At 62.7% G+C, this 57,671-nt stretch carries 45 protein-coding genes and 2 pseudogenes (1 of these 47 running past the window's edge); 28 read left to right on the plus strand and 19 right to left on the minus strand.

Annotation, left to right across the window (positions count from 1 at the left end):
* Window positions 1-454, plus strand: a pseudogene (locus HX803_RS32625) (1-aminocyclopropane-1-carboxylate deaminase); the annotation flags it as partial.
* Window positions 455-505: 51 nt separating this feature from the next.
* Here HX803_RS32625 and HX803_RS02820 read toward each other — a convergent pair.
* The 3 genes and pseudogenes from HX803_RS02820 to HX803_RS02830 form a co-directional block, all read right to left on the minus strand.
* A pseudogene (locus HX803_RS02820) lies at window positions 506-1,045 on the minus strand (cytochrome b); the annotation flags it as partial.
* A gap of 232 nt (window positions 1,046-1,277) precedes the next feature.
* On the minus strand, window positions 1,278-2,105 hold the full coding sequence (gene phnX / locus HX803_RS02825; protein WP_178918836.1) for a phosphonoacetaldehyde hydrolase: 828 nt from the start codon (window positions 2,103-2,105) through the stop codon (window positions 1,278-1,280).
* 50 nt (window positions 2,106-2,155) lie between these two features.
* Window positions 2,156-3,310: a 2-aminoethylphosphonate--pyruvate transaminase gene (locus HX803_RS02830; protein WP_178918837.1), complete on the minus strand. Its 1,155-nt coding sequence runs from the start codon at window positions 3,308-3,310 to the stop codon at window positions 2,156-2,158.
* 112 nt (window positions 3,311-3,422) lie between these two features.
* On the opposite strand from HX803_RS02830, the gene HX803_RS02835 reads away from it, so the two are divergent.
* Both HX803_RS02835 and HX803_RS02840 read left to right on the plus strand, forming a co-directional pair.
* Window positions 3,423-4,280, plus strand: a complete 858-nt coding sequence (locus HX803_RS02835; protein WP_178918838.1) for a LysR substrate-binding domain-containing protein — start codon at window positions 3,423-3,425, stop codon at window positions 4,278-4,280.
* Window positions 4,281-4,378: 98 nt separating this feature from the next.
* On the plus strand, window positions 4,379-5,086 hold the full coding sequence (locus HX803_RS02840; protein ID WP_016974084.1) for a YebC/PmpR family DNA-binding transcriptional regulator: 708 nt from the start codon (window positions 4,379-4,381) through the stop codon (window positions 5,084-5,086).
* A 120-nt stretch (window positions 5,087-5,206) separates the two neighbouring features.
* On the opposite strand, the gene HX803_RS02845 is transcribed toward HX803_RS02840, so the two are convergent.
* Together HX803_RS02845 and zapE are read right to left on the minus strand one after the other, a co-directional pair.
* Window positions 5,207-6,511, minus strand: coding sequence for a protein kinase (locus tag HX803_RS02845; protein WP_178918839.1), 1,305 nt, complete (start codon window positions 6,509-6,511; stop codon window positions 5,207-5,209).
* A gap of 39 nt (window positions 6,512-6,550) precedes the next feature.
* Complete coding sequence (gene zapE / locus HX803_RS02850; protein WP_178918840.1) at window positions 6,551-7,645, minus strand: cell division protein ZapE; 1,095 nt, start codon at window positions 7,643-7,645, stop codon at window positions 6,551-6,553.
* A 224-nt stretch (window positions 7,646-7,869) separates the two neighbouring features.
* Here zapE and HX803_RS02855 point away from each other — a divergent pair, with 224 nt between their 5' ends.
* The 7 genes from HX803_RS02855 to HX803_RS02885 all read left to right on the plus strand — a co-directional run bounded on the left by HX803_RS02855 (window position 7,870) and on the right by HX803_RS02885 (window position 14,232).
* Complete coding sequence (locus tag HX803_RS02855; protein WP_178918905.1) at window positions 7,870-8,364, plus strand: spore coat U domain-containing protein; 495 nt, start codon at window positions 7,870-7,872, stop codon at window positions 8,362-8,364.
* The gene (locus HX803_RS02860; RefSeq protein ID WP_178918841.1) at window positions 8,358-8,900 is read left to right on the plus strand and encodes a spore coat protein U domain-containing protein; all 543 of its coding nucleotides are present in this window, start codon (window positions 8,358-8,360) and stop codon (window positions 8,898-8,900) included. The genes HX803_RS02855 and HX803_RS02860 overlap by 7 nt, the downstream gene beginning before the upstream one ends.
* An 18-nt stretch (window positions 8,901-8,918) precedes the next feature.
* The gene (locus HX803_RS02865; protein WP_178918842.1) at window positions 8,919-9,461 is read left to right on the plus strand and encodes a spore coat U domain-containing protein; all 543 of its coding nucleotides are present in this window, start codon (window positions 8,919-8,921) and stop codon (window positions 9,459-9,461) included.
* A 4-nt stretch (window positions 9,462-9,465) separates the two neighbouring features.
* Complete coding sequence (locus HX803_RS02870; protein WP_178918843.1) at window positions 9,466-9,966, plus strand: spore coat U domain-containing protein; 501 nt, start codon at window positions 9,466-9,468, stop codon at window positions 9,964-9,966.
* Between the two features lie 25 nt (window positions 9,967-9,991).
* Window positions 9,992-10,786, plus strand: a complete 795-nt coding sequence (locus tag HX803_RS02875) for a molecular chaperone (RefSeq protein ID WP_178918844.1) — start codon at window positions 9,992-9,994, stop codon at window positions 10,784-10,786.
* A 99-nt stretch (window positions 10,787-10,885) separates the two neighbouring features.
* Window positions 10,886-13,222, plus strand: coding sequence for a fimbria/pilus outer membrane usher protein (locus HX803_RS02880; protein WP_178918845.1), 2,337 nt, complete (start codon window positions 10,886-10,888; stop codon window positions 13,220-13,222).
* A gap of 23 nt (window positions 13,223-13,245) precedes the next feature.
* Window positions 13,246-14,232, plus strand: coding sequence for a spore coat U domain-containing protein (locus HX803_RS02885; protein WP_178918846.1), 987 nt, complete (start codon window positions 13,246-13,248; stop codon window positions 14,230-14,232).
* Here the strand turns inward: HX803_RS02885 and HX803_RS02890 are convergent.
* Together HX803_RS02890 and HX803_RS02895 are read right to left on the minus strand one after the other, a co-directional pair.
* On the minus strand, window positions 14,229-14,978 hold the full coding sequence (locus tag HX803_RS02890; RefSeq protein ID WP_178918847.1) for an anti-sigma factor: 750 nt from the start codon (window positions 14,976-14,978) through the stop codon (window positions 14,229-14,231). The two genes, HX803_RS02885 and HX803_RS02890, sit on opposite strands and share 4 nt — an antisense overlap.
* Complete coding sequence (locus tag HX803_RS02895; protein WP_178918848.1) at window positions 14,975-15,481, minus strand: sigma-70 family RNA polymerase sigma factor; 507 nt, start codon at window positions 15,479-15,481, stop codon at window positions 14,975-14,977. Before HX803_RS02895 ends, HX803_RS02890 begins: the two co-directional genes overlap by 4 nt.
* Window positions 15,482-15,649: 168 nt before the next feature.
* Here HX803_RS02895 and HX803_RS02900 point away from each other — a divergent pair, with 168 nt between their 5' ends.
* Together HX803_RS02900 and HX803_RS02905 are read left to right on the plus strand one after the other, a co-directional pair.
* Window positions 15,650-16,732 (plus strand): catalase family peroxidase, encoded by a 1,083-nt coding sequence (locus tag HX803_RS02900; RefSeq protein ID WP_178918849.1) that lies wholly within the window; start codon window positions 15,650-15,652, stop codon window positions 16,730-16,732.
* Window positions 16,729-17,268, plus strand: a complete 540-nt coding sequence (locus HX803_RS02905) for a cytochrome b (RefSeq protein ID WP_178918850.1) — start codon at window positions 16,729-16,731, stop codon at window positions 17,266-17,268. The genes HX803_RS02900 and HX803_RS02905 overlap by 4 nt, the downstream gene beginning before the upstream one ends.
* A 92-nt stretch (window positions 17,269-17,360) precedes the next feature.
* Here HX803_RS02905 and HX803_RS02910 read toward each other — a convergent pair whose 3' ends face one another.
* Both HX803_RS02910 and HX803_RS02915 read right to left on the minus strand, forming a co-directional pair.
* Window positions 17,361-18,512, minus strand: coding sequence for a carboxypeptidase family protein (locus HX803_RS02910; RefSeq protein ID WP_178918851.1), 1,152 nt, complete (start codon window positions 18,510-18,512; stop codon window positions 17,361-17,363).
* Between the two features lie 466 nt (window positions 18,513-18,978).
* Window positions 18,979-19,329, minus strand: a complete 351-nt coding sequence (locus HX803_RS02915; protein WP_178918852.1) for a DUF6124 family protein — start codon at window positions 19,327-19,329, stop codon at window positions 18,979-18,981.
* Window positions 19,330-19,460: 131 nt separating this feature from the next.
* Between HX803_RS02915 and HX803_RS02920 the strand changes: the two genes are divergently transcribed.
* Complete coding sequence (locus HX803_RS02920) at window positions 19,461-20,099, plus strand: LexA family transcriptional regulator (RefSeq protein ID WP_178918853.1); 639 nt, start codon at window positions 19,461-19,463, stop codon at window positions 20,097-20,099.
* Here HX803_RS02920 and HX803_RS02925 read toward each other — a convergent pair.
* From HX803_RS02925 to HX803_RS02940, 4 genes are read right to left on the minus strand one after another with little or no spacing between them, the layout of a single operon-like run.
* Window positions 20,096-22,030 carry an acetyl/propionyl/methylcrotonyl-CoA carboxylase subunit alpha gene (locus HX803_RS02925; protein ID WP_178918854.1) on the minus strand — a complete coding sequence of 645 codons (1,935 nt, stop codon included), beginning with the start codon at window positions 22,028-22,030 and terminating at the stop codon, window positions 20,096-20,098. The genes HX803_RS02920 and HX803_RS02925 overlap by 4 nt on opposite strands.
* Complete coding sequence (locus HX803_RS02930; protein WP_178918855.1) at window positions 22,027-22,833, minus strand: gamma-carboxygeranoyl-CoA hydratase; 807 nt, start codon at window positions 22,831-22,833, stop codon at window positions 22,027-22,029. The genes HX803_RS02925 and HX803_RS02930 overlap by 4 nt, the downstream gene beginning before the upstream one ends.
* 15 nt (window positions 22,834-22,848) lie before the next feature.
* Window positions 22,849-24,456, minus strand: coding sequence for a carboxyl transferase domain-containing protein (locus HX803_RS02935; protein ID WP_178918857.1), 1,608 nt, complete (start codon window positions 24,454-24,456; stop codon window positions 22,849-22,851).
* An 11-nt stretch (window positions 24,457-24,467) separates the two neighbouring features.
* A complete protein-coding gene (locus HX803_RS02940; RefSeq protein WP_178918859.1) occupies window positions 24,468-25,631 on the minus strand; it encodes an isovaleryl-CoA dehydrogenase in 1,164 nt (387 codons plus the stop codon).
* Window positions 25,632-25,781: 150 nt separating this feature from the next.
* Between HX803_RS02940 and HX803_RS02945 the strand changes: the two genes are divergently transcribed.
* Window positions 25,782-27,416: an AMP-binding protein gene (locus tag HX803_RS02945; RefSeq protein ID WP_178918860.1), complete on the plus strand. Its 1,635-nt coding sequence runs from the start codon at window positions 25,782-25,784 to the stop codon at window positions 27,414-27,416.
* Between the two features lie 81 nt (window positions 27,417-27,497).
* Window positions 27,498-32,660, plus strand: a complete 5,163-nt coding sequence (locus HX803_RS02950) for an NEL-type E3 ubiquitin ligase domain-containing protein (protein WP_178918862.1) — start codon at window positions 27,498-27,500, stop codon at window positions 32,658-32,660.
* 549 nt (window positions 32,661-33,209) lie between these two features.
* Here the strand turns inward: HX803_RS02950 and HX803_RS02955 are convergent.
* The 3 genes from HX803_RS02955 to HX803_RS02965 form a co-directional block, all read right to left on the minus strand.
* The gene (locus tag HX803_RS02955) at window positions 33,210-34,109 is read right to left on the minus strand and encodes a hydroxymethylglutaryl-CoA lyase (protein ID WP_178918864.1); all 900 of its coding nucleotides are present in this window, start codon (window positions 34,107-34,109) and stop codon (window positions 33,210-33,212) included.
* Between the two features lie 16 nt (window positions 34,110-34,125).
* Window positions 34,126-34,518, minus strand: a complete 393-nt coding sequence (locus HX803_RS02960) for a MerR family DNA-binding transcriptional regulator (protein ID WP_178918866.1) — start codon at window positions 34,516-34,518, stop codon at window positions 34,126-34,128.
* Between the two features lie 184 nt (window positions 34,519-34,702).
* Window positions 34,703-35,638 carry a LysR family transcriptional regulator gene (locus tag HX803_RS02965; RefSeq protein WP_178918868.1) on the minus strand — a complete coding sequence of 312 codons (936 nt, stop codon included), beginning with the start codon at window positions 35,636-35,638 and terminating at the stop codon, window positions 34,703-34,705.
* Between the two features lie 151 nt (window positions 35,639-35,789).
* On the opposite strand from HX803_RS02965, the gene HX803_RS02970 reads away from it, so the two are divergent.
* Window positions 35,790-37,019 (plus strand): acyl-CoA dehydrogenase, encoded by a 1,230-nt coding sequence (locus HX803_RS02970; RefSeq protein WP_028616890.1) that lies wholly within the window; start codon window positions 35,790-35,792, stop codon window positions 37,017-37,019.
* Between the two features lie 136 nt (window positions 37,020-37,155).
* On the opposite strand, the gene HX803_RS02975 is transcribed toward HX803_RS02970, so the two are convergent.
* Together HX803_RS02975 and xthA are read right to left on the minus strand one after the other, a co-directional pair.
* A complete protein-coding gene (locus HX803_RS02975) occupies window positions 37,156-38,487 on the minus strand; it encodes a substrate-binding domain-containing protein (protein ID WP_178918870.1) in 1,332 nt (443 codons plus the stop codon).
* Between the two features lie 198 nt (window positions 38,488-38,685).
* Complete coding sequence (gene xthA / locus HX803_RS02980; protein ID WP_178918872.1) at window positions 38,686-39,498, minus strand: exodeoxyribonuclease III; 813 nt, start codon at window positions 39,496-39,498, stop codon at window positions 38,686-38,688.
* Window positions 39,499-39,667: 169 nt separating this feature from the next.
* Between xthA and HX803_RS02985 the strand changes: the two genes are divergently transcribed.
* The 3 genes from HX803_RS02985 (at window position 39,668) to HX803_RS02995 (ending at window position 45,781) form a co-directional block, all read left to right on the plus strand.
* Complete coding sequence (locus HX803_RS02985; RefSeq protein WP_178918875.1) at window positions 39,668-40,318, plus strand: N-acetyltransferase; 651 nt, start codon at window positions 39,668-39,670, stop codon at window positions 40,316-40,318.
* A 64-nt stretch (window positions 40,319-40,382) separates the two neighbouring features.
* The gene (locus HX803_RS02990; protein ID WP_178918877.1) at window positions 40,383-42,110 is read left to right on the plus strand and encodes an autotransporter assembly complex family protein; all 1,728 of its coding nucleotides are present in this window, start codon (window positions 40,383-40,385) and stop codon (window positions 42,108-42,110) included.
* Window positions 42,110-45,781, plus strand: coding sequence for a translocation/assembly module TamB domain-containing protein (locus HX803_RS02995; RefSeq protein ID WP_178918879.1), 3,672 nt, complete (start codon window positions 42,110-42,112; stop codon window positions 45,779-45,781). Before HX803_RS02990 ends, HX803_RS02995 begins: the two co-directional genes overlap by 1 nt.
* Here the strand turns inward: HX803_RS02995 and HX803_RS03000 are convergent.
* Window positions 45,749-46,615 carry a helix-turn-helix domain-containing protein gene (locus tag HX803_RS03000; protein ID WP_178918881.1) on the minus strand — a complete coding sequence of 289 codons (867 nt, stop codon included), beginning with the start codon at window positions 46,613-46,615 and terminating at the stop codon, window positions 45,749-45,751. The genes HX803_RS02995 and HX803_RS03000 overlap by 33 nt on opposite strands.
* 90 nt (window positions 46,616-46,705) lie before the next feature.
* Here HX803_RS03000 and HX803_RS03005 point away from each other — a divergent pair, with 90 nt between their 5' ends.
* The 9 genes from HX803_RS03005 to HX803_RS03045 form a co-directional block, all read left to right on the plus strand.
* Window positions 46,706-48,862 (plus strand): TonB-dependent siderophore receptor, encoded by a 2,157-nt coding sequence (locus HX803_RS03005; RefSeq protein ID WP_178918883.1) that lies wholly within the window; start codon window positions 46,706-46,708, stop codon window positions 48,860-48,862.
* A 6-nt stretch (window positions 48,863-48,868) separates the two neighbouring features.
* The gene (locus tag HX803_RS03010) at window positions 48,869-50,545 is read left to right on the plus strand and encodes a cyclic peptide export ABC transporter (protein WP_178918885.1); all 1,677 of its coding nucleotides are present in this window, start codon (window positions 48,869-48,871) and stop codon (window positions 50,543-50,545) included.
* Window positions 50,546-50,570: 25 nt separating this feature from the next.
* On the plus strand, window positions 50,571-51,338 hold the full coding sequence (locus HX803_RS03015; protein ID WP_256732801.1) for an ATP-binding cassette domain-containing protein: 768 nt from the start codon (window positions 50,571-50,573) through the stop codon (window positions 51,336-51,338).
* On the plus strand, window positions 51,335-52,231 hold the full coding sequence (locus HX803_RS03020; protein ID WP_178918889.1) for an ABC transporter substrate-binding protein: 897 nt from the start codon (window positions 51,335-51,337) through the stop codon (window positions 52,229-52,231). The genes HX803_RS03015 and HX803_RS03020 overlap by 4 nt, the downstream gene beginning before the upstream one ends.
* Window positions 52,224-54,218, plus strand: a complete 1,995-nt coding sequence (gene fhuB, locus HX803_RS03025) for a Fe(3+)-hydroxamate ABC transporter permease FhuB (protein ID WP_178918890.1) — start codon at window positions 52,224-52,226, stop codon at window positions 54,216-54,218. The genes HX803_RS03020 and fhuB overlap by 8 nt, the downstream gene beginning before the upstream one ends.
* Before the next feature lie 127 nt (window positions 54,219-54,345).
* Complete coding sequence (locus tag HX803_RS03030) at window positions 54,346-54,819, plus strand: MarR family winged helix-turn-helix transcriptional regulator (RefSeq protein ID WP_178918892.1); 474 nt, start codon at window positions 54,346-54,348, stop codon at window positions 54,817-54,819.
* Window positions 54,816-56,267 (plus strand): efflux transporter outer membrane subunit, encoded by a 1,452-nt coding sequence (locus HX803_RS03035; RefSeq protein WP_178918893.1) that lies wholly within the window; start codon window positions 54,816-54,818, stop codon window positions 56,265-56,267. The genes HX803_RS03030 and HX803_RS03035 overlap by 4 nt, the downstream gene beginning before the upstream one ends.
* A 15-nt stretch (window positions 56,268-56,282) precedes the next feature.
* Complete coding sequence (locus HX803_RS03040; RefSeq protein ID WP_178918894.1) at window positions 56,283-57,476, plus strand: efflux RND transporter periplasmic adaptor subunit; 1,194 nt, start codon at window positions 56,283-56,285, stop codon at window positions 57,474-57,476.
* Window positions 57,476-57,671, plus strand: the 5' portion of a protein-coding gene (locus HX803_RS03045; RefSeq protein ID WP_178918895.1) for a DHA2 family efflux MFS transporter permease subunit. Its footprint extends 1,334 nt past the window's final position; 196 of the gene's 1,530 nt are visible here — the first part of the coding sequence; its start codon is at window positions 57,476-57,478; the stop codon falls past the right edge of the window. Before HX803_RS03040 ends, HX803_RS03045 begins: the two co-directional genes overlap by 1 nt.

Here is a 57,671-nt window from a genome sequence, read left to right on the forward strand (position 1 = left end):
GGCGGGAGCAATGGGGTGTGCGGAGCTGGTTGAGCAGGTGCGCGGGCAACTGGCGGCGCTCGGCTGGGACGATTACGACGCCTGGTGGCTGGCAGCGGGCACCGGCACCACCTTGGCGGGCTTGGCACTGGCGGAGGTCGGCGCGCACCCGGTGTACGGCGCCATGGCCGTGCCCGATGATCACGGTGTCGCCCAGAATGTCGACGCCATCGTGCGGGGGGGTTATGAGCTGTTGGACGCCAGCCGAGGGGGCTTTGCCAAGGTCGACCCGCTGCTGCTCGACTTCATCGACACCACCGAACGCGCCTGCGGCCTGCCGCTGGAGCCGCTCTACACCGGCAAGGCATTGTTGGCGTTGAAACAACAGATCGAAGCAGGACGCTTCAGCCCCGGCACCCGCCTGATTTTCGTCCACACCGGAGGCCTGCAAGGCCGCCGCGGCTTTGCAGCCTAGCGCAGATCCCCTGTGGGAGCGGGNNCTGCCTTCGCGAGCAAGCCCGCTCCCACCTGGCATCATTCTCAAGGCAGTGTTATCGCGCAGCACATAATGATGAAAGATACCCGCCAGAGCATGCAGGCCAATCAGCCAGTAGCCGATCTTGCCGAACAGCACATGCCAGCCTTCGATCTGCTTGGCCAGGGCTTTGTTCTCGGCGATGAGCGGCGGCAACTCCATGCCGTAGAACATCACCGAATGCCCTTCGGCGCTGACGATCAGCCAGCCGGCAATCGGCATGCCGATCATCAAGGCATACAGCGCGAAGTGCATCAGGGTGGCCAGCAGGCTCTGCCATGCCGGCGGTGCTGGTACGATCTTCGGCGCCACTCCCAGGCTGCGGGCGAACAGGCGCAGCCACACCAGCACAAACACGGTGAGGCCGAACATGAAGTGCATTTCAACGATCAACGTTCGCCCGCCACTGCCTTTGGGGAATTGGCCGCGTAACTCAATGCAGGCGTAGACCACCGCCAGCAGCACCACCATCAACCAGTGCAACGCGATCGACATGGTGCTGTAGCGTGTATCGGAGTTTTTCCACGGCATCGTTGGGTTCCTCACTCATCAGGGCAAACCTGTGGCGAGGGAGCTTGCTCCCGTCGGGCTGCGTAGCAGCCCCCTGTTCAGGGTCGCTTCGCGCCCCAGCGGGAGCAAGCTCCCTCGCCACAGGTACAGTTTCATCACAGGACAACATTGCGTTCTTGGATGACGCAGTGGTTTAACTGTATGCCGGTTTTGAGTGGTTTGCCTGGCGTGAATGCCGTTGTGTTGACCTCTATCAGTGGCTTTGCGGCATTTCACCGCGGGCCAGGCGCTTGTTGATATCGGTGATGACCGCCGGCAGGTCGTTGAGGGTGTCGATCAGGTAGTGCGGGCGCGAGCCCTCGAAGATCGCCTCGATGCGCTTGCGCTCGCGGGTCAGGGTGGCGGCATCCAGCGCGCGGAACTGCTCGTAGGTCAGGCCCAGGGCATTGCCGGAGCAGGTCAGGGCCACGGTCCACATGCCGGCGCGGCGGCCTTCGAGTATGCCTGGCACGGTATCGTCAACCTTGACGCACGCCGCCACATCGTCAATGCCCAGGGCAATCACGTTGGCCAGTGCCTGGGCCGGCCACGGGCGGCCGTTGGGTACTTCGTCGGTAGCCACCACATGGTCGGCGATGTAGCCGTTGGTGGCGGCCAGGGCGACGACTTTATCCATGACTTGCTTGGGGTAGCCGGAGCAGCTACCCACCTTGATGCCTTGCACGCGCAGGCGCGCAATGGTGTCCAGGGCGCCGGGGATCAGCGCCGAGTGCTCGGCAATTTTCTCGATCTGCAGCGGCATGAAGCGCTGGTAGATGGCGGTCACATCATCGTCGGTCGGCGTGCGGCCAAACGCCTTGCGATAGCGCTCGGCAACCTGGGGTTGGTCGCAGAGGGTGCGGATGTGGTCCCACTTGCCCATGCCCATCGGGCCACGGGCTTCTTCGATGGAGACCTGCACGTCGAACTCGGCAAACGCCTCGACAAAGATCTGGGTGGGCGCGAACGAGCCGAAGTCGACCACGGTGCCGGCCCAGTCAAGAATGACGGCCTGGAGGGTGTTGGGGTTCTGATAGTTCATACACAAATCCTGTGGGAGCTGGCTTGCCAGCGATGAACGAAAATGAGGTTTTACAGAGGGACCGCGTCGCCTGTGATCGCCGGCAAGCCGGCTCCTAAAGGTTCGAGCACATTCATGTCTTGCAGAGCCTGCGCTATCGCCGTCACGGCAGCCCGCATCCCGGCTGCATCCACATGCCCGATGCAGCCCACGCGGAAAGTTTCCACCTGGGTCAACTTGCCCGGGTAAAGGATGAAACCCTTGGCCTTGACCCGTTCGTAGAAGTCCTTGAACTGATAACGCGGGTCTTTGGGGGCGTGGAAGGTGACGATGATCGGCGCCTGGATCGCGCCCGGCAGGAAGCTGCGCAAACCCAGTGCGGTCATGCCGTCCAGCAATGCCTGGCAGTTGCCCGCGTAACGTTGGTGCCGCGCGGGCAGGCCGCCTTCTTCGTGGTATTGCAACAACGCTTCGTGCAGCGCCGCCACCACATGGGTCGGCGGGGTGAATCGCCATTGGCCGGTCTTGGCCATGTACGCGTGCTGGTCGAACAGGTCCATCGCCAGGGAGTGGCAATTGCCTTCGGCGGCGGCCAGTGCCTGCTTGTCGGCGAAGACAAAACCCATGCCCGGCACACCTTCCAGGCACTTGCCCGAGGCGGCGATCAAGGCGTCGAACGGCACGTGGCGGGCGTCGATGGTGAGTGCGCCGAAGGAACTCATGGCGTCGATGATCAAGCGCTTGCCGTGCTGTTTCACGACCTGGGCGATGTCCGGCAGTGGGTTGAGGATACCCGTGCTGGTTTCGCAGTGGATCAACGCGACGTGGGTGATGCTGGGGTCGGCGAGCAACAGGCGCTCGACGTCGGCGGCGGAGGTGGGTTCGTCTTCGGCGGTTTCAAAGGTGCTGAAGTCGCGGCCTAACACTTCGCAGATCTTCGCCAGGCGCTTGCCGTACGCGCCATTGACCAGCACCAGCACTTTGCCATTGCGTGGTACGAGGGTGCCGATGGCGGCTTCGACGGCGAAGGTGCCGCTGCCTTGCAACGGCACGCAGTGGTGGCTGGTCGCACCGTCGATGATTGCCAGCAATTGCTCGCAGACGCTGGCGGTGAGCTGATTGAAGCGCTCATCCCACGAACCCCAATCCATCATCATCGCCTGACGGGTGCGGTGGGAGGTGGTCAGGGGGCCGGGAGTCAGCAGGATCGGCGCAGCAGTGGTCATCTCAAGTCCTCGCAAAGCATCGGGGTTGAATCTACGGCGCCTAAATTGCAGTTTGGCTTGTTATCAATCAAATTGTTTGTTGTTATGCGAGCTATCAGTGAGGCCGATAGCTATGAACCTGTTCCAATTGCGTGCATTCGATGCCGTGGCCCGCGAGGGCAGCTTTACCCGTGCGGCGGCGCGGCTGTTTATCAGCCAGCCGGCGGTGACCGGGCATATCAAGGCCCTGGAGGAGTACTACCAGATCCCGTTGTTGCGCCGTACTGCCCGTCGCGTGGAGTTGACCGAGGAGGGCACGCGCCTGGCGGCTATCACCCGGGCGATCTTTGGGTTGGTGGACGAAGCGCAGGCGCTGCTGGAGGCCAATCGACAACTGCTCACCGGACGCCTGGAAGTGGCAGCCGATGGTCCGCACCTGGTGATGCCGATGATCGCCAGCCTGCGTGCGCGCTACCCCGGCATCACCGTCAACCTGCGCCTGGGCAACGCCCAGGAAACCCTGGCGGCGCTGTTGTCCGAGCATGCCGATGTGGCCGTGCTCACCGAAGTGGAACCGCGCACTGGCTTGCACCTGCAGCCGTTGAGCGAGTCGCGGATTTGCGCCCTGGTGCCGGCCGGGCACCCGTGGACGGCCGAGAAGGCGGGCATTCGCCTGGAGCAACTGAACGAGGTGATCATGGTGCTGCGTGAGCCCAGTTCCATCACTCGGCGCACCTTCGACAACGCCTGCCTGGCAGCCGCGGTGCAGCCCAAGGTGCTGCTGGAGCTGGACAGCCGTGAAGCGGTGACCGAAGCCGTCGCCGCCGAGCTGGGGGTGGGGGTGGTGTCGTCGATGGAAGTCAGCCAGGACCCGAGGGTGCGTGCGGTTGCGCTGCAGGGCGAGGGGCTGGTGAACCGGCACATGCTTGGCTGCATGGAGCGGCGCCGATCGCTGCGATTGATCCAAGCCTTTTTCGAGCTGGCGCCCTGACGGTTTTTGGTGGAACGATGGGTTTTTGCGCTATAAACTCTGCCCCCAAAGCGCCGGCCAGTAGACGTTTGGGCGCGATGGATAGAAGAGAGTGAGTCATGGGCGCACAGTGGAAAGTCAAACATAAAGAAGCGGCAGCCAATGCCAAGGGCAAGATCTTCGGCAAGCTGGTGAAAGAAATCACCATCGCCGCCCGCAACGGCGCCGACACCGCCACCAACGCCCACCTGCGTCTGGTAGTGGAGCAGGCCAAAAAGGCTTCGATGCCCAAGGAAACCCTGGACCGCGCCATCAAGAAAGGCGCCGGCCTGCTGGGTGAAACCGTGCAGTACCACCGCGTGACCTACGAAGGGTTCGCGCCGCACCAGGTGCCGCTGATCGTTGAGTGCGTGACCGACAACATCAACCGCACCGTGGCGGAAATCCGCGTGGCCTTCCGCAAGGGCCAGCTCGGCGCTTCCGGCTCCGTGGCCTGGGACTTCAACCATGTCGGCCTGATCGAAGCCTCGCCGGACACCCCGGACGCCGACCCGGAAATGGCTGCCATTGAAGCCGGCGCCCAGGATTTCGAAGACGGCGAAGAAGAGGGTTCCACCCTGTTCATCACCGAGACCACCGACCTGGATGCCGTGCAAAAAGCACTGCCGGAACAGGGCTTCACCGTGCTGTCGGCCAAGCTGGGGTATATCTCGAAGAACCCGGTGAGCGGCCTGACCGACGAGCAGATGGCTGAAGTTGAAGCCTTCCTGGAAGGCCTGGACAACCATGACGACGTGCAGGACATGTTTGTCGGCCTGGCGGGCTGATCTGTAGCTATGAATGTGATCTAAATGTGGGAGCGGGCTTGCTCGCGAAGGCGGTGTATCAGTCAATCATTGGGGCGACTGACACTCCGCCTTCGCGAGCAAGCCCGCTCCCACATTGGTTTAGGGGTGTTGTATAGAGACAAGGGTGGTTTCGATTTCGCTGAAGGCTGGTCGTGCGAGCACATCCGGCTGGCAGCAACGTTCCTGCAACGTGATCAGCGCTTGATCGACCGACCCCGTCTCGACCCGCTCCAACAATTCCCCCAGCAACACCCCGAATGCCCTGACCTCGATCCGCTGCAATGCGCGGGTTTCCTCGGTATCCGCCGTGGCATGGAACGACGCCGCGCCAAAATCCCCCAGCAGGCAATCGCCGGCTTCATTCCACAGGATGTTGTGGCCGTAGAGATCGCCGTGGGTGATGCCATGCCGGTGCAAGTGGGCCGCCACCGAAGCAATCCCCCGCGCCATGCGCAGCGCTACTTCGAGACTAAAGCGAGTACCCGGCTCATAAATGTCGCGGGTGCACGACGCCAGGCTCGGCAGGGCCGCGAGGTTGCGGTAGCTTGGGTCGATCAGGTCCATGACCAGTGCAGCCTGGCCCTCCGGATGGCCGACCACGCGGCCTTCGACCTTGATCAGGTTCGGGTGCAGCCCGGCCGCGATGCAGGCCTGCATTTCGTGCAACGGCGAGCCATCGCTGGTGATCGTGCCTTTGTACAGCTTGACCGCGACCGGCTTGGCGGCAGGCTTCCATAGCGCCTTGCGGATAATGCCCGAAGCGCCTTCGCCCAGCACCTCGGCCAGTTCCAGGTCCGACCAGGCAATATCCGGCGTCGCGTCATCGGCCGACACGTCCACCGCCATTTCCACCGGGTTGCCCGCGTAGGCCAGCCAGGTCAGGCTTGGCAGCGTCAACAGCCACTGTGGCAACTGGGTAAAGCGATTGGAGGCGATGCGCAGCAGTTCCAGGTTCTTGCAGTTGACCAGGCTCCGGGGCAGCGCCGTGAGCCGGTTGCCGGCCAGCATCAGTTTTTGCAGCAAGGGTCGCTCGCCCAGTTCGTCCGGCAGTTCGCTGATGTGGTTATCGGTGAGGATCAGCCAGCGCAACAACGGCGGCAACGCAGCGGCGGGCACGAGGCTGATCTGGTTAGCCTTGAAGCCGATCATGCTCAAGTTGGCGCACTGGCCCAGGCATTCCGGCAGTTCGGTAAAGGCGTTCTCCGAGCAGAACAGCACGCGCAGGTGCGTGAGGCGGTGCAGGTCGTCGGGCAGGCGGCTCAGGGCGTTGCCCGTGAGGTTGAGAATTTCCAGCGAGTCGGCCAGTTCGAAGATTTCCGGCGGGAATTCAGTCAGTCCGCAGGACAGGTCCAGGCGTTTGATGCCGGCCAACTGGCCGGCCTTGAGTTGGGCGAGGGTATTCATGAACGGCGCGATCACTCGGCAAGGGTGCGTAAATGGCGCTCATGATACCGGGTCGGGCGAGTGTTGCGGGCTCACCGATTGCAATTGGCCCAGGCGGCTGGCGGTGCGGGCCAGGTCGATGGCCTGGCCCTCCAGCGACTCTGCCAAGGGCTGCCGACCGATCAGGGTGAGGCGCTTGTCCTGATCGTAGAGCACGTCCACCAGGTTGATGAAACGCTGCTGCACAGCAATCGGGCTGTCGGCCAGGTGCGGCAGCCCGTCGATGATCCAGTGGTCGAAGTCCTGGCACAGCAGCAGGTAATCCATCACGGCAGTGAGCTGCTCGCACAGATCATTGAAGGTAAAAGCGAGGGTGCGCCCCTGGCGACTGCGGCAGGTCAACTGGCGGGTGCCGACGGGCAACGGTTGCGGCGGGCAATCGGCGGCGGGCAAGCCAAGGGCTTCGCGCTGCGCCAGGCTGCCGGGCCACACGTACTGGCCGCCGGTGAAGCGCTGCTGCGCGTGGGCCTGGGGCAGGCTGCGAAAGTCTTGTGGCGAGCTGACCTCCAACACCTCCATGCGCGCGGCGATCAGGTCGATTACCGGCTTGAACCGCTGGTGATACAGCGGGTTGGGCAACAACCCTTCGGGCGCGTAGTTGGAGGTCACCAGCACCAGCACGCGGCGCTGGAACAGCGCCTTGAACAAGCGGCTGATGAGCATGGCGTCGCCGATGTCGTGGACATGAAACTCGTCAAAGCACAGTACGCGACAGCCCGCCAGTAGCTCATCCAGGGTGACACCCAGGGCATCGTCATCGGCCTGATGCTTGAACATGCCCCGGTGCAATTGGGCGAAGAACGCGTGGAAGTGTACGCGTTGTTTTTCGGCAATCGGCAGGGCCTGGAAAAAACCGTCCAGCAGCCAGCTTTTGCCACGCCCCACCGGGCCGTGCAGGTACAGGCTGCGGGTGGGCTGGCCCGCAAGCAGGTGCCCGGTTTCGCGGGCCAGGGCGGCAATCGCCTGGGTCTGGCCCGCGCTGAGGGTATAGCCCTGTTGTGCGGCCTTGGCCTGGAAAAACGCCGGGATCGGCGACGCAGCCAGGGCTTCGGCGGGTTTGCCGAGCAGGCGCCGGATAAGGGAAAGCACGGCCAATACACGTCACTCTGTCTTTCGATGGTCACCCACTTTAGGGCGCCCGTCACGATTTGACCAATAGAGAAGGGTGCCACCACCTATCTCGAAAAGGCATGGCGCAACGCTGAATCCGCCGAGACTGGCAGTTTCCCTCTGAATGGCTAACCTCATACACAGCAGTCACCCCTGTATAAGGAATTGGGGCAGTGAAGGGACGAGCGGTATTGGCAGTCATGGGCGCGATGCTCTGCAGCACGGCTTCAGGTGCGCAGCTCCAGGTGGAGGTGCGGATCGACGTGCAGCGGGGTTGCCAGTTGGTGGGCACCACCCGCAGCGCTGGCATCGAGCAACTTGGCGTACTGGATTTTGGCAGCGGCCCGCGTCTGGATGACCCGGCCGGCCCCCTGAGTGCGGCCCTGATCAGCCAGCGGCAACCGCGCCTGGAATGCAACCCCGATACCCCTTACCAAGTCCGCGTCGACGGCGGCCTGCATGGCGGCACGGGCGAAGTGCGCTACCTCGCCGCCGCTACGCCATCGTCCAGCAAACCCATTCCCTACCGTCTTTACGCTGACGCCGCGCGGCGCATTCCGCTGCCGGTGAATGAGCCGCTCAGCGGTCGTGTGCCAGATACCGGGAGCGTTGACCTGCCGCTGTACGGGCGCATCGAGCCGCTCAAGGAAATTCCCGCCGTTGGTCGCTACAGCGACCTGCTCAAGGTGACCGTCACATGGTGAGTCGCAGCCTGGCCCTGGCGGCGTTCGGCGGCTTATTGCTGCTCGCCGATGACGCCTGGGCGGTGGTCGCCAGCGGGCAGATTCATGCGCGCCTGGTGATCACCGCCAGTTGCCAGGTCAGCAGCGTTGAAAGTGCGCCGGTGAGTCCTACAGGTGGCACAGCGCTCCTGGACTTCGGCAGCCAGGGGCCGACCTGGAACAACACCTTGGCGGCGGGCGTCACCGACGGCGACAAGGCGCCGCTGTCAGTGTCATGCAACCCTTCGGTGGTCAGCAGCTTTACCGTGACCATCGACGGCGGCGCCCACGGTGACGGCACCACGCGGCGTCTGAGCAACGGCACCCAGACCATACCGTATCGACTTTCGGCCGATCCGTTGGGACACAGCACCTACAACATCGGCCAGCAGCGAAATTTCGTCGTGACCCGGGGCGCGCAGATACCCATTCCGGTATTCGGCTCGGTGGTGGCGAATACCAGGGCCTTACCGGCCGGCATCTACACAGACACCCTGACGGTGACTCTGGATTGGTAAACCATGAGGATGGATATCATGCATGTACTCGTATCGCGTTTAGGCGTTTGTGCGCTGGGCCTGGCAATGGCCTCCAGCCTCAATGCGGCCACCACCGTGACCGGCCAGATCACCTCCAGCCTGACGCTGATCGCCAGTTGCCAGGTCAACGGTTCTGGCGCGGCCAGCGGGTTGAACTTCGGTAGCCTCAACTTCGGTACTACCAACAGCCTGTTCACCAATGCCGACGCCCAGTTGCTGGGCGGTACCGGTACGGGCGGAGCGTTGTCGGTGCTGTGCTCGGCGGGGACTGCGCCGACCATCAAAGTGCGTGCGGGGGCCCATGACAATGCCTCCGCCGGCGGTACTCGGGCGCTGGCCGATGGTCTCGGCAACTTTGTGCCCTATGACTTCTACACCGACAGCGGGCATTCCTCGCTGCTGGCCATCGATGGCGTGATCGCCCTCGCCACCAGCACCGGCGTGGCGCAAACCGTGAATCTCTACGGTCGTGCGGTGGGCAAGGCGGGGCTGCCGGCGGGCACCTACACCGACACCGTGGCCGTGGAACTGACGTTCTAGCGTCATGACCCGGTCAGGGTGGGTGAGGGCGTTGCTGGTGTGCGGGCTGGTGGTGCCACTGCCGTTGTCGGCGGTGACCAGCCAGAGCTTCCAGGTGAGCGCCACTGTCACCCCCGGCTGCCTGGTGGTGGGGGGCGGCTCCAACTATGGGGCGCTGACCTATGGCAGTTATTCGGCGCTATCCACCAGTACGGTGAGCGCCGCCCTGATCGGTGGTGTGACCCTGCAATGCACGCCGGGGGTGACGCTGAGCATGAGCGTCAACGGCGGCCTGCACAGCAACACCGGGCGCAATTTGCAGCTCAATACCGGCACTGCACGGGTGGCGTATCAGTTGTTTCAGGATGCAGCGTTCAGTCAAAGCCTGGGGATCAGTCAGAGCGTCAACGTGACCTACAGCGATGCAAACAACATCAGCCTGCCGATCTACGGGCGGGTGCAGTTACCGGGCAACCAGCCTGGGGGGACGTACAGCGACACGTTGCAGGTGCAATTGTCGTGGTAGGGCTATGGGTATGAGGAGTGGTTTTATGTGTTCACCTTCCCGGCGGTTGTGGGCCGCGGGTTTTGCTGTGTTGGCGGGGGCATTGAGCAATGTGGTGGCGGTGCAGGCGGCCAGTTCGGTGCTGATCTGGCCGATCGACCCGGTGCTGGAGGCCGACCAGCAGGCCAGTGCGTTGTGGCTGGAAAACCGTGGCACCGAGACGGCCAACTTGCAGATTCGTGTATTCGCCTGGAGCCAGAACGGCTTCGACGAGCAATACCAGAACCAGCGCGACGTAATAGGCAGCCCGCCGGTGGCGAAGATCGAGCCGGGGCAGAAACAGCTGGTGCGCCTGACGCGCACCCGTGAAGTGCCACCCGGGCAAGAGCTGGCCTACCGCATCATCATCGATGAAATCCCTTCGCCCTTGCAGGTGCCGACCCCACCGGAAGGCAAGAACACGGCGGCGGCGATTCGCTTCCAGATGCGCTATTCGGTGCCGTTGTTTGCGTATGGCGCGGGTCTGTGGAGCAAGGAAGACGCCACGCGCCAGCGCGATCCCAAGGGCGCCGGCAAACCGGATCTGAGCTGGCGCAAGGTCTCGGTTGCCGGGCGCAGTTACATCGAAGTTCGCAACCAGGGCGCCGTGCATGCGCGACTCACCGACGCGTCGTTCAAACAAGGCGGTCAGACACGACCTGTGGCGGACGGCCTGCTGGGCTATGTGCTGCCGGGCGCGACGATGCGCTGGCCGGTGCCGGAGGCGGTGTCAGCCGACCAGCCGTTGCAGGTGCGGATCAATGGCGCGGCACAGGTGGAGGCCCTGGCGCCGGCGCGATAACGGAGTAGGCAGCGGGACGGGGTAAACCCGGGTTCAACAGGATGGAGATGTCCATTGAAGGACACAACGCCATGTGTGAGTCGTGGTCGGGCTCGTTGTATGTGGCCGTCGGTGGCAGTGGTGAGCGGGCTGTGGAGCGCGATGTTGGCGCTTCCGGGGGTGGCTGGAGACCTGCCGCCGCCCCCGAGCAGTATGGAGGCTGTCGCCGATGCACAGCTGTTTCTGGAACTGGTGGTCAACCAGATGGACACCGGCCGCGTCATCGCGGTCGATCAACGGGCGGGCGAGCTGTATGTGCCCGTCAGCGCGCTGCAGGACGTCGGCATGAAACTGCCCGGTGATCCCACCGGCAGCATCGCTCTGGACAAGCTGCCCGGCCTGCACAGTGACTACGACAGCAACGGCCAACGCCTGTTGCTGGATGTGCCGCCGTCGTGGTTGCAGGAACAGTTCATCGGCAACCGCAACACCTACCCGCGCACTCAGGCCATGAGCAGCTTCGGTGCCTTGCTCAACTATGACCTGTACTTCAACGACACCGACGAAGGTGGCAGCTACCTGGCCGGCTGGAACGAAGTACGGCTGTTCGACACGTGGGGCACGTTGTCCAACACCGGGCAATACCGTCAGACCCTGTCGGGCAATGTGAGCAACAGCACCCTCGACAACGGCTATCGCCGTTATGACACGACGTGGCGTTTCTCCGATGACGAACGGATGCTCACTTACGAGGCTGGCGACGTGATCAGCGGGTCGCTGCCCTGGAGCAGTTCGGTACGTCTGGGTGGGGTGCAGTTCTCGCGGGATTTCGCGGTGCGACCGGACCTGGTGACGTATCCGTTGCCGCAGTTTGCCGGCGAGGCGGCGGTGCCCTCGTCGGTGGACCTGTTTATCAATGGCTACAAATCCGAGAGCGCCTTGTTGCAGCCGGGGCCGTACACCCTCACTAACGTGCCCTTTATCAACGGTGCCGGCGAGGCGGTGGTGGTCACTACGGACGCCTTGGGGCGCCAGGTGTCGACCACGGTGCCGTTCTATGTCACCAGCACTTTGCTGCAAAAGGGGCTGACGGATTTTTCTGTGGCGGCCGGGACCTTGCGCCGCGATTACACCGTACGGGATTTCGCCTATGGGCCGGGCGTGGCCAGTGGCACCTTTCGCTATGGCTACTCCGACAACCTGACCCTGGAAAGCCACGCCGAAGCGTCAAGTGACCTGACCCTCGGTGGCCTGGGCGGCAATCTGCGTCTGGGCAACTTCGGCATCCTCAATACAGCCCTCAGTCAAAGCCAGTTCGACGGTCGCAATGGCCAGCAACTGAGCCTGGGTTATCAGTACAACAGCACGCGCTACAGCCTGTCGTACCAGCGCGTGGAGCGGCACAACGAATACGCTGACCTGACCCTGGTGGACACCCCTTACGCGAGCCTCAGCAAGCGCAGCGAACAGGTTACGCTCAGCCTCAATCTGGAGCGTTTCGGCAGCCTGGGTGTGGGCTATTTCGACGTGCAGGCCGCGGACGATTCGCGCACGCGTCTGCTCAACTTGAGCTGGAGCAAGCCGCTGTGGCGCAATACCAGTTTTTACCTGTCGGCCAACCGTGAGGTCGGCGACAGCAACTGGGCCGTGCAGGCACAACTGGTGATCCCGTTCGACCTCAATGGCAGCCTGGCCCTGAGCAGCGAACGCAGCAAGGACGGTGCCAGTCGCCAGCGCATCAACTACAGCAGCTCGGTGCCCAGCGAAGGCGGGGTGGGTTACAACCTCGGCTACGCCCAGGGCGACGGGCCGACCTATCGCCAGGCCGACCTGACCTGGCGCTTGCAGTCGGTGCAGTTGCAGGCCGGTGTATACGGCAGCAGTGATGCCGAGACGCGCTGGGCGGATGCCAGCGGTTCGTTGGTGTGGATGGGCGGCGATACCTTCGCTGCCAACCGCATCAACGATGCCTTTGTGGTGGTGAGCACCCAGGGTTTCGCCGGGATTCCGGTGCGCTACGAGAATCAGTTGGTGGGCCAGACCGACCGTAACGGGCACCTGCTGGTGCCCTGGAGCAGCGCTTACTACCGTGCCAAATATGAGATTGACCCGCTCAACCTGCCACCGAATATCCAGAGCCCGAACGTGGAACAGCGGGTGTCGGTGCGCCGGGGCAGCGGTTACCTGCTGGAGTTTCCGCTGCGTCGGGTGATCGCCGCGAGCATCACCCTGGTGGACGGCCAGCACCAGGAATTGCCCTTGGGCAGCCTGGTGGTGCACGAGCAAAGCAACACCCAGGCGGTGGTGGGCTGGGAGGGTCTGGTCTACCTGGAAAACCTGGCGACCCACAACACGTTGCAGGTCACGATGGTGGGCGGGCGTACCTGCCAGGCGACCTTCGAGATGGACGTGCAACAACCGGACGTGCCCCTGATCGGGCCGTTGGTGTGCCAATGAGCGACTGAACAAGGAGCGGGCGAGTGAGGGGCAAGGGATGGCTTTACAGCGTGTTGGCGAGCGCCAGCCTTGGGGTGTCGGGGCAGGCGATGGCACTGTGTTCGGTGGTGGCGACGACACCGGCCAGCTTTGGCTCGGTCAGTTCGATCAACGTGCGCACGGCCTCGCAAGGCAGTTCGACCCAGAACGCCGGCTTGAGCTGCGGGGCGTCGCTGATCGCGTTGGGCACCAGCGATCACTTCTACCTGACCATCAGCTCGCTGACGGGTGGCCTGGTCGGCCCCACCGGTGATGTGATCGGCTATACGGTCTACGGCAACAACACCACCAACTTTCCGATCAATCGTAACAGCCAGTTCGACTTCGGCCCCAATGGCCTGGCTACCGCTGCCGGGCTGTTGAGCGGGCCGGGCAACAAGACCATGCCGCTGTACTTCGCCAGCATCACGGGCAGCAACGTGGCGGCGGGGGTCTACACCGAAGTGCTGAACCTGGCCTGGAGCTGGGATTACTGCATCGGCCTGGGGGTAGGGTCCTTGTGTGTGCTGCGTGACAGAAACCTTACGCCCCAGACCCGCACGCTGACGGTGAGCATGACCGTCACCAACGACTGCCAGATCACCGCGCCCAACATCAGCTTTGGCAGCGCACCGGTGATCAGCGCCTTTACCCCGGTCACTGGCCAGACCATCAGCATCTCCTGCACCAAGGGCAGTGCCTACAGTGTAGGTTTGAGCGATGGCCAGAACGCGGTCAGCGTGGGCGGGCGCCGGCGGATGATTTCGGGCAGCAACTACCTGGCTTACGACATCTTCAAGAGCGCCGGCACCACGCGCTGGGGCAGTGTCGGCGCTGCACGGCGAGACAGCTCCACCGCCGAGGTCAACCCGGGCAACGGCCTAGGCACCGGTAGCCAGGTGTTCAACTACAACGCCAAGATCTACACCGACCAGGCCACGCCGCCGGGCGGTACCTACCTCGACAACGTGGTGCTCGACGTGGGGTTCTAGAACTTGATCGTCTGCTTGATCAGCCGCGCGGTCGGCTCGTCATTGGGGCTGACCATCGCGTAGTTGTAGCCGGCGCCGGACCAGTATTCGGCCTGCAACCCGTCGGCGCTGCGGCTGCCCCGGGGCAGGAAGTTATTTTCCGGACCTGGTGGGCGGATGTAGAAACTGATCTTGTGGCCTTCACGGTTTTCATACATCACCATCGCCGCCGCCCCGGATTCGGTGGTCAGCAGGCGCCCGCTGACCGGCGTGAAACCGGAGGCGCTGAGGTCGGGAAGGCGGTGGGCCTGGTTGAAGTAACGGTCGAGCCAGGCCTGCATGTTGCAGCTGCCCTGGGTGTTGTAGTCGGCGGGCAGGATGCCGTCCTGAGCAAACAGGCGAAATGCCTGCATCGCATCGGCCATTGGCAGCATCGGCGGTTGAGTGACCTCGCGGGCATGCCAGCCGCCAATGCCGCCGAGGCTGACGGCGATCAGCAACACGGCGGCCGTTGCCAGGTGGCGGCGGGACTGGTGCCGGATACGCTGGCGAATCAGCGCAGGGTCCAGCTCAGGGTTGGCCGGTTGCTGCAAGGCACCGCTCAATGACGCGCGCAACAATTGCGCATCCTGTTGCCAGGCCTGGACCTGGGCGGCGACGTCGGGGTGGGCGGCCAGGTAGGTTTCGAGCACACGGCGATCACTCTCCAGCAGTTGGTGGTCGACGTAGGCATGCAAATCGCGTTCGCTGGGGGGCAGGCTGATCATTTGAGTATCCGCAGGGAAGGGCTGGCTATTTCGCCATCACTGAGTTGACGCAAGGCTTGGCGCGCCCGGGACAGGCGCGACATCACGGTGCCGATGGGCACGTCGAGGATCTCGGCCACCTCCTTGTAGCTCAAGCCTTCGACCGACACCCACAGCAGCAAGGCGCGCTGTTCGGTGTTGAGCTGGTCGAAGGCTTGCAGGGTCGATTGGGCCATCACCGTGCGTTCGACCGACGGTTGCGCGTCATCGCGGCCAGTGAAGAATTCGAGCATGCGCGCATAGCGCCGGCTGCGACGGTGCGCATCAAGGAACTGGCGGTAGAGAATCGAGAACAGCCAGGCGCGCAGGTCGCCTTCGAGGCGTTTGTCGGCCCAGCGGATGATCGCCCGTTCCAGGGTCGATTGCACCAGGTCGTCAGCGCTGCTGGTGTTACGGGTCAGGGACACGGCAAAACGCCGCAACCTGGGGATGAGTTCACGTAACTGTTCGTCGAGTTCATGCATGGTCGGCTGGCTGATCACTACGCTGGGACTGGAGAGACGTCCGGCGTTGAAGGTTATTCCCCGCTCCTAAAAATAAATCCGGGGCCAGGGAATAGAGCAGATCGGCGTTCGTCTTAATGCTCCGACCTTATGTTCCACCCCTAAGGCCTTTGGCCCTGGAGTTTCTTCATGGTAGATCACTCATCACCGCCTCGTCCTCCGTTGAGCACGGCGAGCCTGATCGCACGGCTCATCGGTATCGGCGCCGTGGTTGCGGTTGTTGCCGGGGCATTTGCCTACGTCAACGGCACACTTGACCCACAGCGCCTGCGGCCCAAGACCCTGGTCAATGCCCTGGAAACCAATAACGGTATCCACCCGGGCTTCCGGCGCAACCATGCCAAGGGTGTGTGTGTGGCAGGTTACTTCGAGAGCAGCCCAGAGGCGCGTGCGTACTCCAGCGCCCAGGTGTTCAGCGAGGCCAAGACCCCGGTGATCGGTCGGTTTGCCTTGCCCAGTGGTAACCCTTATGCACCGGACAGCAGCGTGCCGATCCGCAGCTTTGCGTTGCAATTCAGCCAGGCTAACGGCCAGCAGTGGCGGACCGGGATGAACAGCATGCCGGTGTTCCCGGTGGGCACGCCGCAGGCGTTCTACCAGATGCTGCAAGCGGGCGCGCCCGACCCGGCCACCGGCAAGCCGAACCCGGCGAACATGCCGGCGTTCTTTGCCGCGCACCCTGAGACCGCGCCGTTTTTGGCGTGGGTCAAGACGGCCAAGCCGTCCGCCAGCTATGCAACGGAAACCTATAACGGGATCAACGCGTTTTTCCTGGTGGGCGCCGATGGCAAGCGCCAGGCGGTACGTTGGGGCGTCGTGCCCCAGAGCCTGGACGCGCCGGGTGATGTAGCACCGGCGGGCAGCGACTTCCTGGAAAAAGACCTGGTGCAGCGCCTGGCCTCGGGGCCGTTGCGCTGGCAGTTGAACATGACGCTGGCCAACCCTGGCGACCCACTGGACGATGCCAGCAAAGCCTGGAGCGGCGAACACAAGGTGTTGAACGCCGGCACCCTGGTACTGCAGAGCAGCCAACCCCAAGCGGACGGCGATTGCCGTGATATCAACTTTGATCCACTGGTTTTGCCCAGTGGCATCGAAGCCTCCAACGACCCGCTGCTGGCCGCACGCTCGGCGGCGTATGCCAGCTCGTACGTGCGCCGCGCCGGTGAAGTCAGCCCCTTGCACAGTGCCCCTCAGGAGTCGAAACCATGAATGGTCAACCGCGGTTTTTCGCCCCTCTGGCGCGCCTGCTGCATTGGCTGATGGCGTTGATGATCATCGCGATGTTGTTTATCGGCGCGGGCATGGTGGCATCGGTGTCGGAGCGCCATGAGTGGCTGATCCACCTGCACAAACCGCTGGGGATCGCGATCCTGGCTCTGGTGATCGTGCGGTTGGTGGTGCGCTTTTCGACGCGTCAGCCGCCGTTGCCGACGGACTTGCCCCTGTGGCAAGTGCTGGCAGCCAAGGCGTCCCACTTAGTGCTGTATGCGTTGATGCTGGTGTTGCCGGTTCTGGGCTGGGCGATGATCTCGGCGGCGGGCGACCCAGTGATGCTCAGCAGTTCGGTGCAATTGCCTGCGTTGGTGGGGGCCAATGCGCCGTTGTTTGCGGTGTTGCGCAAGGCTCATGGCTTTCTCGCCTACCTGTTGTTCCTGACGGTGTTGTTGCACCTGGCGGCGGCGTTGTTCCACGGGCTGATTCGACGCGACGGTGTGTTGCAAAGCATGACCGGCAGCAAACGCTGACCGTGTAGGCGCCGGCTTGCCGGCGATGGCGTCCTTGAAATTTCTGCCGTTATCAAGGACCGCATCGCCGGCAAGCCGGCTCCTACAAGGGGTTAGCGCAGGGTGGTCACGATGTCGGCGACGGTGCTCAATACGTCCTTGCCCAACTGCTTGGATCGTTCACCGGACCAGCCGGTTTTCGGGTTGGGAGCGTCGTCGTTGTCCTTGAAGGGCATTTCCAGGGTCAGGGACAGGCAGTCGTACTTCTCGCCAACGGCGTTGCAGGCCAGGGTCATGTTGGCTTCACCCGGCAGGTCGCGGGTGTAGCCGTGGGTGGTCTGGAAGTCGCGGGTGAGGGCGCTCAAGTGGCTGCGAAAGTGTTTTTCCAGCGCCTCGATGCGCGGGGTGTAGCCGGGGTTGCCTTCGCAGCCTGCGGTGAAGACGTAGGGGATTTCTTCGTCACCGTGGATATCGAGGAAAAGGTCCACGCCGTACTTGTCCATTTGCTCCTGGGCGAACAGCACTTCCGGGCTGATTGCCTGGCTGGCGCTCTGCCAGGCGCGGTTGAGGTCCTGGCCCATGGCGTTGGTGCGCAAGTGGCCGTGGAAGGCGCCGTCCGGGTTCATGTTGGGAATCAGGTACAGGTCGGCCACGGACAGGAGTTTTTTCAGCTCGGCGTCACCGTCCTGTTGCAGGCGCTCGATGATGCCTTCCATGAACCACTCGGCCATGTGCTCGCCGGGGTGTTGCTGGGCGATGATCCACACGTTACGGCGGCCTTCGCCGCCTTTGCCTCGGCGCAGCAGTGGGATGTCACGGCCTTCGGCACTTTTGCCGGTGGCCAGCAACTGGGAGCCAGCACGGTTCAGGGCCTGCTCGATCAGCCAGTCATGACGCTCGCGGCTGTAGGGCTCGAAGTAGGCGAACCAGGCACGCTTTTCACGGGTTTCCAGGCTGATGTGCAGGGTCTCGCCATCAAAGCGCGTGGGCACACGGAACCAATTGATGTGGTCGTAGGACGCCACTGCGTTGTAGCCACTCCACGCGTGCTTATAGGAAGACTGGCCCGCATTGCTCAAGCGGAAGGTGTGGGTGTGGCCCACGTGCATGCCTTCTGCCTTGAAGTGGAACCATTGGAAATGCGGGCTGCGGGTGTCAGGTTTGATCGCCAGCAGCAATTGATAGGCGTCGCTGGCATCCAGGACCTGGATGTTGCCGCTGTCAAAGTCGGTGCTGATCTTGATGGAGGTCAAGGCCACGGTCATGGTCGGTTCGCCTGGGTAGCTGTGTTGTGGCAGATATCTTACACAGGAGTCAGGCGAAATCTTGATGCAAAATTGTTGCACGGGGGAGGGGGGCGTCGTCCTTGACGCGACAGCAGCTTAGAATCTATGAGATTGATTCTCAAGCGCTATTTCTTAAAGATCCGGGCTAGAGCGCTCGTTCGGCTTTCTTTTGGCGATGGTCTTTTGCTACCATGCGCGCCATCAAGCAACACACAGTCTTCATTAGCCTGAAGCCACGCCAGGGAAACTGGCAAAAAAAAGACCCGGCCAAAGAGCCGGGTCAAAAACCGTGATTAGCCTGATGAGGAGATATTCCAAGAGTCCGACCTAAGGTCCCTTGGTCTATCGACTGATCTCGCGATCAGCTGCGTCCAATAATAATCATTATCATTTGCAAGTCAAATGTTTTTATCCGTGGGATAGAAATATTTTTCTTTCGCGCCCGTTACACGTTTGCCGGTGCCTGCTGCGCCTGCAACGACCGCTCCACCATCGCCTTCGCCATATCGATCAAGTACACCACTGAAAATGCCAGGTCGCGTTGATTGCCGTGATGGTTGCTCGCGGACTCATAGGCCGTGGCCGCTGCACTGCGCAGCAGGTCGGAGGCATGCACCAAGGCTTCCTCCTGACTGATGCCGGGCTTGATGGCAAACAAGGTGTCGTCTGGTATGGGCGCCGACATGTCTTCTTTCAGGTAATAGTCCAGTGCGCGTTGGGCGGCACCGCTGTTGCGCATGTCGTGCAACTCATCGTTTCCAGCGGTTTCAGGCAATAGGTACGGGCTTGTCGTCATAAGGATCGGTACTCCGGTGGGGTGTCGAAAACCATATGACCGATGATAGTACGTATCGTATTTATGTCGTTTTATGGATTACTACAAACTGTTTATTGCCCTGAAAAATACGCGACGTATTGTCAGGCCCCATGGATAACTGGATAGCGTTGGTCAAGGCCAACATGAAAGACCGCAAGGTCACGCAGGATCAACTGGCTGAACGTCTGGGCATGTCCCAGGGCGGTGTCGGCCACTGGCTCAACAAGCGCCGCGTGCCGAGCCTGGAAGACATGAACCGGCTGTTGCAGGCCTTGGGGCTTGGTGACCTGGAAGTGGCGCTGGAGATCCGCGAACGAAGCGCCCCGCACGAGCCGTCACCGGCGAAACACTACAACCCGTATTTCCGTTACCCGGTCAGCGACTGGAAAAGCCTGTGCGAAACCCGTGAAGAGCGCGCCACCTATGACACCCGGCGCTTCGAACTGACGGATCAGCGCTGCGCCGGCGCGGCGTTCTGGCTGCCCGTCACCGGCGACGCCATGGCTGCCCCCAGCGGCTTGAGCATCGGCGCCGGCATGATGATCCTGGTGGACCCGGCCGTCGAAGCCGAGCCCGGTAAGCTGGTGGTTGCGCAATGGGCCAACAGCACCCGCGCTACTTTCCGCCAGTTGAGGGAAGAGAGCGGCCAGCTTTACCTGATGCCACTCAATCCAACGTATCCCAAGCAGCTGTTCACCGACGACTGCCGTATCCTCGGCGTCGTCGTGCAAGCCATGGCCAAGTTCTAGCCCGCCGTTTCCAGCTCCACCAGTGCGCTGCCTTCGGCGACCATTTCGCCTTCCTGGCAAAACAGTGCCTTGACCACCCCGGCCTCGGGCGCGCGAATGCTGTGCTCCATCTTCATCGCCTCCAGCACCACCAGTTGCATGCCGGCCTCAACGTTTTGTCCCACCTCCACCAACACGCGCACGATGCTGCCGTTCATGGGCGCTGTGAGGCCGCCCTGGTGAGACTGGTTGGCCTCGACCGCGGCAATCGGGTCGAACAGGCTGATGGCGTGCATCTCGCCGTCCCAGCGCAGGAACACGCTGCCCTCGCTGCCCTCGCTGCGCACGGCCAGAAGGTCGCGACGCACGCCTTGGCGCTCGAACGACAATTGCTCGCCGCGCAAGGCGAAGGCATCCCCCTGCAACGTCACCAACCGATCCTGCCCATTGCAGCTCAGGTGCAGGGAAACCTCCGCTGGCAGCCCTGCGCGAAAGCCACGGGTATCCGCCCAAGGCCCATCACCGGCCGGTAGGCTCTGCATAAACGCGGCGCCCGCCGCCTGCCAGAACTCATCGCTCAAGGCACCAACGGCCGGCAGCAATTGGTCCTGGTAACGCGGAATAAACCCGGTATCCAGCTCGGCGCTCGCAAAGGCCGGATGGCCGATGATCCGACGCAGAAAGCCCAGGTTGGTCTTGAGCCCGCCCACGGCAAATTCATCAAGCATGCTCAGTAACCGCAGGCGCGCCTGTTCACGGTCCTCGCCCCAGGCGATCAACTTGCCGAGCATTGGGTCGTAGAACGGCGACACGTCATCCCCCTGCGCCACACCGCTGTCCACACGCCGCCCGGGGCCTGGGGCAGATTCGCGGTACAGCGCCAGGTGGCCGGTGGCTGGCAGGAAATCATTCGTCGGGTCTTCAGCGTACAAGCGCACTTCAATCGCATGGCCGATCAGCGGCACCTGCTCCTGGGTGATCGGCAGCGCCTCGCCCTGTGCGACACGGATTTGCCAGGCCACCAGGTCCAACCCGGTAATCGCCTCGGTCACCGGGTGTTCCACTTGCAAGCGTGTATTCATCTCCATGAAGAAGAATTCGCCACGGGCATCCAGCAAGAACTCCACGGTGCCGGCGCCCACATAGCCGATGGCCTGGGCGGCGCGCACGGCGGCCTCACCCATGGCTTTGCGCTGTTCGACGCTCAGGCCCGGCGCCGGGGCTTCTTCCACCACTTTTTGGTGGCGACGCTGAATCGAACAGTCGCGCTCGTTGAGGTACAGGCAGTGTCCGTGCTGATCGGCAAACACCTGGATCTCCACGTGGCGCGGCTTGAGCAGGTATTTCTCCACCAGCATTTGCCCGTTGCCGAAGGACGACAGCGCCTCACGCTGGGCGGAGGCCAGGGCTTCGGCCAGTTGGCTGACCTCCTCGACCACCTTCATGCCCTTGCCGCCGCCACCGGCCGTGGCCTTGAGCAATACCGGGTAGCCAATGCGTTCGCAGGCGGCACGGAAGGTGTCCAGGTCCTGGGCTTGCCCGTGATAACCCGGCACCAGCGGCACACCCGCGGTTTCCATCAGCGCCTTGGCGGCCGATTTGCTGCCCATGGCATCGATGGCCGAGGCGGGCGGGCCGAGAAAGATCAGGCCCGCCGCTTCAATGGCGCGGGCGAAGCCGGCGTTTTCCGACAAGAAACCGTAGCCCGGGTGGATCGCCTGGGCGCCACTGGCGTGTGCGGCAGCGATCAGTTTGTCGATTTGCAGGTAGCTTTCAGTAGCTTTGCTGCCGCCCAGGTCCGCGCGAATATCCGCTTCGCGGCTATGGCGCGCGTCGCGGTCGATGGCGCTGTGCACGGCCACGGTGGTCAGGCCCATGGCTTTGGCGGTGCGCATCACGCGGCAGGCAATCTCGCCACGGTTGGCCACCAGCAGGGTGGTCAGTGTGCTCATGAGCGTGGCTCCTGCGCTTGCCAGCTGGGCGGGCGTTTTTGCAGGAACGCGCGCAAGCCTTCCTGGCCCTCGGCGCTGACGCGAATCCGCGCAATGGCGTTTTCGCAATAGCGGCGCAGGGCGGGTGTGAGCGCGCCGTTCCCGACTTCACGCAACAGGTCCTTGCTGGCACGCATGGCGGCCGGGCTGTTCTGCAACAAGTTGGCGACCCACAGCTGCACCTGCAGGTCCAGCTCGCTGGCGGGGTAGCTGTCGGCCAACAAGCCGATTTCCCGCGCGCGTTGGCCGTCGAAACGTTCGGCGGTCAGGGCATAACGCCGCGCCGCGCGTTCGCCGATGGCCTGCACCACGAACGGGCTGATCACCGCCGGTGCCAGGCCGATGCGTACCTCTGACAAACAGAACTGCGCGTCATCGGCGCCAATCGCCATGTCGCAGCAACTGATCAGGCCCAGCGCACCGCCGTAGGCCGCACCTTGTACCACCGCCAGCGTAGGGATCTTCAACTTGGCCAGGTTGTACATCAGCTCCGCCAGTTCGCGGGCGTCATCCAGGTTGGTGTGGTAATCCAGCTCGGCCGATTGCTGCATCCAGGCCAGGTCGGCCCCGGCGCTGAAATGCTTGCCGCGCCCGCGCAGCACCAGAAAGCGCAGGGACGGATCGCCCTGCACCTGGTCGAGGGCGATGATCAGTTCGCGGATCATCTCGGCATTGAACGCGTTGTTCTTGGCTTCTCGACTGAGCCACAGGGTGGCAAAGCCACGGCTGTCAGTGATCAGTTCGAGGGTGTTGAAATCGCTCATGGGGTACAGCTCCATTTACATGCGGAACACGCCGAAGCGGCTCGGCTCGATGGGGGCATTCAGCGAAGCGGACAGGGCCAGGGCCAGCACGTCACGGGTCTGCAGCGGGTCGATCACGCCGTCATCCCACAGGCGGGCACTGGAGTAGTAGGGGTGACCCTGGGTTTCGTACTGGTCGAGGATCGGCTGCTTGATCGCCGCTTCTTCCTCGGCACTGAACCCGTTGCCGGCCCGTTCGGCCTGTTCACGCTTGACCTGCACCAGCACGCCGGCGGCCTGTTCGGCGCCCATCACGCCAATGCGTGCATTCGGCCACATCCACAAGAAACGCGGGTCATAGGCGCGGCCGCACATGCCGTAGTTGCCGGCCCCGAAGCTGCCACCGATGATCACGGTGAACTTCGGCACTTTGGCGCAGGCCACGGCGGTGACCAGCTTGGCGCCATGTTTGGCAATGCCTCCGGCCTCGTACTTCTGGCCAACCATGAAGCCGGTGATGTTCTGCAGGAACAGCAGGGGAATCCCGCGCTGGCAGGCCAGTTCGATAAAGTGCGCGCCTTTCTGCGCGGCTTCGGCAAATAGGATCCCGTTGTTGGCAAGGATCGCAATCGGGTAGCCGTGCAGGTGCGCAAAACCACACACCAACGTGGTGCCGAACAACGCTTTGAATTCATCGAACACCGAACCGTCCACCAGCCGCGCGATCACTTCGCGCACGTCGAACGGCTGCTTGGCATCGGCCGGGATTACCCCGTACAACTCTTCGCTGCTGTACAGCGGCGTCACCGGCGTGCGCTGCAGCAGTTCGCCCTGTTTGCGCCAGTTGAGGTTGGCCACACTGCGTCGCGCCAGGGCCAGGGCGTGTTCGTCGCTGTCGGCATAGTGGTCGGCCACGCCGGAGATCTTGCAGTGCACATCGGCACCGCCGAGGTCTTCGGCGCTGACCACTTCACCCGTGGCTGCCTTCACCAAAGGCGGGCCGGCGAGGAAGATGGTGGCTTGCTGGCGCACCATGATCGCTTCATCTGCCATGGCCGGCACGTAGGCACCACCGGCCGTGCAGGAGCCCATGACCACCGCGATCTGCGGGATGCCCTGGGCGCTCATGTTGGCCTGGTTGAAGAAGATCCGCCCGAAGTGCTCACGGTCCGGGAACACTTCGTCCTGGCGTGGCAGGTTGGCGCCGCCGGAGTCCACCAGGTAGATGCACGGCAAGCGGTTCTGCTCGGCGATGGTCTGGGCGCGCAGGTGTTTTTTCACGGTGAGCGGGTAATAGGAGCCGCCTTTGACCGTGGCGTCGTTGGCAACGATCATGCATTCGACGCCTTCCACGCGGCCGATCCCGGCGATCACCCCGGCTGCCGGTACGTCTTCGCCATACACCTGATGGGCGGCCAGTTGGCTCAGTTCCAGGAACGGCGAGCCCGGGTCCAACAGGCGGTTGATACGTTCGCGCGGCAGCAGTTTGCCCCGCGAGGTGTGCCGCTCCTGGGCCTTGGCGCCGCCCCCTTGCTGCACGTGGGCGAGCAGGGTGTGCAGGGCATCGACCTGCTGGCGCATGGCGGCGCTGTTGGTGGCGAACTCCGCCGAGCGTGGGTTGAGCTGGGTGTGCAGGGTGGCCATGGCGCGCTCCTTCAGCGGGTTTCGTTGAAGAGTTCGCGGCCGATCAGCATCCGGCGAATCTCACTGGTGCCGGCGCCGATTTCGTACAACTTGGCGTCGCGCAGCAGGCGGCCGGCGGGAAACTCGTTGATGTAACCGTTGCCGCCGAGAATCTGGATGGCGTCTAGGGCCATTTGCGTGGCGCGTTCGGCGCTGTACAGGATCACCCCGGCGGCGTCCTTGCGTGTGGTTTCACCGCGCTCGCACGCCTGGGCCACGGCGTAGAGGTAGGCACGGCTGGCGTTAAGCTGGGTGTACATGTCGGCGACCTTGCCCTGGATCAGCTGGAATTCGCCGATGCTCTGGCCGAACTGCTTGCGGTCGTGGATGTAGGGCACGATCAGGTCCATGCACGCCTGCATGATCCCGGTGGGGCCACCGGAGAGCACCACGCGTTCGTAGTCCAGGCCGCTCATCAACACTTTCACGCCGCCGTTGAGGGTGCCGAGGATGTTTTCTTCGGGCACTTCCACGTCATCGAAGAACAGCTCGCAGGTGTTGGAGCCGCGCATGCCCAGCTTGTCGAACTTGTTGCTGCGGCTGAAGCCCTTCCAGTCGCGCTCGACGATGAACGCGGTGATGCCGTGGGCGCCTTTCTCCAGGTCGGTCTTGGCGTAGATCACATAGGTGTTGGCGTCGGGGCCGTTGGTGATCCAGGTCTTGCTGCCGTTGAGCACGAAGCGGTCGCCGCGTTTGTCGGCGCGCAGTTTCATCGACACCACATCGGAGCCGGCATTCGGCTCGCTCATGGCCAGGGCGCCGACGTGTTCGCCGCTGATCAGTTTGGGCAGGTACTTGAGTTTCTGTGCGTGATTGCCGTTGCGGTTGATCTGGTTCACGCACAGGTTGGAGTGGGCACCGTAGGACAACGCCACCGAGGCCGACCCCCGGCTGATCTCTTCCATGGCCACCACATGGGCCAGGTAACCCAGGCCGGCGCCGCCGTATTCTTCCGGCACGGTGATGCCCAACAGGCCCATGTCACCGAACTTGCGCCACAGGTCGGCGGGGAACAGGTTGTCGCTGTCGATCTGTGCCGCGCGAGGTGCGATTTCCTTGGCTACGAAGTGCTGCACCTGTTCGCGCAGCATGTCGATGGTTTCACCGAGGGCGAAGTTCAGGGACGGGTAACTCATGGACAGGCACCTTAATGTGGGCGTTGTTTTTGTGTGGGTGGCGCGTCAGGGGAGGGCGCTCACCTTTACGTTAACGTAAGCTTGCGTTACGGCGCTGTCAATCGTAGTTTACGTTTACGTCAACCTACAAAAAAGACAACAGGGGTCGTTATGGATCAACAGAATCAGAGCTACAGCCGTGGCTCTCAGGACAAGACCTTGCTGGCCATGACGATTGGCCAGGCGTTCGATCGCACCGTTGCGCAATTTCCCGAGGGCGAGGCCCTGGTAGTGCGCCATCAACAATGTCGCTACACCTGGCGGCAACTGGCCGACGCCGTTGACCTGCACGCCCGTGCCTTCCTGGCCCTGGGTATGCAGACCGGTGATCGGCTGGGCATCTGGGCGCCCAACTGCGCCGAGTGGTGCATCAGCCAGATCGCCAGCGCCAAGCTCGGGGTGATTCTGGTCAACATCAACCCGGCGTACCGCAGTACTGAACTGGACTACGTGCTCAAGCAGTCGGGCTGCCGGTGGCTGGTGTGCGCCGGTTCGTTCAAGACCTCCGACTACCACGCCATGCTGCAGGCACTGAAACCGGACCTGCTTGGCATCATCAGCCTGGACCCCAACCCGCCCGAAGGCTTCATGCCCTGGTCGCAGCTGGCGGCGCTCGGGGCAGGCGTCCCGCCCCAGCAACTGCACACGCGCCAGGCCAGCCTGCACTTCGATCAGCCCGTCAACATCCAGTACACCTCCGGCACCACCGGCTTTCCCAAGGGTGCCACCCTCAGCCATCACAACATCCTCAACAACGGCTACATGGTCGGTGAAAGCCTGGGCCTGACCGCCCAGGATCGCCTGGTGATCCCGGTGCCGCTGTATCACTGCTTCGGCATGGTGATGGGTAACCTGGGCTGCATCACCCACGGCACCACCATGATCTACCCCAATGACGGCTTCGACCCATTGCTCACGCTCAGCGCCGTCGCCGAAGAGCGCGCCACCGGCCTGTACGGCGTGCCCACCATGTTCATCGCGATGCTCGACCACCCGCGCCGGGGCGAGTTGGACCTGGCCACCCTGCGTACCGGCATCATGGCCGGCGCCACCTGCCCCATCGAGGTGATGCGCCGGGTCATCAGCGAGTTGCACATGGCTGAGGTGCAGATCGCCTACGGCATGACCGAAACCAGCCCGGTGTCCCTGCAGACCGGTGCCAACGACGACGTGGAGCGACGCGTCACCACCGTCGGCCGCACACAGCCCCAACTGGAAAACAAAATCATCGACGCACAGGGCAACACGGTTGCGCGCGGTGAAATCGGCGAATTGTGCACCCGTGGCTACAGCGTAATGCTCGGCTACTGGAACAACCCCGACGGCACGCGTGAGGCCATCGACACGGCCGGCTGGATGCACACCGGCGACCTGGCGACCATGGACGAGCACGGCTATGTGTGCATCGCCGGGCGCAACAAGGACATGATCATCCGGGGCGGCGAGAACGTGTACCCGCGTGAGCTGGAGGAGTTTTTCTTCACCCATCCTGCGGTGGCGGATGTGCAGGTCATCGGCATTCCGGATGAGCGTTATGGCGAAGAGATCGTCGCCTGGATCAAGTTCCACCCTGGCCATGTGGCCAACGAACTGGAATTGCAGACCTGGTGCAAGGGCCGCATCGCGCACTTCAAGACGCCCAGGCATTTCAAGTTCGTGGATGAGTTCCCCATGACGGTCACGGGCAAGATCCAGAAATTCCGCATGCGCGAGATTTCGATTGAGGAGCTGCGTGACGACTGCTGAATCGCGGTACATGTCTACTGCTGCGTGATGAAGGGCAGTGCCTAAAGTGGCGCATTCTTTCGCCACTTGAAGGCCATGGCTATGACCAGTACCCCTATTGACCCTCCCACGCGTCCGGTTGCAAGCGAGACCAGCCCTCACGGCCGCGTGATACAGGACAACACCCCCGCCTGGTACACGGACGCGCTGGATGAGCGCAAAACCGAATTGGCCTCATTGCAGTTGAGCATCCCGGACTGGTACACAAATGCCTCAACGGATGCGAAAGACCGTATGAGGGTGATCCATCAGCGCAGCCGGTACTCCTTGAATCAACTCGACCAGATGTTCAGGCCATTGAAAGGGCCGGCCGAGTATGCCGAACCGTTGTTGGTGGCTGCGATTGAAAAGAAATTCGGGGAGCGCCTGGACGTCAGACAAGTATTTTTCGCCCGCAAGATGGAGCAGAAAGTATGCGAAACCGATCCCCGAGAGGTCTCGACCCGCCAGGTCAGCGAGTTGGCACCGCAATTCTATTTCTACCGGGGGATCAGCTTGCTGGGGGCTGCGCTGAACAATTTCACCCAAGAGGAAGCGAGTGAGCCGGTCTGTGCAGATTGTCACCTGGTCACCCTTTACGACTTTTCCCGCGCTTCACGCACCAGGCTTCCTGCTCCAGGCAACGTCCAATCGGTCAGGCTGAGTATCAAGGCGTATGAATTCGCCACACTGTGCAGGGAACTGGATCTGGGCAGCTCGTACAGCGAGTATGTACGAAGCTTCATCAATAGCCGGATACGTATCACCAGCACGGAAGCGGGCATCGGCAAGCTGTACAGCACGTTGATCCTCAGCCACCGGCATCAGTTGGAGTTGGCGGCAGAGATTGCCTTGATGAAAGGTGATATCCAGCCCGATGGCCACCAATTGATCATCGATCTTCTGCGAAGCCAGTCACAGGTGAAATGGGCGGGTGAGGAGGTCAAGTTTTCACCGTTTCGGTTATTTGCGTTCGACATCGAAAACATCCTGATCATCGGTCCGGTTGCATGGCGGGCGAACCTGAGGAATGCCGAATTGGTCTCCCGGCCATGCATTGTCTACATCCCGGGGGACCCCCAGCATCCCCTCAAGTCATATGACAATATTGCCGCGTTTACCGACCACCTGACGACGCGTCTGTGTCAGGTCCAATACCGCACTTTCTTCAGCCAGTTCGTGCCGCTTTCCAGCCAGGATGCATTCTTCACTCGGCTCAAGGCCTTTCTGGATCCGGAGGCCCGTCACGCCGACGATGGGGACTTTGCGCCCGCCCAAAAGGGGCGGGTCAACCGGCATGGTAGCTACGCCTCTTCATGGCGTGATGTGTGGGCAGACTGCGCGGTAAGGCGCATGCAACTGACCGTGGAAAATGCTCGCGCCAGTGTGGTGCCTACCCGGGATGTGGATGAGCGTGTCTACAACGCCTGGTTGTGGTCGTTCGGCAGTCGTGCGCTGGACATTCTCAATCTTGCCTCGTTCGTGGTGCCTTTCCTGGGGGAGGCGATGCTGATCGTCGCCGCCGTGCAGATGACCTACGAGCTAGGCGAAGGCATTGAAGCCTGGTCACAAGACGAAACCAAAACCGCCTGGGCACACTTTTCGGCGGTGGCGCTCAACCTGGCGGGGCTGGCCGTGCCACACGGGCTGATGGCAGCCAAAGATGCCCCTTTCATCAAGCGCCTGGTGCATGTGGAATTCGGTGGACGCAAGCGCTTGTATGCATTCGACCCCGCACACTACCTGCACCGGATAACGCTGCCTGAGGGGCAACGACCCGATACCCAGGGCCTGTATCGTCATGAAGGCGAGCTGTATTTGTCAGCAGGCGGGGGCAATCATTACAAGGTCCGGGCCAGCGGCGAGCCCAATGAATTCAGATTTCTGCACCCCGATGGCGATTCACGTTATGCACCACGCGCTCGACACAACGGGGAAGGGGCCTGGGTGCACGAGTTCGAGCAGCCTTTGACATGGGATCGCAAGACTCTGTTACGGCGCATTGGCCATTCGGTCGATCACTTGAGCGATAACCAATTGGAACTCGCCAGGGCGTTCAGTGGTGTGTCGGATGATGAGTTGCGAAGTGTGTTCATCGATCATCACGCGCCCGCGCCTCTGTTCAAAGACATGCTTCGACGATTTGAGTGCGACAACAAATACCAAAGGGTTATCGACCAGCTAAAGCACCCGGACCCTGTGGTTTTTGGTCGGATCGACTGGCGGATGCAAGTGCAGTTCTTGATGGAAGGCGGCCTGTGGCCCGAGTCGCGGGTATTGGTAGCGTTGGACGCAGAGGGGCATCAGGTATGGCGCTCAGCCGTCCCGAAGGACTCCACTCAAGTTGTTGAGCTGACGCACGAACAACTCGACAGTGGTCTGCTGTTCCGGTCCTTTGTCCAGCAATTGACGGAGCCTGAAATGCGTCAGTTGTTGGGTGAGGATCTGATGACAGAGCGAGAAGTTAGCGAACTTTACCTGCGTACCCGAGACGTTTCAGATGATGATTCGGTTGCGCGTTCCCAGACGCGGGAAGATGAAAGCGCCGACCCGTTGAGGCAGCACTTACGCAGGCCGCATGCAAGGTTCGTGAGGTATCGAGACCGTTTGCTGAGCGCGGCCAATAGCAACAGAAGCCGGCTGGTCAAGCGCGAGTTATCAGGGGGTGATGTGTCTAACGACGCCAACATTCAACTGATACAGCGCGACTTTCCTGGCTTGCCTAAATGGGTAGCCGAAGAAATTGTGGCCCACGCCAACGCTCGGGAGCTGGCTCGCATGAAGTCTGCGTCGCGCTTGCCGCAGCGGTTGGCCGAGGAGGCGCGCGTGTACCTGCAGAAGGCGCGGGTCATGCGGGCGCAGGCTGATCTTCTATTCGACAATCAACTCACATTGGACGGTGTGCACTTGGCATTGCACAAGATGGCGTCTATTCCCGGGCTGCTCAAAGAGACGTGCATCGAGCTTCGCGCGGGCACCTACGATGGCGCTTTGCTGGACAAAGTGGGTGATGTCGGAGGCGCTCGACAGCTTCGTCTTATTCAGACCGATTTGACGGAATGGAAGCTCTGCAGCAGCTCGGAAAAAGTCGAGTACTGGCGCCGCGATAAGGACGCCTTCTTCAACGCCCTGTGGATGGCGAGCAGTGGCGAGTTCACCGGTTGGTCGGTCTTCAACGCGGCTGCGCAACGGTTGAAGAGGCAACTGGCGGAACAGCCTCTGAGTGAGTTGCAAAGCCGGCAAGCGCTTGGCATGCAAGTGATCAAGCCCGGTTTCAAATCACCCATGCGCCTGGCTGACGGACGCGTGGGCTATCCGCTCAGCCCATTGGGCGGCGCTACTGAGCGTCCCCGGGTGTGCTGGATGAAAGCGATGTCGCTCTATCCGTCAAGGTCCATGCAAGAGGTCGAGACGATGCTCGGCCTTGAGGGGGTTGATGACAGTATGCTCCTGGCGAAGCTGACCCAACTTGAAGAAGAGTTTGCCGCATTGGATCAAGCGCTGGTCAGTTGGCAGCAAGAAGGAGGGGCGGGCTACGCAAGCGCCAGGCGCAGAGTGACGGGGACCATCAAGGCAGCCTGGCGCAGAACGGGTGCACAGGCATTGGCAGGGGACCAGACACCGATCGGCTATGTGCTGGATCTTTCGGATGAAAGCGTGGGCGAGTTGCCGGCGCTCAACGCCAACATGGATCACGTGGGGCACCTGGTTCTGCGTCGAATGGCGCTATCGGATGCCTCACAGCCGTTCCTGCGTGCCTTTGGCGGTTTGCGCTGGCTGAACATGAGTGATAACAACCTGACGCAACTGCCGGAGTTCGCCAACGCAGGTGCCGGGCTGACAAAGCTCAATCTGAGCAGCAATGACATTCAGCTGACCGAACACAGCCGCCTGCGCCTGGAAGGGATGCAGAGCCTGAAGATTCTCAAGCTTGGCGGCAATCGCCGCTTGGGCTGGCGGGCGGATTTGCGCAGGCTGCGAAATCTCAACCAGCTTTATCTGCCAGACACCGGCACCACTGCATTTCCTGCAGGCGCCGAACAATTGCCTAACCTGGCCCGCATTGATCTGCATTCAAACCAGATCACCACGTTGCCTGAATACGCGTACCAGCATCTGGAACGTATCAATGTGCATGACAATCCCTTGTCGGCGGCCACGCTCGCCCGGCTGGATCAGCGTTTTAACCCGGTGCAGTGGGATGAGCACACCTCCGTGGACGAAGCACGGGGCTTATGGCTGGAGGGGGTGTCTGCGGACCAACGGGCACGGCGCGGTGAAGTGTGGGATGAACTGCGGGGTAGCCCCGAATCGGCCGCTTTTTTTGCAGTGGTGGCTGACATCACCCGCAGCGCCGAGTACGTCAGCGAAGTGACTCGCCCAGTACTGGCTGAGCGGGTGTGGGACATGCTGACGGCGACCAGTGAAAATCAGGCTATTCGCGAAGCGTTATTTACCGCCGCCGATGATCGGGTGACCTGTGGTGATGGCAGTTCGGTCGAGTTCATGAACCTTGAAAGTGAGCTGATGGGGGCGAGGGCCGTTGAACTGGCAGAAACGGACAATGCCGAAGGCGCGCTGATCGCCACCGCCAGGCAGCTGTTTCGTTTAGCGCTGGTCGACGCCATTGCCCTACGCGATGTTGCGGCAAGAGGGCCGGGGTTTACCGAGCAGGTTGAAGTCGTATTGGCTTATCGAACGCGGCTTGCCGCCCCTCTGGAACTGCCGGTCAAATCCCAGGGTATGTTGTTTCCCCAACAGGCCAACGTGGCCCAGGCGACGCTCGATGCGGCGTGTGAGCAGGTACTCCGGGATGAGCGCAACCCTGAGCTTGAGGAAGAATTTTTTGTCGGGCGCACGTTCTGGGAGAAGCACCTGCGTACCCGTTACTCGCAAGCGCTGAGCGCGCTGATGGCACCTGAACTTGGTGTAATTGATGAGAAAAGTGCGGCTTTGTTCGAACTCTCGGACTTGCAAGGTCAGCCGGACGCAGGAGAGGGAAAGGAATGGCAGGCTAGGCACGGTGCGGCCGCGGACCACCTGGCGGGACTGTTGGGTAAACGCAGGGATGAAATCCTGGTGAACGGCTCGATGCAAAGCGCATTTTATGAGCGAGAGCTCAACAGCTTGGGCGCTGAGCGCCACCTGTTGGAGCAGCGAGCCTTGAAAACCTTGACGCGCAGGGTACTGAACAACTTCGCAGCCACGACCGGGACATCCCTCTGAATCAAAGGGCCAGACAGCACAAAGGGGACCCGAAGGTCCCCTTTAATTTGTCGTTGCGTGCTCTTTTTTTATTATTGAGGGGCGGCCTATTGTTGTTTTTGGCAGCCGTGACCCTTTACCGCTGTTTTGGGCGACCCCCATCCGGGGTCAAGAGCAAACGTATTTTTTTGAGCGCTGATCTGCTTCTTCGCACGCGATCCAACCAGTGGGTAGCTACCTTGAGGTAGTTTTGTTCTTCTCTAACCGGTTGCGGGTTTCGGCACGCCGTACCCTGCGAAGCACATCTTCTCCAAAAAAATCTGTTAGCTGCGTCTCTGCCGTGTTGTTCTTGTTATGTCAGAGTCGTTTCGTCTTATTTTTATTAGGTTTGGCGCTTTTTATTCTTGTTATGCCATAGAGATAGCAGAAGCCGTGCCAACTTTTAAAAGTCCTTTAAAATCAATGGTTTGATTTTTGTGTAAGGTTTGGCCTACGGCAAATGCGACAAAATATGTTCCCGTGTTACTCGTTATGTAAGCCGGCGGTAACACATTGTCACGGCTAAGGGACTCAACTGGCGTTACGCGCCTTGGCCACGCGTGACCCCGTCGGCCGGCCCAGCACAGTGCTGATCTGTTGGCCCGCGTCAATCAAGGCCTGCAGGTCGATACCCGTCTCGATACCCAGGCCGTCGAGCAGGTACACCACGTCTTCGGTGGCGACGTTACCGCTGGCGCCCTTGGCGTAGGGGCAGCCGCCGAGGCCTGCAATAGAGCTGTCGAACACGCTGATGCCTTCCAGCAGGCTGGCGTAGATATTGGCGATGGCCTGGCCATAGGTGTCATGGAAGTGACCGGCCAGCTTGTCCCTGGGCACCTGTGCACCCACCGCCTCGAACAGGCTGCGCGTGGCGCCCGCCGTGCCGGTGCCGATGGTGTCGCCCAGTGAAACCTCATAGCAGCCCATGGCGTACAGCTCCCGGGCGACCGCCGCCACTTGCTGCGGCGCGACCTGGCCTTCGTAAGGGCAACCCAACACACAGGACACATACCCACGCACGCTGATGCCGTGCTGTTTGGCGGCCGCCATGATTGGCGCAAAGCGCTCCAGGCTTTCACTGATGGAACAGTTGATGTTGCGCTGGGAAAACGCCTCGGAGGCTGCCGCAAACACGGCCACTTCCTTTACTCCAGCCGCCAGCGCATCTTCAAAGCCGCGCAGGTTCGGTGCGAGGGCGCCGTAGGTCACCCCGGGCTTGCGCTGGATCTGTGCAAACACCTCGGCGGAGCCGGCCATCTGCGGCACCCACTTGGGCGATACAAAGCTGCCGACTTCGATGTAACCCAGGCCCGCCGCGCTGAGGGCGTCCACCAGCCGGACCTTGTCGGCCACGCTGATGGGCTGGGATTCGTTCTGCAAACCGTCGCGCGGGCCGACTTCAACCAGGCGCACATGGGAGGGGAGGGACATGGCAGTTACCTTCTGATCAATGGCCAACCTGGCTCATGGTGTGGGCCAGGGCCTGGGTGCAGCGCTCTTCGGCGGTATCCAGTTCCAGCTTCATCTGTTCGATGTCCAGCAGCTGTTGCTCCAGTTGTTCACGGCGCTCGGCGATCTTGGCCAGCATGCTGTTGAGCTGGATGTGGTTGCCGCTGGTGGGGTCGTAGAGTTCGATCAGCTCGCGGCACTCGGCCAGCGAGAACCCGATGCGCTTGCCGCGCAGGATCAGCTTGAGGGTGACCTTGTCCCGCGCCGAGTAGATGCGCTCCTGGCCCCGGCGCTCGGGGCTCAGCAGGCCTTGTTCTTCATAGAAACGGATGGCGCGGGTGGTGATGTCGAGCTCGCGGGCGAGGTCGGAGATGCTGTAGGTGGTGCTCATGGCGGCGCTCAAGAAGGTCTTGAGCGCTAGGCTAGTGTCTGCTTGACGTTAACGTCAAGCAAATCACTTTTGGATCAATTCACCTGTGGCGAGGGAGCTTGCTCCCGCTGGCCTGCGCAGCAGGCCTGTCTTTTGGGGTCGCTTCGCGCCCCAGCGGGAGCAAGCGCCCTCGCCACAAAAACGGTCAGGGTTGTTTGCCATCGAGTTTCTTTTCATGGGCCGTCACCTGCTGGCACAGCTCGATCATTTGCTCGCGCATCCAGCGGTTTGCCGGGTCCTGGTCGGTGCTTTCGTGCCAGTACAGGTGGGTTTCCACCGGTGGCACGTCATTGACCGGCAAGTTGAACCAGTGCAATTCATGGCGGCGGGCGAAGCGCTCGGGCACGGTCATCACCATGTCGGTCTGCTGCAGCACCTGCGAGGCCATCAGGTAATGCTGGGAGCGCAGGGCAATCTTGCGTTGCAGGCCCATCTTGCCCAGCGCCAGGTCGACATGGCCCAGGCCGTTGCGGCGGCTGGAAATATGAATGTGGGTCAGCCCCAAATAATCATCGAGGGTCAGTTTGTCCTTGCTCGCCAGCGGATGGCCCTTGCGCATGGCGCACACGTAGCGGTCTTCCATCAGCTTGACGTGGCGCACCTGCGGGTCGGTGTTGAGCGGCGCATCCACGGCAAAGTCCAGGCGCCCGGCCGCCAGTTCCTTGGTGGTTTCGCGGCGTTTGGACAAAAAGCTCTCGATCACCACCGTCGGCGCCAGGCGGCGCAGGCGCTGGAACAGCAACGGCAGGATCACCGCCTCGGTCAGGTCGGTCATGCTGATGCGGTAGGTCTTGGCCGCCTGCTGCGGGTTGAAGATGCGGCTTTCCTGCACCGACACTCGCAGCAACGACAACGCGTTGCGCACCGGGCCGATGATGTTCTGCGCCATGGGCGTGGGCACCATGCCTTGGGCGGTGCGCACGAACAGCGGGTCGTTGAAGGTCTCGCGCAGGCGGGCCAGAGCGTTGGACACCGCCGGCTGGGTGATGCCGACGATCTGCCCGGCGCGGGTCAGGTTGGCTTCGGTGTAGATCGCGTCAAAGACGATGAAGAGGTTCAGGTCGACCTTGCTCAGATTCATTTCGTTGCGCTCTTATTGTTAGGTGTCCATACGCCGATCATATATCGGTGATGAATGTTAATACACGCCGAGAATAGGCTAGGTAAATTATCAGCGCTGTTCTAGCATCGATTGCATGACCTAAACAACCTCTCAGAGAAGGGAGCTGCTCATGGATTTCGCCTATTCGCCCAAGGTTCAGGAACTGCGTGAACGCGTCACCGCGTTCATGGATGCTTACGTTTACCCGGCCGAGCCGGTGTTTGAACGCCAGGTCAGCGAAGGTGACCGCTGGCAGCCCACCGCAATCATGGAAGAGCTGAAAGCCAAGGCCAAAGCCGAAGGCCTGTGGAACCTGTTCCTGCCCGAATCCGAACTGGGCGCTGGCCTGACCAACCTTGAATACGCACCGCTGGCCGAGATCATGGGGCGTTCGCTGCTGGGCCCGGAGCCGTTCAACTGCTCCGCCCCCGACACCGGCAATATGGAAGTGCTGGTGCGCTACGCCAATGAAGAACAGAAACAACGCTGGCTGGAGCCACTGCTGCGCGGCGAGATTCGCTCGGCCTTCGCCATGACCGAGCCGGACGTGGCTTCCTCAGACGCCACCAACATGGCCGCCCGCGCCGAACGCCAGGGCGACGAGTGGGTGATCAACGGCAAAAAGTGGTGGACCTCCGGCGCCTGCGACCCGCGCTGCAAGATCCTGATCTTCATGGGCCTGAGCAACCCGGATGCGCCGCGCCACCAGCAGCACTCGATGATCCTGGTGCCGGTGGACACTCCTGGCGTGAAGATCGTGCGCCCGCTGCCGGTATTCGGTTACGACGACGCGCCCCACGGCCACGCCGAAGTGCTGTTCGACAATGTGCGCGTGCCTTACGAAAACGTGCTGCTGGGCGAAGGCCGGGGGTTTGAAATCGCCCAGGGCCGCCTTGGCCCGGGCCGCATCCACCACTGCATGCGCTCCATCGGCATGGCCGAGCGTGCGCTGGAACTAATGTGCAAACGCTCCGTCAGCCGTACCGCGTTCGGCAAGCCCTTGGCACGCCTGGGCGGCAATATCGACAAGATCGCCGACTCGCGCATGGAAATCGACATGGCCCGCCTGCTCACCCTGAAAGCGGCGTACATGATGGACACCGTGGGCAACAAAGTGGCGAAAAGCGAAATCGCCCAGATCAAGGTCGTGGCGCCGAACGTGGCCTTGAAGGTGATCGACCGTGCGATCCAGATCCATGGCGGCGCCGGGGTGTCCAACGACTTCCCGCTGGCCTATATGTACGCCATGCAACGCACCTTGCGCCTGGCCGACGGTCCGGACGAAGTGCACCGTGCGGCGATCGGCAAGTTCGAGATTGGCAAATATGTACCTAAAGAGCTGATGCGCAGCGGCCAGTAAGTTAGACCGAGCCGCCTGCATTCGCGAGCAAGCCCGCTCCCACAGTTGACCGCATTCCAATGTGGAAACACGGTCAGAATGTGGGAGCGGGCTTGCTCGCGAAGAGGCCAGTCTGAACAACCTATAAGCCCTGGGTTCAGTAAACCCACACCTCCACCCGCCGATTCTTGATCCGCCCCTCATCCGCCGTATTCGCCGCCACCGGCATCTGCGCGCCAAACCCCTGGATATCACGCAGCACCACACCGTTCTTCACCAGCTCACGGCGCACGGCCATCCCACGTAATTTCGACAGCAACGCCGCGCGCTGCGGGTCATTCTTGGCATCGCCAAACCCCACCAGCGTGACCTGCTTGTCGAGCTTGCCGTGGGTTTTCAGGTAGGCCACCACCCGCTGCAGGTCCTGGCGCGCCTTGTTGTCCAGGCTCGCGCTGCCTTCTTCGAAACGGAAATTCACGCTCAGGCGCTGGGCCTCACGGGCGATCGCCTGGTATTCCACCGGCATCGATGCGCGCGGTTCCACGCCCATGGCTTGTACCTGCTGCGCGATAAACCCATTGGCGGCCACGATCGCCTGGCCCTTGCTGCTCTGGGCGAAGTTCACCAGCGCCTTGGCCCACGGGTTATGGCTCGACGGTGGCAGGTAAAAGAACAAACGGCGCGACAGCGGGTAGTCTTCGGTGGCGATCAGGCTGTTGAGCGGCAGCATCGGTTGTGAATCACCGTCGACAATGGCCACCGCCTTGGCCTGGCGCACGTAGGGCAGGCCGATAAAACCGATGCCCTGAGGGTCCTGGCTGACCGCGTCGGACAACTGCTCGCTGGATTCAAAGCGTTTGGCCGACGGTGCAAGGGGTTTGCCACGCAGGCGCAAGACCAGGTCCTTGAAGGTGTCGTAGGTGCCGGACTGATCATCCCGCGCATACAGATGAATGGCCCCGCCGACGCCGCCGAGGGCTTCCCAGGTGCTGATTTCACCGTTGAAGATTTGCGCCAGTTGCTCGGTGTTCAGGGTGTTCAAGGGGTTTTGCGGGTTCAGAATGATCGCCAGGCCGTCGATCGCGATCACTTGCTCGGCCTCGGGGCTTTTCAGGTCGCCCAGGGGTTCAAGATCGACCAGTTCGCTGTCCTTGATCGGGCGGGACGAGGCCGCGAGGTCCGCCGCGGCTTTTTTCAGCGCGCTGAAACCAGTGCTGGAACCGTGGGCGGCCACCTCGATGGTCACCGTCTTGCCCGCGCGGGTCTTGCCGACTACCCGTTGTTCATTGGCGCCTTCGGCCGGTTCGCTGTGTACGCCTTGCAGGCCCTGATGCTCCATCAACCCCTTGACCAGGGCCGGCCCCAGCGCTGCGCCAATGGTATTGGAGCCCTGCACACGTAGCGCGGGGCCTTGATCGGGAACGGGAAGGGGGGCAGACACGGCAAACAGGGGATACAGCACCAGCAGGAACAGAACGCGCAGCCTCATGCCGGCACCTTCTCAAGCCAAAGGGAGTGCCGCGAGAATAAGTCAGGCAGGTTGCAAAGATATGACGGCTGCACTGGGGAACACATTGTGGGAGCGGGCTTGCTCGCGAATGCACTGGATCAGTCAATAAACCCTCAACTGACACACCGTTTTCGCGAGCAAACCCCCTCCCACATTTAAACCAAGGACAGCCAGAAATCAGCTCAGCTCAAGCCAGATCGGCGCATGGTCCGACGGTTTTTCCAGCCCGCGCAGTTCGTAGTCCACCCCCGCGTCCTTGACCCGCGACACCAGGCCGTTGGACGCCAGGATCACGTCAATGCGCAGCCCACGCTTGGGCTCGTCCTCGAAACCACGGCTGCGATAGTCGAACCAGCTGAAGCGGTCGGCCACTTCCGGGTTGAGGTGACGGAAGCTGTCCACCAGGCCCCAATTTTTCAGGCGGGCCATCCACTCGCGCTCTTCGGGCAGGAAGCTGCACTTGCCGGTCTTGAGCCACCGCTTGGCATTGTCGGCGCCGATGCCGATGTCGATGTCTTCGGGGGAGATGTTGATGTCGCCCATCACCACCAGTGCCTGCTCATTGCTGAACTGGCTTTCCAGCAATTGCTGCAGGTCTTCGTAGAAGCGCTGCTTGGCCGGGAACTTGGTGGGGTGGTCGCGGCTTTCACCCTGGGGGAAGTAGCCGTTCATGATGGTGATCGGGTGGCCGTTTTCATCGGCGAACGTGCCCCAGATAAACCGACGCTGGGCGTCTTCTTCATCGCTGGCAAAGCCTTTGTGCAGGCTCAATGCAGGCTGACGCGACAGCAACGCCACGCCGTAGTGGCCTTTCTGGCCGTGGTAATACACGTGATAGCCCAGCGCCTGTACTTCGGCCAGGGGGAACTGGTCGTCATGCACCTTGGTTTCCTGCAGGCCGATGACGTCCGGTTGGTGTTTTTCGATCAGCGCCGCCAGCTGATGAGGGCGGGCACGCAGCCCGTTGATATTGAAAGAGACGATTTTCATGGTCGGCAGTCCAGTCTGGCAAAAGGGCGATGCTAGCCGACAAGTCGGACGGGAGCCAGCGTGGCGGTAGGGCAGATGCGCTGCTAATGTCTGGGAACGACTCGTACCGCGCAGGTTCGTACCCATAAGAACGCCATCTTTTTCAGTGGCGCCCAGGGAGATTGACCGTATGCCTGAAATTTCGACTGCCGTTGCCGAAATCCGCTTGCTCAACAGCGATTATTCCCGTGAAGCGCGCTCCCTGCTGTATCAGGCCTACCGGCATGAACCGACCTTCGCTTATATCTTCGAAGCCGAGCGGCCCGGCTATGAACAACGGGTGCGTGCCACGGTGCGCGAGTTGGTCAAGCAACACTTTTTCCAGAAGCTGCCCGCCATTGGCCTGTTCGTCAATGATCGCCTGATCGGCATCGCCCTGATCGCGCCACCGCAACGACGCCTGGGCATCACCGAAAGCTGGGCCTGGCAGATTCGCATGTGGCTGAGCACCGGCGTGCGTGGCACGCGGCGTTACCTCGACTACCATCACGCGGTGCTGGCCTGCCTGCCCGGCGAGTCGGTGCATGTGCTGCCGTTGCTGGGCATTCACCCGCAATTCCAGGGCAAGCATTACGGCGAGCAGTTGTTGGAGGCGGTGCACAACTGGTGTGCCGAAGACCCGCATTCCTCAGGCGTGGTGCTTGATACCGGCAACTCGCGCTACCTGGAGTTCTACAAACGCCAGGGCTACCAGGAAATTGGAGAAGTGGCTGTAGGGCCGGTGCTTGAGCACGTGTTTTTTCATCCCAATCCCCAGTCGTTACATGCTGCAACGGCTTAGGACAGAATTATTCAGACAATTCCCAATTCAAAGAAACTCCCTAGCTCGTGTAGCATCCGTGCCTATGAAGTTTCCAGGAAGATATACCAGCGGCTTGATTCTGCTGTTCACAAGCTGCAGCGTTTTTGCGCAAAGCGAGTTGGACGTGCGCATCAAACCCTCAAACGACGCGTTGAAAGCCAACATCGAAGGCTACATCGGCGGGGTTGGCGATCGTGATGAAGAAGCCTTGCTGCGGTTCAGCCGTGGCGCAGAGGAGCAGGCGCGCAAGGCGGCCCAGGCCCTGGGCTTCTATCAGCCGCAGATCGAGAGTGACGTGAAGGGCGGCAAGAACCCGCGCCTGATCCTCACCATCGACCCCGGCGAACCGGTGCATTTGCGCAACGTGACCATTCGGGTCGATGGCCAGGCCGCGAACCTCAAGGGGTTTCGCGTGCCCGCCAGCGACGACCTCAAATCCGGCGCCGTGCTCAACCACGGCCACTATGAAGACGCCAAGCGTCTGATCCAGAACCAGGCCTCGCGCTACGGCTTTTTCAGCGGGCGCTTCACCAACCAGAAGTTATCCGTCGACCCCCAGGCGGGCGTGGCTGACATCGAACTCATTTACGACAGCGGCCCGCGCTACACCATGGGCAACGTCAGCTTTACCGGCGACACCCCTTTTGATGAGGACCTGCTGCAACGCATGGTGCCGTTCAAAAGCGGCACACCTTACGACTCTGAACTGATCGCCGAACTCAACCAGAACCTGCAAGGCAGTGGCTTTTTCGAAGGCGTGCGCGTGGACGCCGCGCCTGCTGCTGCGTCCAACGATGTGATCCCGGTGACCGTGCAACTGGAAACCCGCAAGCCGCGCACCATGGGCCTGGGCCTGGGGTTCTCGACTGACGTGGGCCCGCGCGGCAAGGCTAACTGGACGCGTCACTGGGTCAACCCCCAGGGCCACAGTTACGGCTGGGAGGCCGAGCTGTCGGCGCCGCGCCAGAACGTCGGCCTGTGGTACGACGTTCCCCTGGACCCGCCGCTCACCGACAAATTGCGTTTCGCCGGTGGCTACCAGAACGAAGAACTGGCGGGCACCGACACCTTGAGCAAACTGCTCACCGTCGGCCCCGAATGGCACAGCAAGTTGCCCAGTGGCTGGACCCGGGTGATCTCCCTCAAGTACCAGCGCGAAGAATATCGCCTGGGCAATGACTCGGGTCTCAGCAACCTGGTGATGCCCGGTGTCAGCTATTCCTACCTGCGCAGTGACAACCGCATCGACCCGCACAATGGCTATCGCCTTATGTTCGACACCAAGGTGGCCAAGGAAGGGCTGGGCTCCGACACCAACCTGCTTTACGGCACCGCCACCCTCAAGGGCTTGACCACCTTGTGGGACAACCATCGCTTCCTCGCCCGGGCACAGGTGGGCGGCAGCGCCACCAACGGCTACAAGTCGGTGCCGCCGTCGCTGCGTTTCTTTGCCGGTGGTGACCAGAGCGTGCGCGGCTACGAGTACCAGACGCTGTCCCCGGAGAACGATCGCGGTGACCGTATCGGCGGCCGCTACATGATGGCCCTGAGTGCCGAGTATCAATATTCCATCGCCGATAAATGGCGGATCGCCACGTTCATCGACCAGGGCAACTCCTTCAACACCCTGGAGATGCCCAGCCTGAAAACCGGCGTCGGCGTCGGCATACGCTGGGTTTCGCCCGTCGGCCCGATTCGCCTTGACCTGGCCCATGCCCTCGAAGATCCGGGCGGCATTCGTTTGCACTTTTCCATGGGGCCTGAGCTGTGATGCGTGGTTTGAAAATAGCGGGGCTGGCCGTGTTGGCGGTCCTGGCGTTGGTGCTGTTGGCGTTGTGGAGCGTGCTCGGTACCCAGGCAGGCAGTCGCTGGGCTCTGGGCCAGGTGCCGGGTTTGAGCGTGGAAAATTTCCAGGGCCGCCTGGGCGGCCAATGGCGTGCTGACCACCTGGTGTGGCAGCAGGACGGCAGTCGTGTGGAACTCACCACGCCGACGTTCGATTGGTCGCCCGCGTGCCTGTTGCGCATGACCCTGTGCATCAACACGCTCGACGTTGAGCAGGTCAGCCTGCAATTTCCGCCAGGCACCGAGGAGAGCAGTGGGCCGATTCAACTGCCTGAATTGAAACTGCCGGTTGCGATCCAGTTGGGCGACGTTCGCGTCGGTAGCCTGCTGTTTAACGGCAGCGAAGAACTCAAGGGCTTGCAACTGGTGGCGCACTGGACGGCCGCCGGCCTGCAGATCGACTCGGTGCACCTGCAACGTGACGGCCTGGTGCTGGACCTGGCCGGGCTGCTGCAACCCACCGGCAACTGGCCGCTCACTGCCAGCGGTAACCTGAGCCTGCCCTATGCACCGGGCGGCGCACCTTGGACAGTGGCCCTCAAGGTCGAGGGCGACCTACTCAAGACCCTCACGCTCGACGCCGACAGCAGCGGCTACTTGCCCGCCAAGCTCAGCGGCGAGCTGCAACCCCTGGTGGAAAATCTGCCCGCCCAGGTGCACATCACCGCCGATGGCTTCAAGGCCAGCGCGGACCTGCCCGACACCCTGCAACTCAATGGGCTGGACCTCACCGCCAAAGGCGACCTGAACAGCGGCTACCAACTGGTCGGCAAAGCCGTGCTGCCCGCCGAAAAAGGCCCGGTGGATCTGCTGCTGCAAGGCAAGGTCGACGCCAAGGGCGCGCAGATCGCCGGCCTGGACCTGACGGCCGGTGACAAGCAAAGCCTCAAGCTCTCGGCCCAGCTGGATTGGCAACAAGGTTTCAGCGCCGATGCCAAGATCGATTGGCTGGACTTCCCCTGGCACCGTCTCTACCCGTTGATCGACGAACCGCAGGTTGCATTGCGCACCTTCAATGGTGAGATCTCCTACAAGGATGGCAACTACCTGGGCAACCTCAAGGCCGATCTCGACGGCCCGGCGGGCAAATTCAATGTAGTCACACCGTTCAGTGGCGACCTCAAGCAAATCTTCCTGCCCGAGCTGAAACTCACCGCGGGCCAAGGCAAGGCCGAAGGTCACCTCAACGTGCAGTTCGCCGATGGTATCGCCTGGGACACCGCGCTGGACCTGTCGGCCCTCAACCCGGCGTACTGGGTCGCGGAATTGCCGGGCACCCTGGCCGGCCCGCTGCGCAGCAAAGGCGAGTTCAAGAACGAGCAACTCAAGCTGAACGCCGACCTCGACCTCAAGGGTCGCCTGCGCGGGCAAACGGCCGTGCTGGCCGCCAAGGCCGAAGGCGCGGGTGAGCAATGGACCCTGGCCAACCTGGATGTCCGCCTGGGTGACAACCGCATCAATGGCAGTGGCAGCCTGCAACAGCGCCTGGCCGGGCAGATCGATATCAAGCTGGCGCGCCTGGCCCAGTTGTGGCCGCAGTTGCGTGGGCAAATCAACGGCCGACTCGACGTGGCCGGCAGCCTGAAAGCCCCGCAAGGCAAGCTCGACCTCAAGGGCCAGCAGCTGGCGTTTGCCGACAACCGCCTGCAAACCCTCACGCTCGACGCCAGCCTCGACAACGCTCAGCGCGCCAAGCTCGACCTGAAGGGCAGCGGTATCCAGTCCGGTGACACGCAGGTCGGCACCCTTACCGCCAGCGCCCAAGGCGACATCAAGCGCCAAGAGGTCCAACTGGGCCTGACTGGACCGCTGGTCAAGCTGGCCCTGGCGCTGGACGGCAACCTCGACAAGGGCAACTGGCGCGGGCGCCTGGCTAGTGGCGATGTGCAAGCCGGTGGCCAGGACTGGAAGCTGCAAGCGCCGGCGAAGGTCGAACGCCTGGCCGACGGTAAGCTGACCTTCGCCGCGCATTGCTGGGTGTCCGGCCCGGCCAGCCTGTGCGGTGAAGACCAGCGCCTGATGCCGGAGCCCAAGCTGCGTTATCACCTCAAGCAGTTCCCCATCGACAGCCTCGCGGCGTTCTTGCCCAAGGACTTCGCCTGGCAGGGCAAGCTCAACGCCGACGTGCAGCTCGACTTGCCCAACAGCGGCCCCAAAGGTGTGGTGTCGGTGGACGCCAGCGGTGGCACCTTGCGAGTCAAAGACAAGGACCAGTGGCTGGATTTCCCGTATGACACGCTGAAGCTGGAAACCACCCTGAACCCCAAGCGCATCGACACCCAGTTGAATTTCCAGGGTGGCAAGCTCGGCGAGCTGCTGTTGCAGGCGCAGATCAACCCGTTGCCGAAGAACAAGCCGATCACCGGCACCTTCAACCTGACCGGCCTGGACCTGGCCGTGGCGCGGCCGTTTGTGCCAATGGTGGAAAAGCTCAACGGCAAGCTCAACGGCAGCGGGCGCATATCCGGAGGCCTGCTGGCACCGCAGGTCAACGGCAACGTGAACCTGATCGGCGGCGAGATCTCCGGGCCGGAACTGCCGGTCAGCCTCGAAGGCTTGAACGTGCAGGCGCTGATCGCCGGCGAAAGCGTGCAACTCAATGGCGGCTGGCGCAGTGGCAAGGCCGGGCAGGGCAACCTCAATGGTCATATTGGCTGGGGCCAGGCCCTGGTGGTCGACCTGGCGCTAAAAGGCTCGCAACTGCCGGTGACGGTAGAGCCTTACGCCGTATTGGAAGTCGCGCCGGACCTGAAGATCAGCCTCAAGGACGACAAGCTGGCCATCGCCGGCAAGGTGCAGATTCCGCGCGGTGACATCACCGTGCGCGAGTTGCCACCGTCGACGGTCAAGGTGTCGGATGACACGGTGATTGTCGGCAGCCAGACCGAGGAAGGCAAACCACCGATGGCCATGGCGATGGATATCGACGTCGCAGTGGGCGAAGACCAGCTCAACTTTTCAGGCTTCGGCCTCACCGCCAAGGTGCAGGGTCACGTGCATATCGGCGACAACATGGACACCCGTGGCGAGCTGTGGCTCAACGACGGTCGCTACCGCGCCTACGGCCAGAAGCTCGACGTGCGGCGTGCACGCCTGCTGTTTGCCGGGCCGCTGGACCAGCCGTACCTGGACATCGAAGCGATCCGCAAGACCGACGACGTGATTGCCGGTATCCGCCTCAGTGGCAGCGCCGAACAGCCCACCACGCAGATCTTCTCGGAACCGGCCATGAGCCAGGAACAGGCACTGTCCTACCTGGTGCTGGGGCGTCCGTTGAGTACCACCGGTGAGGACAACAACATGCTCGCCCAAGCCGCGTTGGGCCTGGGCCTGATGGGCAGCGCCGGGGTCACCTCGGATATCGCCAAGAACCTGGGCATCCAGGACTTCGAACTCGATACCCAGGGCAGCGGCACCACCACGGCGGTGGTCGCCAGCGGCAAGATCACCGAGAAGCTCAGCCTGCGTTACGGGGTGGGGGTGTTCGAGCCGGCCAACACCATCGCGCTGCGCTACCTGTTGAGCAAGAAGGTGTACCTGGAAGTGGCCAGTGGCGTGGCCAGTTCACTGGATATTTTCTACAAGCGCGATTTCTGACGCCGCCGCGTCACCAGCCAGCAGCTTGTCCAGGTACTGCGCCGGTGTGCTGCCCAGCAAGCTGCGGAACATATAGATGAACGCGCTGGCACTGCGATAACCCAGGTCCAGCGCGATTTCATTGATCGACACACCTTGTGCCAGCCGGCAGATCGCCTCATCGACCCGCACCTGCAAACGCCACTGGTGGAAGGTCACGCCGGTTTCCTCTTTCATGCGCCGCGCCAGCGTGCGGGCACTGGCACCGATGCGTTCACCCCAGGCTTCCAGGGTGTCGTTGTTGTCCGGGCTCTGCAATATGGCATCGCACACCCGGCGCAAGCGACGGTCCATGGGCATCGGCAGGTTGTGCGCCTGGGGCTTGGCGCGCGCCAGCAGCTGCACGAGCAGGGCGGAGGCCAACGCCCGTGGCTGTTCGTCGGCCATGGCGCCATCGAACAGCATCAGGATCAATTCGCGCATCAACGGTGTGACTGTCAGCACGCAGCAATCTTCCCAGTGCCAGGGCACGGCGCTGGGGTCGAGGTACACTGAGCGCATGGAAATTTCACCGACCATGCGCACTTCATGGGTGATGCCCGGCGGAATCCACAAGGCGCGCATCGGTGCCAGTGTCCAGGCGCCGGTCTCGGTGGACACGCGCATCAACCCCTGGGGTGAATACATCAACTGGATCCGCTGGTGGGAGTGGGGCTGCTGCCGGGCACCCGACGCGTACTCGAACGCGCGCACCACCAGCGCGGGGTCGTCGTCAGCAAATTCCTTGTAGCTGTTGGCCGCTTTTTGGGGGAGATGATCGTGGCCGGCAGAAAAGCGCCAATTCTGTCCTTTCATCGATATTTGTTGTCCTGAAGCCAAGTAAATGGACTGGCAAAATTAATGCAAATTAATCGCATTTACAACCTGTCAGGTCCCTTGAACGCCATGAGCAGAAGCCTCGTTGAACGCTTGTCCTACGCGCCGCTGTGCCAGTTCCGCTTCAACCGATTGATCCTCAAGCATGTTCTGCTCGCACCTCTGGCTCTGGGGGTAGCGACGGTGCATGCACAATCGGCGCCGATGATCCTGCCCCAGACCCAGATCGTGGCCGATCCGGTCCAGGACACAGCGAGCACCGAAGGCAGCGACAGCTACAAGCCGGCACTGGTAACCGTCGGCAAAGTGGCCGCGCAGCCCAAGGACATCCCGGCCTCGGTGACCACCATCACCCGCCAGCGCATGGACGACCAGCACATGACGTCCGTGGACGAGGCCCTGCGCAATACCCCGGGGATCACCGCCGTGACTTACGGCGACGGCACCAGTTATTTCCAGTCGCGGGGTTACCCGGCCGAGGTGCAGTTTGACGGACTGCCGGCCAACAATGGCCTGCAATACCTGCCGCAATTCGACCTGGCGCTGTACGACCGCGTCGAAGTGCTGCGCGGCCCCGCCGGCTTGCTGCAAGGGTTCGGCAACCCGGGCGGCACGGTCAACCTGGTGCGCAAGCGCCCGCAGGATGAATTTGCCTTGACCGGCTCGGTATCTGCCGGCTCCTGGGACCGTTACCGCACGGCCTGGGATGTCACCGGCCCGTTGAACGACAGCGGCACCGTCAAGGGCCGCTTCGGGTTCGCCGGCGAAGATGAAAACGCCTTCGTCGACAAGACCGGCTCGGACCAGGGCCTGCTCTACGGTTCCCTGGCCTTCGACCTCGACCCGGACACCCAACTGACGGTCGGCGCCGCCCACCAGAAAATCAGGCTCGACGGCTTTGACTATGGTCTCTCGACCTACACCAACGGCAGCTTCGTCAATGCCAAGCGCTCGGGGTTCTACGGCACCGACTGGAGCCATGCCGACACCGACATGACCGAGCTTTACGCCGACCTGGTGCATCAGTTCGGCAACGGTTGGCAGAACCGCACGGCGATCAACTACCGCACCTCCGACGTCGCCTCCAAGTACGGCTATGTGGACGGCCCGGTCAACCTCGACAACACTGCCGATTACTGGCTGCAGCGCCAGCATGACCGTTACCGCTGGCTGGGAGTCGACTCCTACGTCAGTGGCCCGTTCGAGCTGTTTGGGCGAACCCACGAGCTGATGGTCGGCATCAACTATGCCAGCACCCACCAGCGCAGCGTGTCCGGAGGCACCAGTGGCGGGGTGGTGGATGTGTTCAACATCAACCAGCCGAACGTGGATATTCCCTACACCTTCGGCACCACCTCGGACACCTCCCAGGTCGGTGTCTACGGCCAGGTCACCTTCAAGCCTACCGACGATCTTTCGCTGATCATCGGCGGGCGCCAGAACCACTACGAGAGCTCGCGCCAAACCCGGCTGCCCAGCGTGCAACCCACCGTGGACGACCCGACCCAGAATAAATTCACCCCGTATGCCGGCATCGTCCAGAACCTGGGGTATGGCCTGTCCGCCTACGCCAGCTATTCGGATATCTTTACCCCGTCCCAGGCCTTCCAGAGCACCTTCAACGGCAGCGTGCTCAAGCCGCGCACCGGCAAGCAGGCCGAGGTCGGCCTCAAGGGTGACTGGTTGGACGGCCGCCTGGGGGCATCCGTGGCGGTGTTCCAGATCGACGACAAGAACCGTCCGATTGCCGACGACGCCCACCCGACGTACTGGGTCGCACAGGGCCAGGCCCGCACCCGGGGTGTCGAGACCGAGCTGACCGGCAAGCTCCTGCCGAACTGGGACGTGCAGGCCGGCTACACCTACCTGCAAAGTGAACTGCGTGGCCAGGCTGCCGTCGCTGGCACGGCCCAGGACGCCGAGGAACCCAAGCACCTGCTCAAACTGTGGAACACCTATCGCTTCCAGGCCGAGCCACTGAACAACTGGCGTGTCGGCGGCGGGGTGCGCGCGCAAAGCCGCACCACGCGCAACAACACCAGTTACCAGGGTGGCTACGCGGTGATCGACGGCCTGATCGGCTATCAAATCAACCCGCACTACGACCTGGCGCTGAACGTCAACAACCTGCTCGACCGCACCTACTACGCCCGCGTGCCCTCCAGCTACTACGGCCTGTACGGTGACCCACGCAATGCCACCCTGACGCTGAACGTGAAATTCTGACCGCTTATGCCTTCACTCAAACCTGCTGCCGGGTTGCCCGGCACTCCGTTCGCCCTGTTGCTGTCACTGCTGCAGGGCGCCCGCGGGCTGTTGCTCCTGGCCACATTGGCCAGCCTGGTCGGTGGCCTTGGCGCCACCGCCATGGTCGCGCTGATCAACCAGGCCCTGGGCGCCGGGGATGACCAGCTCAGTCACCTCGGCCTGCAATTTGCCGGGGTGGTGGGCGGTGTGCTGCTGTTGCGTCTGCTCTCCCAGGCGCTGTTCATGTACCTGGGCCAGCGCGCCAAGGCGCAGGTGCGCTTGCGTGCCATCGGGCACATGGCGCAGGCGTCCTACGCGCATCTTGAGCGCTACGGGTCGGCCCGGCCCCTGGCGATCCTGACCGGTGACCTGGACACCCTGGTGGTGTTTTTCCTCAACCTGCCGACGCTGCTGACCCAAGGCACCGTGATCCTCGGCTGCCTGGCGTACCTGGGCTGGCTGTCGTGGCAGTTGCTGGTGTTCGCGCTGTTGGCGGTGGCCCTGGGGGCGCTGGGTTTCCTATTGGTCAATGGCCGCGCCCTCGACCTGCTGCGGCGCTCGCGCCAGCGAGAGGACGACTTGATCCAGCAGTTCCGTGCCTTGTTCGACGGTGCCAAGGAACTCAAGCTGCACCGGCGACGGCGACAAGTCTTTGTCGAGGAAACCCTCGCGCGCCCGATCGAGTCGGTGCGCCGCCAGCGAACCCTCGGCTATGTGCTGTTCAGCGCCGCATCCAGCTGGGGCAGCCTAGTGCTGTTCGGGTTTATCGGGCTGACCCTGTTCGTGCTGGCCCGAGTGTTTGCCGTCGACGGGCATGTGGTTTCCGGTTATGCGATCACCTTCCTTTACATCATCCTGCCCATTGAAAGTCTGCTGGGAGCGATCCCGGTGATCGGCTCGGCGCGTGTCGCGCTGGAACGCATCGCCCGGCTCGACAGCGACCTGCCGCTGGAACCGATCGGCACGGCCGAGCCTGATCAGGGGTTTGAGCGCATTGAATTGCGGGGCATGACCCACCAGTACTTTCGTGAAAAGGAAAACAGCCTGTTCCAGCTCGGTCCGGTTGACCTGGTGTTCACCCCCGGCGAAATCACCTACCTGATCGGCGGCAACGGCAGTGGCAAGACCACCCTGGCCAAATTGCTGGTGGGGTTGTACGAAAGCGAGGCGGGTACGCTGCTGCTGGATGGTTCGCCCGTCGATGCCAGGGGCCGCGATGCCTACCGCCAGTGCTTCTCCACGGTGTTCAGTGATTTCTACCTGTTCGACAGCCTGCTCGGCGTGCTGGCGCCGCACCTTGAATCGCAGGCGCGCCTGCTCTTGCGCGAGCTGCAACTGGAGCACAAGGTCAGCATCGAAGACGGTGGCTTCACCACCCTCGACCTGTCCCAGGGCCAGCGCAAGCGCCTGGCGTTGTTGGTGGCCTTGCTGGAAGACCGGCCCTTCTACGTGTTCGACGAGTGGGCGGCCGACCAGGATCCGGAATTCAAGGAAGTGTTTTATCAACGCCTGCTACCCGACCTCAAGGCGCGCGGCAAGGCGGTGCTGGTGATCACCCACGATGACCGCTATTTCAACTTGGCCGACCGCCATATCAAGCTGGACATGGGCAAGATCGTTGCGCACAGCCACAGGAGCGATTCGATTGATGAGCCGGTTTGAACCGCCGCTGGCCCAGGCCGAGGTCCTGTTTCGCCTGGAGGGTGTCAGCGTGCGCATGGGCGCGCGAACCTTGCTGCACCCCCTCGATTTGCAGTTGCACAGCGGGCGAGTATACGGCCTGGTCGGGCACAACGGCTCGGGCAAGTCGACCTTGCTCAAGCTGCTGGCGCGCCAGTCGATCCCCTCGGCGGGTAGGCTGACGCTGGCTGGCCAGCCATTGCCGCAGTGGTCTTCACGGGCCTTTGCACGGCAGATCGCCTACCTGGCGCAACAACCGCCAGAGGTCGACGGCATGCGGGTGCGTGAGCTGGTGGCGCTGGGACGTCACCCCTGGCACGGCGCGCTCGGTCGCTTCAGTGCCCAGGATCGCCAGTGGGTGGAGGAGGCGATGTGCGCCACGGAGGTCGCGCAGTACGCCGAGCGTGCCGTGGACAGTCTGTCGGGTGGCGAGCGCCAGCGTGTCTGGATCGCCATGCTGGTGGCGCAGAACTGCCGCTGCATGCTGCTCGACGAACCCACCTCGGCGCTGGACATCGGCCACCAGGTCGCCGTCCTGCAACAGGTGCGCAACCTGTGCACCCAGCGTGGCATGGGCGCGGTGATCATGCTGCACGACATCAACATGGCGGCGCGCTTCTGCGATGAAGTCATTGCCCTGGGCGAGGGTCGGTTGCTGATGCAGGTGCCGGCCGCCGAAGTGTTGCAGGATGATCATTTGCAACGGATCTATGGCACGCCGATGGGGGTGTTGCGCGACCCCGTGAGTGGCCGCCTGGTCAGTTTCCCACGATGAACCGTCGTCAACTGCTGCAAGCCTTGGTGTGCGCCGGACCTGCCGTGTGGCTGGCCTGTGCGTCGGCGGCCGATGGGCCGAGGCGAATCGTCTCGCTCAGCTGGGAGCTGACCGAAACCCTGCTGGCCCTGGGCCACACACCGATTGCCATGGCGCTGCCCGACTGGTACCGGCGCACGATTGTTGAACCGCCGCTGGCCCAAGGGGTGGTCAATGTCGGCCTGCTGTACCAGCCCAACTTCGATGTGCTGCGCGACCTGAAGCCAGACCTGTTGATCCTCACGCCGGGGCATTCCAACTTGAAACCGGCCCTGGAGCGCCTGTGCCCCACGCTGACCCTGGGCGGCTATATGGACAGCCCGCAACCCTACCCGGCATTGCTCGGCGACACCCGCACCCTGGCCCGTGCGTTGGGTGAGTCGGCCCGCGCCGAAGCGTTGATCGACGAGGCCCGGCGCCGTTTCGAGGTGCCCCTCGCGCCACGGCTGACGGCGCTGCCGACGATCGTGGCCGACGCCGTCGATGGGCATTTTCTGCGGGTGTACGGCCAGGGCAGCCTGTTCGATGCGGTGATGCAGTCGCTCGGCGTGAGCAATGGTGCGCAGGCTGCCGGTTGGTCGAGCAACCGCGCGGGCAATGCCCTGGTGCCGTTGCAACGCCTGGCGTCGGCACCGCTGGCCAACCTGTTGCTGGTGGGGCCGGTGACCGCTGATGTGCGTGCGGCCTTGCAGGCCAGCCCGGTCTGGCAGGCGTTGCCCTGTGTGCGCCAGCACCGTGTAGCGGAACTGCCGGTGATCGCGCCCTACGGTGGGCTGGTGTCGTTGCAACGCTTTGCCCGTGCGTTGCACGTGGCCTTGGCACAGATCGAGAACCCGGAGGCCGACCATGGTTAACGCCTTACGCCAGGCGATCCCGCGTGGATGCCTGGGGTTGCTGTTGGTCTTGCTTTCGGTGGCGAGCGCGTTGGCCTTGATCCAGGTGCAGGACCTGCTGGGCAGCAGTGGCGGGTGGCAGGCCTGGTTTGCCCCGGACCCTGACGTGCTGCCCCAGGTGCTGCTGCATGCCTCACTGCTGCCACGGGTGGCGATGGCGCTGTTGTGCGGGGCCGCGCTGGGGCTGGCGGGCGCGCTGGTGCAACAGGTGCTCCGCAACCCGTTGGCAGAGCCCATGACGCTGGGGATTTTCCCGGGGGCCTACCTGGCGCTGTCGCTGTCTGCGTTGTATTGGCCGGGCGAGGTGGCCCTGAGTCGCGAGGCCGTCGCCTTGGCCGGTGGCGCCGCGGCCGTGCTGGTGGTGTTGCTGCTGGCGTGGCCGCAGCGGTTATCGCCTGTGGCGGTGATTCTGTCGGGCATGGTGGTCAACCTCTATTGCGGGGCGATCAGCCTGGCGATTGCCCTGGGCAACTTCGATTTACTGCGCGGTTTGCAGATCTGGGGCGGTGGTGCGCTGGAGCAGTCCGGCTGGACGCCCAGTGCCCACCTCGCCCTGGGCATGTTGGGGTGTAGCGTCGTCGTGTGGTTCAGCCGGCGCCCCTTGGCCCTGCTCGACAGCGGCGAAAGCACGGCCCGCAGCCTGGGCGCGAAGGTCGGCACGACACGCCTGCTGGCGGTGTTGCTGGCCGTGGTGCTGACGGCCCTGGTGGTGGCCCAGGTAGGGGTGATCGGCTTTGTCGGGTTGGCGGCGCCAGCGCTGGCCCGGCTGTTGGGCGCGCGCACGCTGTACCAGCGCCTGGTGTGGGCGGCGTGCATTGGCGCGGGCCTGTTGTGGGCCACTGACCAGATTGTGTTGCAGGTGTCGAGTGCCAGCCCGTTTGCGGCCCACTTGATTCCTACGGGCACGGTCACGTCGTTGTTGGGCGTGCCGTTGCTGGTGTTCCTGCTGCCGCGTTTGCGCCAGGGGCTGTCGAGTGGCTGGCGCTTGAGCACGCACGGCGAGGCGCGATTTGCTCTCGGGCGCACGCTGGGGTTGCTGCTGCTCAGCCTATTCCTGTCGTTGGCAGTGTCGCGCAGCCTGCACGGCTGGCAGGTCGCCAGCCTGTCACAACTCAGCGCGCTGCTGTTCTGGCAGGTGCCTCACACCGTCGCTGCCGCGGCGGCGGGAGGTTTACTGGCATTGGCCGGGACCTTGCTGCAACGGCTCACGGCCAACCCCATGGCCAGCCCGGACCTGCTGGGGGTGAGTTCCGGCGGTGCGCTGGGGGTGATTGCGGTGGTGTTGCTGGTGGCACAGCCTTCGGCTGCGGTGCTGTTCGTTGCCTGCCTGGCCGGCGCGTTGACGGCGCTGGGCGCGCTGCTCTGGTTTGGCCGGGGAGCGTTCACCGCGCAGCGCCTGTTGCTGGTGGGGGTGTCGGTGAGTGCCTGGGCCCAGGCGATGGTCAGCGCCAGCCTGGCCAGTGGTGACCCGCGCGCCGGGTTGATGCTGCAGATGATGATGGGCTCGCTGTATTACTTGCCGGCGTCGATGGCCTGGGCCAGTGCGGCGGTGTTTGCCTTCGGGCTGTGCCTGGTGCCGCTGTTCAGCCGCTGGCTGCTGGCGTTTTCGCTGGGGGAGGGCACGGCGGCCAGTGTCGGCGTGCCGGTCAGCCGAGCACGCTTGTTGATCCTGTTGTTCGCTGGCGTCTTGACCACCACGGCGACCCTGCTGGTGGGCCCGTTGTCGTTCGTCGGTCTGCTGGCCCCCCCTATCGCCCGCCTGGCCGGCGCCCGTCGCCCGATGCAGCAACTGTGGCTGTCGGCGTTGTTTGGCGCCACGCTGATGGTGCTGGCCGAATGGCTGGGCCGGCAGTTGGTGTTCCCCGAGCAAATGCCCGCAGGGCTGGTCGCCACCCTGTTGGGCGGGCCGTGGCTGGTGCTGTTGATGGTGCGTCGCGGCGCACGCTGATTGCGCCGTGAGCCACCGCTTATCGGTCAATTAGCAAGCAAGCTAATTATTCCATTTGACATTCGCTGCCTAAGCAGTAACATCTTGTCATACATTCACTGCCTAGGCAGTAATAAGGTGACTTCCGATGCCCCACTTCACCCCTGACAGCTTCCGCAACTGCCACCTCGGCCTGCTACTGGGTCGGGCGGCGCTGCTCAAGGACCGCATTATCGACACCCACATGGAACCCCACGGCGTCACGGCCGCGCAGTTCAAAGTGTTGATCATCATTGCCCAGTTCGACGTCGATACCCCGGCCGAACTGTGCCGCAACCTGTCCCTGGACAGCGGTTCCATGACCCGCATGCTCGACCGCCTGGAACAAAAGGGCTTGCTGGCCCGCCAGCGTTCCGACCAGGACCGGCGCCAGGTCCGGCTGGTGCTGACCGAAGACGGCCAGCGCTTGGCAGACATGCTGCCGCACATTGGCGCGCAGTCGATGAACGAACTGGCCGGCGCCCTGGAGCCCGGCGAGTTGCAGAGCCTGGAAAGGATCCTCACGAAAATTCTAGTAGCTGCCGGTGACGCCATCGTCATCCAGCGGGTAGGTAACCAATGAAAACGCGCGCACTGAGCCTGGTGCTGGTGGCGATGAGCATGGCCGGTTGTGCCAACTTCAGCGGCCTCGACACCCAGGGCCAACGCCTCGACGCCAACACCCTGCAAACCGGTAAATCCCTGAGCGGCGTGACCCTGTCGCCAGCCGCCTGGCCCACCGCCGACTGGTGGAAGAGCCTGGGCGACCCTCAGCTCGACGGCCTGATCCAAGAAGCCCTGCAAAACAGCCCCGACATGCAAGTGGCCAGCGCCCGTGCCCACCAGGCCGAAGCCGCCGCCTTTGCTGCCGATGCCGCACGCATGCCGACTCTGGACGCCAGCGCCGGCGTCAGCCGTTCGCGCCTGGCCAAGGACCAGGACCCGCGCGGTGAAGGCGATGCCTACGCCACCGTGCGTAATATCGGCGCCAGCTTCAATTACAACTTCGACCTGTGGGGTGGCCAGCGTGCCGCCTGGGAAGCCGCATTGGGCCAGGCCCGCGCCGCCGAAGTCGACCAACAGGCCGCACGCCTGACCCTGGCTGCCAACGTGGCCAAGGCCTACAGCGACCTGGGCCAGGCGCACATCGTGCGTGACCTGGCGAACGACGACCTCAAGCGCACCCGCCAGATGCTCGACCTGGGCAAGCGCCGCCTGAATTCAGGCATCGACAGCCAGTACCAGTACCAGCAGACCGAGAGCCTGGAAGCCAGCTCCGAGTCGCAACTGATCGATGCGGAAAAACAACTGCAGAGCGCCAAGATCGCCCTGGCAGTGTTGCTCGGCAAAGGCCCGGACCGGGGCGGCGAACTGGCCCGGCCCAACGTGCTCAAGCCCAGCGCCGTGGCCGTGCCCTCGGTGTTGCCGGCCGAGCTGCTGGGCCGTCGCCCTGACCTGATCGCCGCCCGTTGGCGCGTAGAGGCCGCGAGCAAGAACGTGGCCGCGAGCAAGACCCGCTTCTACCCCAACCTCAACCTGAGTGCGAGCGCCGGGGCCGAGTCGTTGCTGGGCGACGCGATGTTCGGTTCGGCCAGCCGCTTCTTCAGCATTGCGCCGACCCTCTCGCTGCCAATCTTCGACGGCGGCCGCCTGCGCGCCGACCTTGATGCCCGCGACGCCGACTACGACCTGGCGGTGGCGCAGTACAACAAGACCCTGGTGCAGGCCCTGGGCGATATCGGCAACAGCCTGGTGCAATTGCGCGAAACCGGTCGGCAGATCCAGGCCCAGCAACACGCCGCGGACATCGCCCAGCAGTCCTACGACACCGGTGTGCAGCGCTACAGCTCCGGCATCGGTAACTACCTGGATGTGCTCAGCATCGAGCAGCAATTGCTGCAGGCCCAGCGTCAGCTGGCGACCCTGAATGCTGCGCAGATCGATCTGTCGATTCAATTGATGCAGGCCCTGGGTGGCGGATACAACGCCGCAAACGTGGCAGCGGCCACCCCAGCAACGCGTACGGAATAATGTGAGGTATTAGTCATGGCCACTGCCGACAGCAACGCCGCAACAGAAAAAGACACCAACCCACGCAAGCGCAAGGTGATGCTGATCGGCCTGGCGCTGATCGTCATCCTCGGCATCGTTGGCGTGTGGGGTTGGTATGAACTCTACGGCCGCTTCAATGAAAGCACCGATGACGCCTATGTGAACGGCAACGTGGTGGAGATCACCCCGCTGGTCACCGGTACCGTGGTCAGCATCGGCGCCGACGATGGCGACCTGGTCCACGAAGGCCAAGTGCTGATCAACTTCGACCCCAACGACGCCGCCGTCGCCCTGCAAAGTGCCCAGGCCAACCTGGCCCGCACCGTGCGCCAGGTGCGCGGCTTGTACAGCAATGTCGACGGCATGAAGGCCCAGGTGCTGGCGCAACAAGCCAACGTGCAAAAGGCCCAGGACAACTACAACCGTCGTAAGAACCTCGCTGCCGGCGGCGCGATTTCCCAGGAAGAACTGTCCCACGCCCGCGACGACCTGACCTCGGCGCAAAACGCCTTGGCCAACGTGCAGCAACAGTTCAAGACCAGCAGCGCGCTGGTGGATGACACCGTGATTTCGTCGCACCCGGATGTGCAGGCTGCTGCTGCCCAGTTGCGCCAGGCCTACCTGACTAATGCGCGCAGCACCCTGATCGCGCCGGTCACCGGCTATGTGGCCAAGCGCACCGTGCAACTGGGCCAACGCGTACAGCCAGGCACTGCCTTGATGGCCGTGATCCCGCTGGACCAGCTGTGGATCGACGCCAACTTCAAGGAAACCCAGCTGCGCAACATGCGCATCGGCCAGCCGGTGGACATCGAGTCGGACATCTACGGCAGCGACGTGAAGTTCAGCGGCACCGTCGACAGCCTCGGCGCCGGCACCGGCAGCGCGTTTGCCCTGCTGCCTGCGCAGAACGCTACCGGTAACTGGATCAAGATCGTGCAACGGGTGCCGGTGCGCATCCACGTCAACGCCGACGAACTGGCCAAGCACCCGCTGCGGGTAGGCTTGTCGACAGTGGTCAATGTTGACCTGCACGACCAGAGCGGCCCGGTACTGGCGCAACAAGCGCCGCAAAAAGCCTCGTTCACCACCAACGTGTACGACCGCCAACTGGCCGAAGCCGACGCCATGATCACCCAGCTGATCCATGACAACAGCCTCGCCGCACCCAAGGCTGTGCAACGCTGATGAGCAATAACGCCTCCTTCACGCCACCCAGCCTGTTGATGGCCACTATTGGCCTGTCGCTGGCGACCTTTATGCAGGTGCTCGACACCACCATCGCCAACGTGGCGTTGCCGACCATTTCCGGCAACCTGGGCGTGAGTTCGGAGCAGGGCACCTGGGTGATCACCTCGTTTGCGGTGAGCAACGCCATTGCCT

The sequence above is a fragment of the Pseudomonas sp. P7548 genome, assembly GCF_013386585.1.
Taxonomy (GTDB): domain Bacteria; phylum Pseudomonadota; class Gammaproteobacteria; order Pseudomonadales; family Pseudomonadaceae; genus Aquipseudomonas.

Bases quoted from the DNA above. Each gene is read 5' to 3' on its own strand.
- phnX (WP_178918836.1), bottom strand. From the start codon at position 2,105: ATGAACTATCAGAACCCCAACACCCTCCAGGCCGTCATTCTTGACTGG.
- HX803_RS02830 (WP_178918837.1), bottom strand. From the start codon at position 3,310: ATGACCACTGCTGCGCCGATCCTGCTGACTCCCGGCCCCCTGACCACC.
- HX803_RS02835 (WP_178918838.1), top strand. From the start codon at position 3,423: ATGAACCTGTTCCAATTGCGTGCATTCGATGCCGTGGCCCGCGAGGGC.
- HX803_RS02840 (WP_016974084.1), top strand. From the start codon at position 4,379: ATGGGCGCACAGTGGAAAGTCAAACATAAAGAAGCGGCAGCCAATGCC.
- HX803_RS02845 (WP_178918839.1), bottom strand. From the start codon at position 6,511: ATGAATACCCTCGCCCAACTCAAGGCCGGCCAGTTGGCCGGCATCAAA.
- HX803_RS02855 (WP_178918905.1), top strand. From the start codon at position 7,870: ATGCTCTGCAGCACGGCTTCAGGTGCGCAGCTCCAGGTGGAGGTGCGG.
- HX803_RS02860 (WP_178918841.1), top strand. From the start codon at position 8,358: ATGGTGAGTCGCAGCCTGGCCCTGGCGGCGTTCGGCGGCTTATTGCTG.
- HX803_RS02865 (WP_178918842.1), top strand. From the start codon at position 8,919: ATGCATGTACTCGTATCGCGTTTAGGCGTTTGTGCGCTGGGCCTGGCA.
- HX803_RS02870 (WP_178918843.1), top strand. From the start codon at position 9,466: ATGACCCGGTCAGGGTGGGTGAGGGCGTTGCTGGTGTGCGGGCTGGTG.
- HX803_RS02875 (WP_178918844.1), top strand. From the start codon at position 9,992: ATGTGTTCACCTTCCCGGCGGTTGTGGGCCGCGGGTTTTGCTGTGTTG.
- HX803_RS02880 (WP_178918845.1), top strand. From the start codon at position 10,886: ATGTGGCCGTCGGTGGCAGTGGTGAGCGGGCTGTGGAGCGCGATGTTG.
- HX803_RS02890 (WP_178918847.1), bottom strand. From the start codon at position 14,978: ATGATCAGCCTGCCCCCCAGCGAACGCGATTTGCATGCCTACGTCGAC.
- HX803_RS02895 (WP_178918848.1), bottom strand. From the start codon at position 15,481: ATGCATGAACTCGACGAACAGTTACGTGAACTCATCCCCAGGTTGCGG.
- HX803_RS02900 (WP_178918849.1), top strand. From the start codon at position 15,650: ATGGTAGATCACTCATCACCGCCTCGTCCTCCGTTGAGCACGGCGAGC.
- HX803_RS02905 (WP_178918850.1), top strand. From the start codon at position 16,729: ATGAATGGTCAACCGCGGTTTTTCGCCCCTCTGGCGCGCCTGCTGCAT.
- HX803_RS02910 (WP_178918851.1), bottom strand. From the start codon at position 18,512: ATGACCGTGGCCTTGACCTCCATCAAGATCAGCACCGACTTTGACAGC.
- HX803_RS02915 (WP_178918852.1), bottom strand. From the start codon at position 19,329: ATGACGACAAGCCCGTACCTATTGCCTGAAACCGCTGGAAACGATGAG.
- HX803_RS02920 (WP_178918853.1), top strand. From the start codon at position 19,461: ATGGATAACTGGATAGCGTTGGTCAAGGCCAACATGAAAGACCGCAAG.
- HX803_RS02925 (WP_178918854.1), bottom strand. From the start codon at position 22,030: ATGAGCACACTGACCACCCTGCTGGTGGCCAACCGTGGCGAGATTGCC.
- HX803_RS02930 (WP_178918855.1), bottom strand. From the start codon at position 22,833: ATGAGCGATTTCAACACCCTCGAACTGATCACTGACAGCCGTGGCTTT.
- HX803_RS02935 (WP_178918857.1), bottom strand. From the start codon at position 24,456: ATGGCCACCCTGCACACCCAGCTCAACCCACGCTCGGCGGAGTTCGCC.
- HX803_RS02940 (WP_178918859.1), bottom strand. From the start codon at position 25,631: ATGAGTTACCCGTCCCTGAACTTCGCCCTCGGTGAAACCATCGACATG.
- HX803_RS02945 (WP_178918860.1), top strand. From the start codon at position 25,782: ATGGATCAACAGAATCAGAGCTACAGCCGTGGCTCTCAGGACAAGACC.
- HX803_RS02950 (WP_178918862.1), top strand. From the start codon at position 27,498: ATGACCAGTACCCCTATTGACCCTCCCACGCGTCCGGTTGCAAGCGAG.
- HX803_RS02955 (WP_178918864.1), bottom strand. From the start codon at position 34,109: ATGTCCCTCCCCTCCCATGTGCGCCTGGTTGAAGTCGGCCCGCGCGAC.
- HX803_RS02960 (WP_178918866.1), bottom strand. From the start codon at position 34,518: ATGAGCACCACCTACAGCATCTCCGACCTCGCCCGCGAGCTCGACATC.
- HX803_RS02965 (WP_178918868.1), bottom strand. From the start codon at position 35,638: ATGAATCTGAGCAAGGTCGACCTGAACCTCTTCATCGTCTTTGACGCG.
- HX803_RS02970 (WP_028616890.1), top strand. From the start codon at position 35,790: ATGGATTTCGCCTATTCGCCCAAGGTTCAGGAACTGCGTGAACGCGTC.
- HX803_RS02975 (WP_178918870.1), bottom strand. From the start codon at position 38,487: ATGAGGCTGCGCGTTCTGTTCCTGCTGGTGCTGTATCCCCTGTTTGCC.
- xthA (WP_178918872.1), bottom strand. From the start codon at position 39,498: ATGAAAATCGTCTCTTTCAATATCAACGGGCTGCGTGCCCGCCCTCAT.
- HX803_RS02985 (WP_178918875.1), top strand. From the start codon at position 39,668: ATGCCTGAAATTTCGACTGCCGTTGCCGAAATCCGCTTGCTCAACAGC.
- HX803_RS02990 (WP_178918877.1), top strand. From the start codon at position 40,383: ATGAAGTTTCCAGGAAGATATACCAGCGGCTTGATTCTGCTGTTCACA.
- HX803_RS02995 (WP_178918879.1), top strand. From the start codon at position 42,110: ATGCGTGGTTTGAAAATAGCGGGGCTGGCCGTGTTGGCGGTCCTGGCG.
- HX803_RS03000 (WP_178918881.1), bottom strand. From the start codon at position 46,615: ATGAAAGGACAGAATTGGCGCTTTTCTGCCGGCCACGATCATCTCCCC.
- HX803_RS03005 (WP_178918883.1), top strand. From the start codon at position 46,706: ATGAGCAGAAGCCTCGTTGAACGCTTGTCCTACGCGCCGCTGTGCCAG.
- HX803_RS03010 (WP_178918885.1), top strand. From the start codon at position 48,869: ATGCCTTCACTCAAACCTGCTGCCGGGTTGCCCGGCACTCCGTTCGCC.
- HX803_RS03020 (WP_178918889.1), top strand. From the start codon at position 51,335: ATGAACCGTCGTCAACTGCTGCAAGCCTTGGTGTGCGCCGGACCTGCC.
- fhuB (WP_178918890.1), top strand. From the start codon at position 52,224: ATGGTTAACGCCTTACGCCAGGCGATCCCGCGTGGATGCCTGGGGTTG.
- HX803_RS03030 (WP_178918892.1), top strand. From the start codon at position 54,346: ATGCCCCACTTCACCCCTGACAGCTTCCGCAACTGCCACCTCGGCCTG.
- HX803_RS03035 (WP_178918893.1), top strand. From the start codon at position 54,816: ATGAAAACGCGCGCACTGAGCCTGGTGCTGGTGGCGATGAGCATGGCC.
- HX803_RS03040 (WP_178918894.1), top strand. From the start codon at position 56,283: ATGGCCACTGCCGACAGCAACGCCGCAACAGAAAAAGACACCAACCCA.